The sequence below is a fragment of the Colwellia sp. Bg11-12 genome (genome assembly GCF_014076955.1).
Lineage (GTDB): Bacteria > Pseudomonadota > Gammaproteobacteria > Enterobacterales > Alteromonadaceae > Colwellia_A.
In genome coordinates this window covers 57,672-115,342 of the sequence record NZ_JACGUZ010000071.1, presented here as the reverse complement: position 1 = coordinate 115,342, position 57,671 = coordinate 57,672, and the positions used below count along the sequence as shown (strand labels likewise).

The window sequence follows — 57,671 nt, the reverse complement described above, 5'->3', positions numbered from 1 at the left end:
GATTAAGCACTTTTACCCCTTGTTCACCTGCACTATTTTTTGAACATAAGCCAAAACATGCCGTAACCGGTAAACGCTGTTCACCCGCGGTAAATGAACGATAAAATAATGACATTAACCTATCAGGGTTTACGCTATCAGCAGGGCCAATAACACCAAACACGTCAGCACCCATACGAGCAATTTGACAACTGTTGCCTAACTCTTTCATTCTTTCTGTTACAGCAAGGAGAAGTTTATTGCCTAAATCTTGTCCCAAACCATCATTGATATCACTAAAGTGATTAATATCAATTAAGGCAGCAACAAGGTCTGTCTCTTCTGATTGAATAAAGCGGTCAAGTAAATTAACAAATTCTAAACGATTGGGTAATTCAGTGAGCCAGTCACGATATGCGGCATTTCGCAACTTTTGAAATAAATGAACATTTTCATAGCCGATCGCTACATTGGCTAAAAAAACTTCAATTAATTGTATTTGAATTTCTGTTAATTCTTGCTCAAGCTCAAGATAAATAACAGCACGGTATCCACCACTCGCTAAATACAATGCTGCATGATCATGACTATAACCATGTTGCTTTTGGGTAAAACAACGGCTAATGCGGTCTTGTAATGCGTTGCTATCGAAGCAAGATATTTTTTGATTTATTAATTCGGTACTATGACCCATTTGACCTAAAACATGTAAGCTTAAATCGTCAGAGCCTTCTATTATACCTTGCCCTCGAGCACAAAAAGCACTGCACTGACTTTCACTCAACTTGGTTAATTGTGCCAACACACCTTCAGCATATTCATGAATACTATGGAGTTCAAGCAAGTCTGCAGTCGCACTAATAATTTTTTCTAAACCAAGGCGATTTTGGTTTACCGAGTGAATTTGTTGGTATGAACGAATAGCGGCATACACTGTTGTGACTAATTTACGGCGAGTTAATTCTGTTTTAGTTTTATAGTCGTTGATATCATAATCTTTGATGACACTTTCTTCGGGTGCGTAACCTGGCTGACCTGTTCTGAGAACGATACGTATATCTTGGCGGCAAAGCGTTTCGCGAATATGTTTAACAACATTCAAGCCAGCATCATCAGTTTCCATCACAACGTCGAGTAATACCAAAACGATATCCTCGTGCTCTTCAATAAGCAGACATGCATCGCGTCCAGAATAAGCGTGGATATACTCTATGTTTTTACCTAGGACGACTAAATCGGAGAGTGCTAACTGAGTAACAGAGTGAATTTCGGGATCATCATCAACAATCAATACTTTCCACGTTTCAGCACTACCGTCATTCAGAATCTCATCTTCATCACTATCATCAATAAATAAAAAGTCGTCATTATTATTTTCAGAAGCCTGCATATCGCCCTCAATTAACCAGTAAAACATAACTGATTAAGGTTTTTTTTAACATCAAATTTATTATGAACTATATTCCCAATAAACTACATAATAAGAGTCAGTTAAATAATATTCAACCTAGAATTACAATTATATTCATAATTTCAATTGCTTCCTTATTTTACGTTAAGTTTAGATTAATAAAGAGAAGATTGCTGATTTTAATTTTCCAGCGTATGCTTAGAAAAAATAGTAATAAAAATAATATATTAGTTACGGTAATTTTTTATGAAAGACATAAACGAACCCTCAACTGTACCCCTTGTTATTACTGACGAGCCTATTAACAACGAAGTCATAAAAACAACAACATCTAGCAGTAAAAATGGTGGCAATAAAAAAAACACAGGGGTTTCCTCGCAAATGCAGCTTTTAGCATTAGCTAAGAACTTCGTACTTGATGGCGGGTTAGCTTCACTAGAAAAACAAATGCCCTTGGAAGAAAGAACTCAAAAAAGAGCACGAGTTTCCGCATTACGAAAGCAAGAGAATCTTGAAGCAATCATTAAAAGGTCAATCAATTACTGTTCTGCGACAGAGTTCGCAAATAAAGCAGACGCGGATTGGTTTAGTACCTTCACTGAACTCGCTGAAGATGTTAGTAATACGACAATGCAAAACTTGTGGGCCAAAATCCTCGCTGGTGAAATATCACAACCCGGTTCGTTCTCAACTAAAACGCTTAAAATTTTTCGTGCGATGAGTATTACCGAGGCTAAATTGTTAGCAAAGGCTTGCAGTTTGGCAGTGACAGAGCCAGCGAAAAGAAATATTCGTATTATCTCAGGAGCCTATCAGACACCAAGCTTGTTCAACTTTTTTAGTAAAAATAGAGAGCAAAACATACCCTTTAGTCAGTTTTCATTGAGCTACGCTGACTTACTCATTTTGGCTGATAATCACCTCGTTTTTATACAAGAAACAGAGTCTACCCCCATGGATAAGTCAGAAGTGTTTACTTTTAACTTTAACGGTAGGCCATTAACACTGGTGGCAAAAAAGTCTTCCTGTGTACTGAAATTTTATAAATTCACCCCTGTTGGTAGCGAGCTGGCACGTCTGATCAGCGATAATGTCGATGATGCTTATTTACAGCATTTGAAAAGTGCAATAAATGAGAGTTTTTCGGTTGTTGAAGGTTAATGTTATCGGGTACGAGCACCCAAAAGTACTCATATTGAAAGACAATTTTTTGTTCCATAAAAATCAGTGCCTACATCTATATAGGCCAATTGAATCTGACCTGAAAAGTATTTAACATAAAAAAGGACAAGCATCTAAGATGTTTGTCCTTAAGATTAAATCTTTAGTAAGACTTAATTTAAATACCGTCACCGTCAGTATGTAGGCCACATTCTCTCGCCATGCCAGAAAAACGGGTATCACTTTCAGTCATACCTAACGTTAACGGTCGTGTACTGTGCGTATCGCCAACGGATACATAACCTTTGTCCCATAATGGATGATAAGGCAAATTATGCTTGGTTAGATACTCATGTACATCTTTGTTACTCCAATCAATAATTGGATGAACTTTAAAACGACCACGTAAAATGCTAACAACAGGTAAACCTTGGCGATGCTCTGATTGCTGACGCCTAACACCAGAAAACCATGTTGCGGCATGCAGTTCATCTAAACCACGCTCGAGGGGTTCAACTTTATTACGGCGATTATAGGCTTTTAAAGCTGTCTCATCTTTCGCCCATTCTTCGCCATATTTTGCTTGTTGCCATGCCGCACTTTCAGCTGCGCTATACACTTGTAAGTTCAAGTTCAAACGTTCTGTAAGCTTTTCAATGAACTGATAGGTTTCAGGGAATAAGTGGCCTGTATCAGTAATAAGTACTGGGATATTCGCGTCAACTTGCGTCAACATATGCAACATAACCGCCGATTGAATACCAAAACTTGATGACAAAACAAACTGCGACGGTAAATTTTCCATCGACCACTCAACCCGCTCGGTGGCCGTTTGCTTTTCTAACAACTCATTCCATTGATTCAACCATGGCTTAGGTAGAGAAGCGGGGAAACGGTTATTAATCGGCGCCTTTATCTCTGTAACATTCGTACTGCTGCTTATAATTTTAGTCATGAAAATCTCGCTTGCTGTTTTTCACTTCTGCGATAATACCGGTGCGGATAGTAAAGTCGCCAAACGCTTCGTTATTCGTGCGTTCTGTAGACCAACGCCCCACTAGCGCATCCATTTCATCAAGAATATCTTGTTCGCTTAAGTTTTCTTTATACATTTTCGGTACACGCGTTCCGGCTAAGTTTCCACCTAAATGCATATTGTATTTACCCGGACCTTTACCGACTAAGCCAATTTCGGCCAACATTGCACGGCCACAGCCATTTGGACAACCCGTAACCCGTAAAATAATACTTTCATCACTCATATTGTGTTTGGCTAAAATTCCCTCAACATCAGTGACAAAGCCGGGTAAATATCGCTCGGCTTCTGCCATCGCTAATGGACAGGTTGGAAATGATACACAAGCCATAGAGTCTTTACGTTGCTTTGAAACAGCGTCATTCATCAAACCATATTCACGAGCAATCGCTTCAATTTTTGCTTTATCTTCGCTTGCCACACCTGCCACAATTAAGTTCTGATTGGCTGTCATACGAAAATCACCTTTGTGAATTTTCGCGATTTCAGCAACACCTGACTTAAGTGGTTTGCCTGGTTTATCAAGTAGACGACCATTTTCAATAAATAATGCTAAGTGATGTCTCCCATCAAAACCTTCAACCCAACCGATACGATCGCCACGTTCTGTGAACTCGTAAGGACGTGAGGTTTCAAACGTAATACCCGCGCGTTGTTCAACTTCTGATTTAAAGGTCTCTACACCGACTCGGTCAAGCGTATATTTAGTTTTGGCATTTTTACGGTTTACTCGGTTACCCCAATCGCGTTGTGTTGTAACAACAGCGGTCGCAACAGCTAAGGTATGAGCTAAAGGCACATAACCAAAGTCGTCTGCTTTGCGAGGATACGTTGACTTGTCGCCATGGGTCATTGCTAAACCACCGCCAACAAGTACGTTGAAACCGACTAACTTACCGTTTTTAGCAATCGCGATAAAATTTAAGTCATTGGCATGAACGTCAATATCATTTTGTGGCGGAATAACGACCGTTGTTTTGAATTTACGTGGTAAGTAGTTACTGCCTAAAATAGGTTCTTCAGTTTCTTTACCTTCAGGGCCTTCAAGCTTTTCACCATCTAACCAAATTTCGGCATAAGCACGAGTTTTTGGTAGTAAATGCTCACTAATCTTTATTGCCCATTCATACGCTTCTTGATGAAGTTCTGACTCAATAGGATTAGAAGTACATAAAACATTACGGTTAACATCGCCAGCAGTAGCAATTGAATCGATACCAATACTGTTTAATGTTTGATGCATTAATTTAATATTTGGCTTTAATACGCCATGAAACTGAAACGTTTGACGTGTCGTTAAACGAATACTGCCATAAGAGGTACTTTCTTGAGCAAATTTATCAATAGCTAACCACTGCTCTGGCTTGATAATACCGCCAGGCATACGAGCACGTAACATAACGTTATGTAATGGTTCTAACTTTTGCTTAGTGCGTTCACCACGAATATCACGGTCATCTTGCTGATACATACCATGAGTTCTAATAATATGATAATTGTCGGCAGTAAAGCCACCTGTTGTCTGATCTTTTAAGTCATCAACGATTGTGCCACGTAAAAAATTACTGTCTGCTTTTAAACGTTCATTATCAGCTTGCTTACCTTCAACAATTAATGGGCCTGGACCTGTTAGTACGATATCTTTATTTGTTGTCGTCATTAGTAAACATCCTTCTGGAAACGCTTCGCGTTGCGTAATTCTTTTAAATAGTCTTGTGCTTGTTCAGTGCTTAATTTGCCATGCTCAGCAATAATATCGACTAAAGCAAGTTCAACATCTTTTGCCATACGGCTCATGTCACCACAAATATATAAATGTGCGCCACGCTCTAACCAAGCAAAAACTTCGCTGGCTTTTGCACGTAAACGATCTTGCACATATATTTTTGTTGCTTGGTCACGAGAGAAAGCTAAATCAATATTTGTTAACAAACCTGATTTTAAATAACCTTGCCATTCGGTTTGGTATAAAAAGTCTTGTGTGAATGTTTGGTCACCAAAAAACAACCAATTATCACCACTTGCTGTCGTCGCTTCACGTTCTTGCATAAACGCTCTAAAAGGCGCAATACCTGTCCCTGGGCCAATCATTATTACCGGAGTATCGCCATTTTCAGGTAAACGAAAATTGTCGTTGTGTTCAATGAAAACTTTCACCGTACCGCCTTCTTCAAGACGTTTACCTAAGAAGCTTGAAGCCCCCCCGGTTCTTAAATGATCATTTTCATTGTATTCAACTAAGCCTACGGTTAAATGAACTTCTTCTTCTACTTCCGCTTGACTAGAAGCAATAGAATATAAACGCGGGGTGATTTTTCTCAGTGCATCGGCAAAATCTTGCGCGGTAACTTCAGCCGGAGCCGCTTTGACTACATCAACAATTTGATGGTTACCTGCATACTCACGAGCAGCATTTTTATCTTCGCTTATGGTAAGTAATTTTTTATCTTTTGATTTATCAGCCCAAAAACTAATAAAGTTAACCGCTGTTTGGGTAATTTCTAGTTTTGATGTTAACGCTTCGGCTAACGATAAACTTTCGCCCGCCACTACAATGTTTTCATCCGCTGACAAATTCAATACTGAAATAAGTTCTGCCACTAAGCTTTCGTCATTTTCAAACCAAACACCTAAAGCATCGCCTGCTTGATAAGTTATACCTGAATCAGCTAAATCAATTTCGATATGGCGAACATCTTTCGCTGAATCACGGCCGGTAATTTTCTGACTTAAACTTAATTCAGCAGCATAAGGTGCTTGTTTAGTATATTCACTCATTGCACCTGCTGTTGGCATAGCAACGACATTGTTGGTGTCTACTTCGCTACCAAACAATGCTTTCGCTTTATTAACGACACTGTCTGACCATGCTTTTGCATCTGCGTCATAATCAACATCGCAATCTACGCGTGGCGATATTTGCTTGGCACCCAACTTACTTAAGTATTCGTCAAAATCTTTACCTGTTTGACAGAAGAACTCATAGCTGGTGTCGCCCAAAGCTAAAACACTATAGTATAAGTTGTCGAGCTTAGGGGCTTTCTTTGACGCTAAGAATTCATGTAATGCAATGGCGTCATCAGGTGCTTCACCTTCGCCATTTGTACTCGCAACAATTAATAAGTGTGTAAGATTCTTAATACTCTTAGGCTTAAAGTCGCTCATGCTTTTTAAATCAACGACCATACCTTGCGCATGTGCTTGTGCGGCTAACGCTTTAGCAACACCTTTAGCATTTCCTGTTTGCGAACCAAATAAAATCGTTAGCGTTGCCGCCGGGGCTGCAACAGCTGATGGGCTAACGCCTGCGGATGCACCTTCAGATTTAGCCGCTAAATAACCACTTGCCCACGCAAGTTGTAACGCAGAGTAACTGCCAATAGTGTGTTGTAATGATGAAAGTTGATCTGCATCTAGCATAGTTTTCTGTAAGTTCTGTTGGTTTGGCAACATAAGGTCAATTCGCCCATTTAAATTTAATAAAATAATAATAGACTGGCTTTGCCGATAATAAAAAGAATAGAAAAGGCTTTTTTATTCCAAAATGGAATAAAAAAACTTTAAAACTAACAATAATATCTGATCATACTTTTAAGCTATTCTTTTTCTTGATCTTTATATAAGAGACGACCACACTCTTAATAAGCTAACGTGATAGATGAAGTTATGGAAAAAGTAGAGGCGATAATTATTGGTGCAGGGGTTGTCGGGTTAGCCATTGGCGCTAAATTGAGTAAAGATGTTAATAATGTCCTTATTATTGATAAAAACCCCCATTTTGGTGAAGAAACCAGTAGCCGCAATAGTGAAGTTATTCATGCCGGTATTTATTATCCTCAGCACAGTTTAAAAGCCAAACTCTGCGTAAAAGGCAAAGAAAAACTTTACCAATATTGTAAAGACCGCAATACTCCCCATCAACGCTTAGGAAAACTTCTCGTTGCGCATGGCCGCGCCGAAGAAATATCCTTAAAAAACACGTTAAAGCAAGCCGCACTTAATGGTGTTAATGATCTTACTTGGCTAACGGAAAGTGAGCTTAAAGTGTCTAATCCAGAGTTGCATGCCACTGCAGCTTTACTTTCACCCTCAACAGGTATTATTGATGTTCATTGCTATATGCAAGCATTACTGGCAGACATTGAACACAATAAAGGCCAGTTTGTTGGACAAACCCAGTTTATTAACGCAGAAAAAAGTCGTGATGGATTTATTGTTACCTTAAATAGCCAAGGTGAGATCATGCAGTTACATTGTCATTATTTGATTAATGCTGGGGGATTACACAGCACCAAAGTGGCCGAAAATATCAATGCTTTAGCAAAAACACATATTCCAAAACTTTATTATTGTCGAGGGCACTATTTTTCCTACCAAGGGAAAAGCCCTTTTACGCAACTGATTTATCCGGTACCTCAAGCATATGGTCTAGGTATTCATGCCTCATTAGATATTGGCGGACAATTGAAGTTTGGCCCAGACACCGAGTATATCGATAATATTGACTACCAAGTATCGGCTCATTTAAAAGCAAAATTTGTTAGCGCTATTAAACGCTACTACCCAACTTTAGATGAGTCACGCTTGCAACCGGCTTATTCTGGTATTCGCCCTAAACTGCAAGGTCCCTCTGATGGTTTTAAAGATTTTATTATTCAAAGCGAAGAAGAACATGGTTTAAAGGGATTAGTTAATTTATTTGGTATTGATTCGCCGGGGTTAACGTCGAGCTTAGCTATCGCTGAGTATGTTGGCGAGCAACTGGCAATATAAGATTATATCTTTGAATGTCGGAGAATGACCATCCTGAACATATACGCTCCTTCCCATCCATGGCAACGCGTTATACCGTTCATCCTGAACATATAAAAGCCAATTGTTTACACAATTGGCTTTTTAATAGAAACGTTATTACTGACTATTTAATCGCTTCTTCTGGTTCAGCTGCCTTTTTAATATCTAATAATTCAATTTCGAACTGTAATACTGAATTACCTGGCATCCCATTTTGTGGGTTACCGGCTGGTCCGTAGGCTAAATCAGAGGGAATAGTAAAAAGATACTTTGAGCCAACTGACATTAACTGTACACCTTCCGTCCAACCTTTAATAACACGGTTTAATGGGAGTACTGCCGGCTTGCCGCGATCGTATGAACTGTCAAACTTTTCACCATCGATGAAAGTGCCAGTGTAGTGAACAGTTACCGTATCAGCGGCGCTAGGTTTTTCACCTTCACTTTCAGTAACAACAACATATTGAATGCCTGATTCAGTGATTTTTACGCCGTCTTTTTTAGCATTTTCTTCTAAGAATTTTGTGCCTTGTGCAATTGCTGCAGCAGATTCAGCTGTTGCTATTTCTGCTTGTTTTGCTTTCATTTGTTCATCAAGGCTCATTAATAACGCTTGAATCTCTTCTTTTTCAATAATTGACTTGCCAGCAAGACTATCGGTAAATCCGCGGGTAATTAATGCTTGGTCAAGTGGAACACCTAGTTTTTCATGTTGATCAAGGTTCTTTTGCATGTACATGCCAATTGAAGCACCTAAACTGTAAGATTGCTTTTGTATTTCAGTTTCTAAAACAGGCGCTGGTGCTGTTTGTTCTACACTTTCTTGACAGCCAAACACTGACACAAGTGCAATAGCTAACATAGTTGGCTTAAATAATTTCATTTTTTCTCCGTTAACATAACCTAGTACTCAGGTGGAGGAAGTCCCCTAAGCTATTGATTAAATATTATGTATTGTTAGACAATGCGGCTTATACTAACGATAAATTAACTAAGAAAAAAGTATTAATATTGTGAACAAGTGTAATAACAAGCTAACACTGCTTTTCGTCTGTCTATTTTCCTTACTTAATAGCGCTTGTCAGCCTGCTGGCGACAAACCTATACAACGCTGGCAGCATGCTACAGAAGGCTCCTACGCGGCTAATCTTTCTAATGATGCTAAATACAGTGTTGTTTCTTCTATTCATCATGGTTTAAGTTTATGGGACATAGAAAAAAATGCACTAAAATACCGCTGGTCACAACAGCAAAACAGTAGTGATAACTTAGTGCTGTTAGCCGACATTTCAAACAACAATAGTCATGCGCTCACTGCAAACCGAGAAGCTTTTTCTTTGTGGAATATAACTACAGGAGAATCTGAGGGTTATTGGAAAGTACGCGAATCAACAATTCGTGATATTGCTTTGTCTAATGATGGTGATTTTATTCTCCTTGGTAAAAGCAACGGGACCGTTGTTCACATTACGATGAGTAACGGTCGTCGTTTAGAGTTTTTAGGTCACACAGAAAAAATTAATGCGATTGACATGCTTCCCAATGGCCGTATCGCTATTTCAGGCGGTAATGATTACGTTGCTTATATATGGGACACACAAAGTGGTCAGGTTATTTATCGGTTTAACCACCCAAGTAGGGTCACTATGGTGGCTCTTGATCCCAAAGGTCGCTTCGCTTTTACCGCAGACAGTCAAAAGTCATCGAACATTTGGGATTTAAAAACAGGTAAACGTATCAGCCAATTACAGTACTTTAATCGCCAGGAAGTTTTCAGCTCTGTACGTTTTTCTGACGATGGCACTAAATTATTAACCGGAGCTCCTACTCGAAAGGTTAACCTTTGGAGTATCGCGACGGGTGAAAGACTAGACAGCTGGCGAGTAACGCCAAAAGAAAGTATTCGTGCTGCGGGTGCGGTAGTGTATAGTGTCGCCTTTAAAGAAAAGAACCAAATCATCACTGAAAGTTCATCTGGATACGCTGAACTTTGGCAAAGAAAGTAGCGCTAGGTAACCCAAAATCATGACAATAGAAACCCCCAGAGACATTATCGAATTACGAGAAAGTGTGGAAGCGCTTCAATCTCGTAATGCTTTTCAAGACGATATTATTGAGCAATTAAACAATGAGCTTGCTATCCATCAATTAGAACTTTCAGAGCTGAGATCTCAGCTAAAATTAATCGCTAGACGAGTGCAAGATAATGCTCCAGGCCAAAGCCAATCGCAAGAAGTAGAGCCACCACCACCTCATTATTAATGTAGTCGTTCTACTTCTGCTAGTATAAATGACATCCTGAATAATTTCAGGTTGTCAAAACACCCACATTACTCTTGTTTAAAAATACCAAACACTTGCTCTTTTGGACGAATTTGTTTCACGACATGTTCTTCTGGTTGTGACATCTGGTGTCCACAGCTCACGCAGGTGACTTTTTCAATGTTGTTTTCTTTGGTTAAGCCCATCGTATCCATGGCATTACATTTTGGGCAAATAGCGCCAGCAATAAATCTTTTTTTCATGTTTTTCAATCCAAATATAATCCAGTTACATTATTTTACCTTGAATCTTATCGATAGGAAAAGGACAATAGCGCTCTGAATTAAAATGAGTAATTATAAACCATGATCATAGCCACCGACTTAAGCTTAGATAGAGGCGCTAAAAACCTTATAAAGGCATCAAGCTTTACTATTCATCCTAACCACAAAGTTGGCTTAGTTGGCGCTAATGGCTGTGGAAAATCGTCTTTATTTGCTGCGCTATTAGGTGATTTACAACCAGACAGAGGTGATGTAAGCATGCCTTCGGGCTGGGATGTCGCTACGGTAAAACAAGAAACGCCTGCGCTTGAACAATCAGCTTTAGATTATGTTATGGACGGTGATAAAGAGTTTCGTCAGTTAGAACAAAAACTTGAACAAGCACGGTTAAATGATGACGGTAACCAAGAAGCCCTCATTATTAACCATATTGATGCCATTAATGGCTATAGTTTGCCTGCACGTGCCAGTGAATTGTTACATGGTTTAGGTTTTTTACAAGAACAACTCGGTAATGCCGTAAAAGATTTTTCGGGTGGGTGGCGAATGCGCCTTAACTTAGCTCAGGCTCTTATTAGCCGAGCAGATCTTTTATTACTCGATGAGCCCACCAACCATCTAGATTTAGATGCGGTAATTTGGTTACAACGTTGGCTAAAACGCTTCACAGGTACTTTAGTGCTGATTTCACATGACCGTGATTTTCTTGACGATGTAATCGGACAAATTTTGCATATTGAGCACCAAGAGGCAAAGTTATATTCTGGAAATTATACCGCCTTTGAACGCCAACGCGCTGAACATTTAGCCCAACAAGATGCACAATTTCAGAAGCAGCAAAAAGAAGTTGCCCATTTAACCTCATTTGTTGATCGTTTTAGAGCAAAAGCCAGTAAAGCCAAACAAGCACAAAGTCGTTTAAAACGTCTACAAAAATTACCCGACTTAGCGCCAGCACATATCGACAGTCAATTTACCTTTAGTTTCAAAACACCCGAGACACTGCCGTATCCGTTATTGGCCTTAAAAGAAACGACCTGTGGCTATAGCCAAGAAGCCATTATTTTACGAGATGTCGGTTTAACACTTGTGCCCGGAAGTCGAATAGGTCTTCTAGGGAGAAATGGCGCAGGTAAATCGACACTGATAAAGTCGTTAGCTGGTGATATAGCGTTAATTAATGGCGAACGCTATTGTGCTCAAGATTTAACCATAGGTTACTTTTCTCAGCATCAACTTGAACAATTACATATGCCAAGCAGTGCTATTGAACATATTGTCCGTGCGAGACCTGAAACCACAGAGTTACAAGCTCGGAGTTTTTTAGGCAGTTTTGGTTTTACTGGCGACCAAGCATTATCACCGGTAGAAACCATGTCTGGTGGAGAAAAAGCACGCTTGGTATTGGCATTAATTGTTAATGAGAAACCACAATTATTATTACTCGATGAACCCACTAACCATCTTGATTTAGAAATGCGTCAAGCCTTGGTCTTCGCTTTACAAGATTTCGAAGGGGCTATTATTTTGATCGCCCATGATCGCTTTTTATTAGAATCATGTGTTGACGAATTTTTCTTGGTGGCTAATGGGCAAGTTAATGAGTTTTTAGGAGATATTGACGATTATCAACAATGGTTAAACGACGATAAAAAGCAAACACTCAAAAATACCAAGCCAGCAAAATCTGCTGAAATTGTTGATAAGAAACAATTACGAAAAGAACAGGCTGAATTACGCAAAAAAGCATCACCGTTGCGTAAGCAAGCAGATAAGTACGAGAAAAAAGTACAGCTATTGCATACCGAATTAGCTGAGGTGGAAGCGATATTAGCCGAAAGTGATATATATCAAAGTGAGCATAAATCACGCTTAGCGACACTCATTAAGCAACAAGCGAGTCTCAAAGCAAACATTGAAGAAAATGAAATGTATTGGCTTGAATTAGAAGAACAAATTGAAGAAGTTATGTTACAAGTTTCAATATAAAATTTAATTATAAATTTTATATTACTTGCTACACTTAATATCAATACCCTTAAAATAATGAGAACCTTATGAAAAAAACAGCATTCGCCCTTTTTTATCTAGCATTGCTTAGCAGTTTTTCAAGCTTTGCCTTTCAAGGTGATCTTGATAAAGGTATTTATGAATTAAACCGTGGCGCTTTTAAAGCCGCTATTGAAGAGTTTGAGCCGCTGGTTGCCCAAAAGTACTCTCCTGCACAATACCAAATGGCTATGATTTATTTAAATGGCTATGGGGTGAAAAAAGATCCTAACAGAGCATTCGAGTTGCTGTCTCTTTCTGCTGCACAAGGCTACTCTGAGGCCCTATTTAACTTGTCACTTATGTATTCTGAAGGTGTGGTTGTTAAAAAAGATTTAAAAAAAGCTTTTACACTTATGGAAAGAGCAGCGATAAAAGACTTAGTTGGCGCGCAATTTAATCTAGGTGTGATGTATTTTAACGGTTTAGGTACTTATAAAGACTATAAGCAGGCGGCCCGTTGGTATACAACGGCAGCAAAGCAAAATTACGCTTTAGCACAATTTAACTTGGCGCTTATGCATTTTGAAGGATTAGGCGTAGAAAAAAGCGTAGAAATGTCTTATGTATGGAATATTATTGCGGCAAGCAATGGTTATAAAGATGCAGAAAAAAGTAGAGATATGGACGAATTAAAACTCAGTAGTGTACAAATAAGTGAAGCAAGAGAAAAAGCCAACAGACTCTATCAACAATTTATTGAACAAGAAGAATTGAAAGCTAAGAAATAAAATTGCATATCCTTTTATAAAACTTTAAAGGTACAACCGTCAAATTAAAGAATCTTTGATCTATATCACAACCATAAAGTGAGTACCGATTTAAAATGGCTATGACATTAAGTTATAGCCATTTTTGTTGTAACTCATTTATTTTTATGGAGTCTGTTATGAACTTTTTCGATATGATTATTAATGATCCTGTTGTGCTTTATTCTTTTGGTGGTTTAGCAATTCTTTTAGGTATTGGTGCATTTTACATCTACTATTTTCTTAAAAATATTAATGAAAATAACTGATTAGCATTAGCTATTTTCTAAAGCCACTTATTCATAATATTTTATGTACAAAAATCGTTCAAAAGGGTGATATTGACTATACTAAGTACACTTATCTGAATTAATTGTGATGTATTGCTCACACAATTAATGTGAAATATTGGGTGTGCCTATGAATTTATCCATTAATCAACCATCCTCTTCACTCAGCTATATTGAACGTAAAACTAAAGAGCGTGAAGAAACAGATGAAAAGCTATCTTCAGGAAAAAGCGTAAACAGTGCGGCTGATGACGCCGCTGGCTTACAGATATCAAATCGTTTAACCGCTCAAATCAATGGTTATCAACAAAAAAGTGCTAATGCCCAAGATCAAATCAATACTAATAACGTTCAAGAAAGCGGACTATCGGCTATTAATGAAAGTTTACAAAGAGCCAATGTTTTATCTATTCAATCGGGAAGCCCGCTTAGCGATCCAAGCGCTATCCAAAACGAGCTAGACCAATTAACCGAACAAATAAATGCTGTAGCTGGAGAAGTACTCGGTGATCCTAGTTTTATTTCAGGCTTAGATGTCAGTGATCCAACGACAAACCAAGCAGCACTAGAAGATGCATTTTCCCGTGTTAATGAATCAGCAAGCGCACTCGGTGCACAAAGTAATGCTTTGGGTAGCCAAGTTTCTACTTATGAAACCACACGCGTTAACGTGAACGAATCGCGCTCTCGTGTTGAAGATACTGATTACGCGTCAGTAACTTCTGAGAAAGAACGCATAAATGTTATTTTACAAGCTGCCGTGATTAATAAAAAGGATGAAGAGTCTCGCAAAGGTATACTCATTAATCAAAGAGTCTAGCATGAACATTTTATGATCAGGCTTAACAAGGTGAGCTTTATTTTTGGCTGACAATATCTATTTATTTTCAATTCACTTACAATCATATTATTCAAAAATCACCACAGACCTCTATTACTTTAAAATGTTTACTCAAAGTCAATTCATTCCCGCTTGGTGGCTGCACAATGCTCATTGCCAAACTATTCTTGCCAAATTTTTAAGATCTAAAAAACATCTAGAAACTTGCAATGAAACGTTAGAATTACCTGATGGAGATTTTATTGATTTAGCATGGACTGATAAACCTACACAAGATGAAACTCGTCCTTTGGTTGTCGTTCTACATGGCTTAGAAGGCTCGGTTAATAGCCACTATGCCAAAGGTATGTTGTCGGCTATAAAAGAGAAGAAATGGCTAGGCGTGCTTATGCATTTTAGAGGTTGTAGTGGACGAGTTAATAGAAAAGCCCGTTCATATCACAGTGGTGATACGGATGACATTAGCTATTTGACACAATTTTTAAAGCAAAAATACCCACAGTTGCCGATGACGATTATTGGTTTTTCTCTCGGTGGAAATGTATTAGCGCGTTATTTAGCAAAAGAACCTGATAACCCTTATCAAGCGGCGGCAATAATTTGTGCACCATTGCATTTAGCCAGCTGCAGTAAGCGGATCAACCAAGGCTTTTCGCGAATCTACCAAAAATACTTAGTTGGCATGCTTAAAAACAGTATTAAAGATAAAATGGCGCGTGATCTCCTTTCGGCTCCGTTATCACAAAAACTGTCACAGAAACTAGATGAAATTAAAACCATTTGGCAATTTGATCAACAGGTTACAGCACCTATTAACGGGTTTGAGAGCGCTGAAGATTATTATCATCAAGCCAGTGGGCGTTTTATTTTGGATAAAATCAAACAGCCCTGTTTGATTATTCATTCAAATGATGACCCCTTTTTATGTGATGAAAATACGCGTGATATTAACAGTATTCCAAGCAACATATGTTTTGAGGTTAGTAAAAATGGCGGTCACGTTGGGTTTATCAATGGTAATAACCCTCTAAGACCTAAGTTTTGGCTAGAACATCGTGTTCCAAATTTTTTAGAGAGTTACTTATGATTATCCCTTATAAAGACCTAGAACCAGATACATTAACCGGTATTATTAGAGAATTTGTTTTGCGAGAAGGAACCGAGTACGGTGAGGCCGATGTGCCGTTATCAGCAAAAGTGGCCGACGTAAAAGCACAGTTGGCTAATGGTAGTGCATTCTTAGTTTATTCAGAACTTCATGATACGGTAAATATTTTGCCCATTGACCAGTTTGACCAGTTTGACCAACAAGAGAATGAGCAAGAATCAGCGCAGTAATATGTAAACAGAAACGAACACTCACTTGTGTTCGTTTCTCATGACTATTGGCTAAAAGTTAACACAAAACTCACCGGTACGGCATAAGCAATGCTTGGTAAACTTGCTAATGACTTTAACTTATTTATGCCTGACACTAAGGCAAAGTCTTCTGCTTTAATAATAATAGGCTGTAAAGTTGTTACTATCATATTTTTTTCTGATAGCTTCGCCACCATTACCTTCAACATAAGTTCTTGCTCTTGGCCGTGTAAATTAAGACTCCCTTTAAGTGAAATTTGTTCGCTTGAACCAACAGCGAGAGCGTCAATATCAGAGGTATTAAGCTGAGCACTAAAGCTCGCTTGTGCAAAACTTTCTGTTTCGAATAGAAACTCAGCCATTCGCGCATCTCGTATAGCAATATTGGTATCAACACTGCTTAAGTCAATGCTGATATTTACTAAGCCACTATCGTTGATAAGACCAGAAAATGTTTTAAAGTGGTGATTTTCGGCAATAGTGCCTTTTTTAATGGAAACAAAGGTTAAAGATGAGTTTTTTGAATCAAGTTGCCAAGCACTGTAAGCTGGAGAGGCAATTAATAAAGAAAGACTTAATATAAAAATAGATAAAACACGCATAATGGGTCCTTTAAAAAATATAAAATTTAAGAGCGTTTTGCTCGGTGAGGTTTAACAATTTGTTGCCAAGGGATATTACTCGCGCCTAAGGTCATAAAATCAGGATTCATCAATCCTTCTCGTTGGTTATAAGTTAACGGTAAAAACTCACTATCAATTATTGAACCACCGGCTTGTTCAATAATACAATGACTTGCACCAGCATCCCACTCGCCCGTTGGGCCAATACGTAAATAGCAATCGGCCCCCCCTTCAGCAATTAAACAGTTTTTAAGTGAACAACTTCCCATTGATACATATTCAAAGGTAAAGTCTTTATTATTAAGGTATTGCCCCATAAGACTAAGTTCTTGGCGGCGACTAATCGCGACTTTAATTTTTCGCTTACCATCATATTTCGCGACATGAATTTGCTTACTGCCAAGGTTATTCTCTTTAAAAGCACCCAGTTTATTTTGTCCATAATAGGTTAATTGATGATCAGGCGCATGAATAACACCAATACTCGGCCACCCATTTTCCACCAGAGCAACATTCACCGCGAAGTCTCCGCTGCCCATAATAAACTCACCGGTGCCATCAATGGGGTCAAGTAACCAATAACGTGACCAATCTTTTCGCTCGCAAAGCGGCAACACCCCCACTTCTTCAGAAATAATAGGAATGCCCGGAGCTAAGCGTGAAAGCTCTTGCATCAATACATCATTAGCCGCAAAATCGGCACTGGTTACAGGACTGTTATCGTCTTTCACTTCTGCCGTATAATCGCCAGTTTTATAATGTTTAGCGACTTCAACACCTGCTTTTTTCGCACTTTCTATCGCGATGGCGAGTAACGTTTCATTATTCATTAACATTCACTTAATTTTTATTTTGAGGTTTTATTCACTAAATCTTTTACTAGCATTAAAGCGGCAATGCTTCTTGCTTCATTAAAATCAGGTTGCGCCAGCAAAGCTTGGTAGTCAGCAATTTTCCAAACAACGACCTCTAATTCTTCTGGCTCATCACCCGGTAATTTTTCAACATATAAATTTTCAGCGAGAAATATTTCCATTGATGCTGCAAAAAAAGCGGGAGCTGTTGCGACTCGATGAACATGTGTGAGTTTCTTTGCTCCATAACCGACTTCTTCTTTTAATTCACGATTAGCAGCCTGCTCGGGAATTTCGCCTTCATCGATAAGACCTTTTGGAAAACCAAGTTCATAACTATGGGTGCCCGCACAATATTCACGTACTAATAATAATGTTTCATTATCAAGCATAGGTACAATCAATACGGCGCCACGACCATACCCTTGCATACGTTCATATTCTCGTTTTTCGCCATTACTAAAGGTGAGATCTATTTGTTCAATTGCAAATAAGCGACTTTTGGCAACTTGCTTGCGCTGGGTTATTTCGGGGAGTGTTAGAATATTGCTCATGGGGCCTAAAACCTAAGAGTTAAATATTAATAATATAGTTTTAGAATAGCACGTTAACTTTAGATATAATTAATAAATAATAGCTCAAAGGAAAAATAAAATGCTTAATTGGTCAAAAATTTCCACCGTACTTTTAGATATGGATGGCACCATCCTCGATTTACATTTTGACAATCATTTTTGGCTACATCATTTACCTTTACGCTACAGCGAAAGTGCAAAGATATCACTTGAACAAGCCAAAGAAAACTTGGCAAGCCATTATGAAAAAGTAGCGGGAACAATTGACTGGTACTGTTTAGATTATTGGGCTGAACAAACAAAATTACCCATTCAAGCATTGAAGCGTGAAGTACAACACTTAATTAGTTTACGCAGTGATGCGCATGACTTTATGGTGGCGTTACGCGAAAGTGGTCGAGAGATAATTCTCGTTACAAATGCTCATCCAGATAGTTTGTTACTTAAAATTGAGTTGACTCAACTCGATAAGTATTTTGATGTTTTGTATTCAACGCATGAATTTGGAGTAACTAAAGAATCACAATTATTGTGGGAACGTTTACAGGAAAAACAAGGCTTTGACTTAGATAACACCTTGTTTGTTGATGACAGTATTAATATTTTAGAGTCAGCCCAACAGTATGGGTTTGAACATTTATTAGCGGTTGAAAATCCCGATAGTCAAAAAGCGACACGCACTATAAATAGCTTTCCATCGACATCAGATTTTAGAACATTAATTGATGAAATCAGAAAAAACCCCATTAAATAGTTAATGAACGTGAGTCATCCTAACAAAAGTCGAGATGACTATACCGTGAGTTAACCTTTCGAGTATCAGGCATATTGGTTCATTAAAAGTTCAAGCGGTAACGTCCTTGGTTATCAGCCTTACCAATAAAAGATAAAACGGGTTTAAGTTTTTCCGGAAAATTAGCACCAGGCTTTAAATAGCCATTTCCAGAAGCTCTTTTCATATTATGTACATAAGCGGTAAACGTTAAGCCAAGATCATTTTTAGGCGAAATAGTAAGGGCTAAAGCACCTTTTTCACAGGCTAAGGCAGCCGATAAAGCCCCTAATTTTACTTTTTCTGATAATGCCGTTATCGATGCTTTTTTCCAGTCTATAGCCCCGGTCATTTGCTGACATACTGGTTTGCCAACAATAAATTCATCGACCTTTATATCAATAAGGTTATGGGCTTGTAACGGTATAGGTAAATTGAGTTTTTCAGCAATTTGATTAGCCGCTAGACTGATCTCTGCATCTGTGATCTTGATTTTCTCAAGCAATTGGCTCGCGGTGAGCTTCCCTTCTGGGCCACTAAATAATGCCCCGCCAAACGTTAACTTAACTTTGGGATCAAGCATTAATAATGAAAAGAAACTTAATTCACTACTGACATTATTAATCTCGACATTATCAATACGTACTTGTTTTGCATAGCTTCGCCACACCGTACCTGAAAGCTCTGATACTTGGGCATTATTGGGTAAGTTAATAAAACTAACAAGCCAAGCGGCGGGAATCGTAGAGATTAAAAAGACGATATAGACACTAAAAAAAATTGCTCCATAAGCAAACCACTTTTTCATTAACCTTTTCCTAATTGTAAACGACGCACTCTCACGACACCGTTGCGCTCAGCTTTACTTAAATCAATACTTTTCACAACTAAACCTTCATTGTTAGCTAAAAACTCAAGCCAACTGAGTAATTGTATAAACGGTACTTCATCGATCCAAACTTGCAAGTCATCACCTTGTGGCTGTAAACGTGCGATAGAAATATTATTGCGACCTGCGCTACCATTTACAATACTAGAAAGGCTACCATTACTCACGGCTGAAGCAGCTCTTTTTTGAGATTGTTGATAGCGCTGTGTACTTTCTTGTACCCATGTATACAGTGCTTGCTGACTCACTAACTTTTGTTGAATTTTTTGGGTGTTATTAACCAATGGCTGCCAAATAATACTGTAAAATAAAAACAGCACCACCACCAAACTCATGATCGCAACGAGTCGTTGCTCAGAGCTTTTTAATTGTTGCCACCAGACTTTCATTATCGACCCTTACTTGTGTTCGTTGATTGCTGATTATTAATATCACTGCTAATACTAAATGAACCAGAAATTTCATCACCTTGATTATTTTGTGCGCCCAATGAAACTGTTAGATTGCTTTTTTCAAGGGCTATTTTTAACTGATCAAAGTATTGATAATCACTGGCCGTTGCCTGCATACGAATTTCATTTCGCTTGCCATCAAACTTCAAGGTGTGAGATTTTATTTCTGGCACTAGGGCTAATGCTGGCTGAACTTGGGTTAATATTGCTAAAAAGCCACTTTCACCACTAGAGTCGCCTACCTCCTTGAGCTTTTGTTTAAGCTGAGACCGAATCGTTGTCACTCGAACACGTTTTGTTTTAGGAAAGGTCTCTTTGTAGGTCCTAATAATCTGCTGTTCTAATTGTGCCTGCTGACTATTAAGTTGCATTAATTCAGCGCCTTTAATCCCTACATTAAGCAATAAAGCAAACGTTGCAATACCTGCGACCCATAACCAGCCTGTTAACGCCGGTGAACGTTGTTCTTTGGTTTTAAATTCACCTTGCAATAAGTTAAATTTATCTGCTTTATCATGACTATATGTTGCAGCCAATAACGCCAAAGGTAACTCTTCTGGCATCGCATTAATGGTAAGTTCAGCGGTCGATTCTGGTAATAATGAATAAGCATTTAAAGAGAACGTAGCTGGCTCTTCCTTATGACTCTCATCACCTACTGACTTTGCTTGCGCGCTTTTATCTTCGACAACGACTTCGGTTTTACTCAGCGACTGACTAATAATTGGCCAAGTATTGTTGTCTATCGTGGCCCCTTGCCACTTTCCTTGACGTATCAGTATTTGCTCACCTAAGACAATCGCACTACCAACATTAGCCTTACTAAATGGCATAGCGAGTACGTCAGGTATTATTTTTTTACAGGGAATATCAGCGTTTGCTAACCACGCTTGCCATAGCTTAAGCTGAGCATGCTCAACGACTGCAACAAAACAGTTATACTTGCTACTGGCAATTTTTATCTCACTGTAAGCAAAGAATAAATCTTCCACGTCTTGCGCTAATTCATCTTCAAGCATATACGGTACTGCTAAGCGCATCGCTTTCGCTGACTTACTCGGCACCGTTAAACTTTTCAGACTAATGTCACTTGCAGGAATAAAGGCAATAACTTCACGCTGCTTTGCCTTTTCTGCGAGTTGCTCAAGTGCATTTGCATCGGGGAGTTCACCACTTGCAATGATGCCTTCTTGATCGTCACTAAATATTAGCCAATGCACCGCATCTTTCGCGCTACTGCCTAATCGGATGTATAACTTTTCGGCCATTACTCTCGTCCTATGGTACGACTCACTACAGAGATATTATTATTACTTTCAACTTTCATTAAAGTACTTAACGCAAAGAAACTGTTGTTAAAACTGGCAATACTTTTAAGTTTAAAGTATTGGCTGTCAACAACAAATTGCTTCTTTTGATCATCGGTTATTTTTTTATTTTTGGCTATTACTTGTAGACTAAAAAAGTCATTAACTGTTTTAAAACCATCACCTTTTCGGTCAGCTAACGCTTGCTCAGCATCAGCTAGAGGAATATCTAGTAAGACCTGTAAAAGTTCGGCTTGGTCACTGCGAATAGTATTTAGGTTTATTTCATGTAAATTACTATTGGGTAATACGCAAACATACGCTTTTAATTTATTGATAACAGGCACAGTAAAGTGTTCGATTAAGCGCAGCTCGGTAATACTTGCTAAATAGTGATTAGCCGGTAAATAAGGAAACTCTTTTGCTGAATAGTCATTATCTTCTGCTCCGCCAGCACTCGCTATAGCACTGTCTTGATCAAGCCAATCAACTAAGGCATCGGTCATATACTCGGCTTCAAACTGACTAACACCTTCGACGCCTAGTGCAATAATTAATTCTTTAAAGGCCTCTTGTATTGGCGGTTTTTTAAGTCCTGAAGGGGTGATACTTGAATTGGTTCTTAACGCATTCAAGTTCAAACAAGCTTGCATATCAAAGATTTCACCGGTGATTTGTCCAAAATCTACGGGATAGCTTGTTTCACCTTGCGCCCATATTTGCTCTAAATGCGTGACATCTTTTTCATCTTCAAAAGCATTAATTAATATTGTTTTTGCAAACGCTTCAGCCCCCATCGCATACCAATAAGCTTGCTGATTTAGCGTTATGTTATTCGTTCGTTGCATTTGTAACTGTAAGCGGGCTGTCATTTCTGTTGCAAGGACGGCCGCTAAAGCGACAATCAGCAAAACAGTGATCAGAGCAACACCCCGGTTATTTTGATAGGGTTTTGTTTTTATAACCCGAGATAACTGATAATCAGACATTACGGTTTCCCTGACGGGACTGCTGGATTAGCAAGGGAGTCACCCGCGACTAAAAACTCTCTGCGGATCAGTCCGTAATCTTTCGTTAACAGCTCTATCGCAATAGCTTGCGGCAAGCTTTTACTGATAATTTCTTTTTGCCATTTTTTATTATAGTAAAATTCAAAATTTAGCGCTTCAATTTCTGTGATCAGTTTTCTTACTTTAGGCTCTTGCCCTTGAATAGCATCAACAAAATTAAAATGAAGTCGCTCAAAAGTTTCATCGTTTAACTGGTAGGCAACTGATTGCATAGTACTGCGCGGTAAGAGTAAACCCGGGTTTGTCCATCCGTGTCGAACAAAGGCTAATGTACTCTCACTATTTGAGAAACTGTTGTTGTCGGTATATAAAAAGTCTACCTGCGGCTCTTCGCCATTTAGCCGAATACTGCGCTTGGCAATTTGCAGTAAATCTCGTTCAATTAATAAAAAACCACGCTGTAGTTCATTGACTCGTTCTGTGTGAATTTTAGAAGATTCATTACTTTTTAAGACCGTATTAAAAATCGTAAAACTACTCAAGCTGATCATCGAAAAAATAGCGATGGCTATTAATACTTCTAAGAGGGTAAAGCCTTTATTTTTTGGCTTCTTGATATGAACGTTCATCAAAGCTGACTCTTTGACAAATAGGTTACCATGCTGGTAATCGCTAATTTTTGATCTTCTTTATTGCGCACTTCAATGACAACGGAGCGCATATTTTTATTTTCTGTTTTAATCACTTTTTGTAGCCAAAACCATTCTTGGCCAGCCATTTCCACTTTGCCTTTTTTATTATTTTTAGGTGGCCACTCTTCTGCCAAAGTTACAGCAACTAATTGATTAGAAGCAACCCAATTGGCTAATACTTTACTTTCCAAGTGATTTAAATTTTTGAAGTTATTGTCAGCTGCACTTAATAAGGCAATACCCGCAATTGAAAAAATGGCCATCGCTAACATGACTTCAATTAATGTGAAGCCTAATGAGAATTTATGCATTGATTTTTTCACCTGATTAATCATCAAAGAGTGGTCCTTCGACGTTTAATGGGGTGGTATATAAACCGGTTACTTTAAAATAAAGTTTTGCTTCGGTGTAATCATTTTCAATAAATTGAAAGCGTAAGCTAAACGGTGTAATTTCGCCGCCAGAGAGCATATAAATTTGTGGGATGAGTTTTTTCTTCTTTACCATGTTTTCTGAGTCATCTTCTTCCTTTAATTCATCCTCCGTGTTTTCGGCTTGTAACTCATTAAATGACTCAGTATCAAATAATTGTGGTTCTTCGATCGGTAAATCATCAAGTTGTAAAACCAGCTCAACACCCTTGGGCAATTTATAACGACTGAACAGCTCATTTTCAGAAACATCAGACCAACTTACGCCATCGAAACCTAGAAATTGATAGCCATTTTTATCAATCATTAACCCAAGTTCAATGTTGTTCAACATACCGTATTCAGCAGCAATATTGAAAACACCTGCAAAACGTTTACTTGACTGCTCAAGGGTTTCTTCGGCTTTGTCACCTGAGGCCGTAAACTGCACAACAGAAACCATTAATCCAACAAGCACAATCACCAGCATCACTTCAATTAAAGTAAAGCCGTTTGGTCGATTATTACGGTTAAAATAATGGTTCATGTTAAATTTTTTCACAAGACCTACTGGTAGTCGCCAAGATTCCAATTACCTATATCGTCTTCTGTACCTGGTTCACCGTCGGGTCCCATGGTAAAGATATCAATATCACCATTTTCTCCTGGGTTTAATAATTGATATTCGTTACCCCAAGGATCATCCGGTAAACGTTTAACGTAACCACCATTTGGAAAGCGACGCGGTAAAGGCTCAACATCAGTTTCTTCAACTAAAGCATCTAAACCTTGTTCTGTACTGGGATACTTATAATTATCCATTTTGTACATACTCAACGAGGTTTCTAAGGCATTAATATCTTGTACCGCTTTTTGAATCTTTGCTGTATCCATATTACCCATTAAGTTTTGGACAACGACACTGCCTAATAAACCGATAATCACGATAACAACCATGACTTCTAATAAGGTAAAACCTCGTTGTTTATTTTTCGCTTTCATTGGTTGAGTTTTTTCGTACACATTAACCTCCTACTAAGGTATTTAACTGAAGAATAGGCTGTAATATAGCCATTACTATAAAAAGAACGATACCAGCCATAACAATCATCAAGGCGGGTTCAAAAGCTTTTAGCGATATATTCATCAACGCTTCAAACTCTCTGTCTTGGTTGTCTGCTGAGCGGCCCAGCATATGTTCAAGCTTGCCACTTTTTTCACCACTGGCAATCATATGAAGCATCATCGGGGGAAATAATTTCGTTTGCTCTAAAGAAACCCGAAGACTTGCACCTTCACGCACTTTGTCTGCTGATTCTTTTACACATTGTTTAATGTATAAATTTTCTAAAACTTCACCTGATATTTTCATACTTTCAAGTAAAGGCACAGCACTAGCGGTAAGGATACTTAAGGTACGTGCAAAACGAGCGGTGTTAATACCTCGAATTATTTTTCCTATGCCAGGCAGGCTGATCACTTTTTGATGAAAAGCAAACTTGAACGTTGCCTTTTTCATTAAATGAGTAAATCCAGCAATAAGCAGGGTAATTAGTATAAGAATATACAAACCGTTATCTCTGAGAAAGTCACTGGCACTGATTAAAAACTGTGTTGACGCCGGTAAGCTTGCTCCCATGTGGTCAAACTGACCAACAATTTTGGGGACTACCGCAGTGAGCAGTATAGCAATAACGCCGATGGCTACTACGGTCATAATAACAGGGTAAATGAGCGCTTGAATTATTTGTGAACGTAATAGCTCGCGCTGTTCTGTGTAGTCAGCCAAACGATTTAATACGGTGTCTAGAAAGCCCGACTTTTCACCTGCTGCTACCATTGCACGATATAAACCACTAAATACATAGGGGAATTCTGACATGCTTTCTGCCAAACCATAGCCTTCTGTTACTTTAGTACGCACAGCCATGATCATACTTTTCATACTGTTTTTTTCACATTGCTCGCCAACAGCAAGCAGTGATTCTTCAATAGGTAAACCTGACTCTACTAAGGTAGCTAACTGACGTGTGATTAATGCAAGCTCGGCAACTGACACTTTTGTTCGACCAGCAAAGCGCGATTTATTTGCTGCTTGCTTGGTTTTCTGTAAGCTTGGTGTTACTTCTGTTGGCATTAAACCTTTGTCACGTAATAAGCCACGTACATGTCTGGGTGTATCGCCTTCGATAACACCCTTTACCGCTTTACCACGGCTATTTACTGCTTGATAATCAAAAGCTGCCATAATAAAACTCTAGTTAATCTTCTCTTGTAACACGCAAAACTTCTTCAAGTGTTGTTTGTCCAGTGATGACTTTATCAAAACCATCTCGACGAATGCTTGGCGTACTTTGGCGAATAAACTTTTCGATAGCTTGCTCACCTTTGCCGTTATGAATGAGTTCACGTACTTTATCGTCAACAACAATGAGCTCATGAATACCCATTCGTCCTTTATAGCCTTTTTGACTACATTCACTACAACCAATAGCACGATATATTTTTTGCGTATTGTCTTCAGGTAGTTCAAGTAATTTAAGTTCAGGCTCATCAGGTAAATGGCTTTCTTTACAATGTGGGCACAACGTTCTAACGAGTCGCTGGGCTAGCACACCCAATAAGCTTGATGATAACAAAAATGACTCGACACCCATATCTTCCATACGGGTTATTGCGCCAGCGGCACTGTTGGTATGCAATGTTGACATCACTAAGTGCCCGGTCAAACTTGCTTGTACACCAATTTGGGCTGTTTCTAAATCACGAATTTCACCCACCATAACCACATCGGGATCTTGACGAAGAATGGCGCGCAAGCCACGAGCAAAGGTCATATCCACTTTGGTGTTAACTTGAGTTTGCCCAATACCTTCAATAGCATACTCGATGGGGTCTTCAACGGTTAATACATTGCGCTCTTTTGAGTCAATCTGGCTTAACCCCGCATAAAGCGTGGTACTTTTACCCGACCCCGTAGGACCCGTAACTAAAATAATACCGTGTGGTTTATCAATAAGTTTTGAAAACTTTTTACGATTAGCAAGTGTCATTCCTAAATCTTCAAGATCAAGACGTACTGAGTTTTTATCAAGTAAACGTAACACGACACGCTCGCCATGACCTGTTGGCATTGTTGAAACACGTACATCAACAGCACGACCAGCAATGCGCAAAGAAATTCGGCCATCTTGAGGAATACGTTTTTCAGCGATATCAAGTTTTGCCATGACCTTAATACGAGAAACAAGTAATGAAGCAAGTTTGCGATTAGGCTTCAACACCTCTCTTAAAACACCATCGACTCGAAAACGAATTTGTAGTGCAGATTCAAACGTTTCAATGTGTATATCTGAAGCATTTTCTTTTATTGCTTCACTCAACATCGCGTTAATCAATTTAATGATAGGTGCATCGTCTTCATTCTCAAGAAGATCTTCAGTTTCAGTCATCTCATCCGCAAGGGAATATAAATCTACTTCGTTGCCAATATCTTCCATCATTTGCTGAGCTTCTGATGAATCTCGTTGATACGAAATAGTCAGCAACTGTTCAAATTCATCTAATGAATGAAACTCAATGGCAAAAGTTGTTTTTAATACCCTACGCACTTCTAATACGGCCGCACTGCTAACATTCGCCAAGCAGTGTAATGTGTATTGGTCATTATTTTTGCTGATAAGTACACTATGGCGCTTTGCAAAATTAAAAGGTAGGCGGGTTATCAGCACTGTTTCTTCCACTATATTTTGCACATGACTTGTGACATTTAAGGTAGAAATGCTTTCAATGGCTTCGCTCGTGTCAAGATCAGCCATATTATTGTTCTTTTGCATCTGAAGTTGATGAATTATCATCTTTGGTATCAACAGCAGGTGGTAATAAACTAGGCGCTTTTAATTGACTTCCTTTCATGTATTCATCGAATGAAGGAGGTAACGCCAATTTGTCATTCCACTCTGGTAATAACGGCATTTTTTCATCACTCATTAATGACAAGCCTTCTTCTTGCTTACGTATTTCATCAGCACGAATATAGTTATACTTATCTTTACTGATTTCATTCATCATTTTGCCATCACGAATAATGGTTGGGCGAATAAACACCATGAGATTACGTTTACGTGTAGAGGTTTTTGTTGATTTAAATAAGTGACCAATAAAAGGAATATCTCCAAGTAACGGTACTTTTTGCACACTTTCTTGTACGTCTTCATCAATCAAACCACCAAGAACAACGGTTGCACCCGAGTCTGCCATGACCACTGTTTTTATTTCGCGTTTGTTAATAGAAATATCAACACCCGTAGCACCGCTCACGGAAGAAACCTCTTGCTCAATCGTTAATTGCACGCCACTGCCTTCATTAACTTGTGGCGTAACCGTTAGTTTTATACCTACTTCTTGGCGTTCTACGGTTTGAAAAGGATTACCATTATTACTGCCTGTAGACGAGCCGGTAAGAATTGGAATTTCTTGACCCACTAAGAAATGGGCTTCTTCATTATCAAGTGTCGTAATACTTGGCGTTGCAAGAATATTAGCATTAGTGTCAGAGCTTACCGCTTGTACGATAGCGCCCCAGTCACCTTTCATAATACCAAACATCGTACCGCTAACAGAGCCTAAAACTTGCGCAGCTAAACTGTAGTCTCCATCTGTATCTGGTTGGTCTTGGTTTACAGTAACGGCTCCACTTTCAGAAGTGACAGTAGACCCCTTTGCACCTGCAGTTGATTTTGCTGCATTAGCGGCAGCTGCAACGGCACTAATTGGCGCCGGACCGTTAGTAAACTGAGTAAAACCACCCTCTTCACTAAACCATTGCACCCCTAAACTAACACCGTCACTTTCAAAAACTTCAACAATTATTGCTTCAACTAAGACTTGTGCACGACGTACATCTAATTTACGAATAACATCTTCAAGAGAGCGGAGCATGTCTTGCTGAGCGGTAATAACTAAGGTATTCGTATCTTCATGAGCATCAATACTAACATTACGTTTTTTACTGCCCTGTTTACCGCTTTGTGATGAGCTATTCTCTGCTTCTATTGATTTGCTGACACCTTCTAAAACTTTAACTAAATCTTCAGCTTTTGAATATTTTAAATAATAAACGCGGGTGTTGCCGTTAGTTTCTAATTCGCTGTCTAAACGAGAAATCAATTTAGCGACACGAGCTCGTGCTTGAGATTCTCCACTCACTATCACACTATTAGTACGCTCATCTGCCACTATTTTAGGAATAAGGAAGGTTGATGTTCCCGACTTTCCTTGTGTTGATTTATTCATCGCTTCAATGATACGTACCATTTCTGCAGCAGATGCATATTGCAATTTAATGATTTGTACATCTTGATCGCCCGCTTTATCGACACGTTCAATAATATTGACTAAGCGGTTAACAACGGCAGCCGTTCCCGTAAGCATGATGACATTAGCAGGGCTATAATCAACCACATTACCACCACCTGCTTGGTCAGAAAGCTGACGAAGCAAAGGTGTTAATTCACGCACGGTTACATTCTTAACTTCGACAACACGGGTAACCATTTCATCACCCATGCCAGGGTTTTCGTCACCAACAACGGGAATAGATGAGGTCTTTGCATCTTTATTACGAATAACTTTGACGACATTATTGTCCATTTCAACAGCGGCATAACCAGAAACCTCAAGCACATTTAAGAAGACTTGGTAATATTGTTGTTCGGTTAACTCGTCTTGGGTGCGTAGATTAACTTTGCCGCGAACGTTGGGGTCAACGATCATGGTTTTATTGAGGTTTTTACCGACTATATTAATAAATTCGGCAATTTCAGTATCCTTGAAATTTGGAGAGTACTTAGCTGCACTTGTATATGCACTAAATAATACGGTATTCATCATCACAACAGTTAAGCCTGCTGTTAATACACGTTTATACCAAGGAGCGCTAAAATGTTTGCGCATGGATAAATTTATCATAGCTTAATTCTCAATTTTGATAAGTAAGGGGGTTAACCACCGATACTAAATAATATTTCTGTTATTTCGCCATTACGATCAATTAATAGCGAGACTTCTTTGTCTTGTTTTAATGCGGAAAGTGCTTGTGCTGCATCACTTGGCGCGGTTAAGTCATAACCATTCATTTGAATAGCCACATCGCCAGATTTCAATCCTGCGTTTTGGAAAAACTCGGCATTTTTACCTGGCATCAACGAATACCCCACTATTCTCCCCTCTTTACGTTCAGGCGATATTTTTAAATAGTCTGTGATTTTACTTGGGTCTTCATTAATATCTTCTTTGAATGACTCAACGCTTTTACTGAGCATTTTATTTGTTCTTTGGTCAATGACATTAGGTGATGTTAACCGATCATCTATTGTTTTAATGTTGGCGTTCGTTTTTTTAGAACGGCTTTGAGCTTCCAGCTGAATCGTTTCATTGTAATCAAAACCATCAAGCATCAATGTTTCAAGCTTCCCCGCATGCCTTAAAAGTACTCTGTCACGAAAGACGGTATCAAGTACTGCACGTGTTCCGGTGATCGTTTCGCCTGGGCTATAGGTGTCTTGCTTTCCTGAATTTTCAATAACAGCAGCAGAAGTCACTTTATCGTCACTGGCAACAGCACCTGACAGCGTTAAATTCAATTGTGTTTCAGGCGCACTTTCTACTTCAAAAGTTTCAACTTTTTCTATATTGTCGGTGTACACACCAAATAAGTTCAATGTCTTTAAATCTGTTAAACTAATTGTAGTTTTTTGGGTGTTGTATTTTGCAAATTTTACGGTGACATTTGAAGAAGTTTCGTATTGCCCACTAGGAGCAACAAGCCAAGAGATTTGGGCGAGAACGTAGGCAATATAAACTAATAAAAGCGCACTGATCACCTTAGCTATTTTTTGCTGAGGTAATTGTGAGAGAAAGTCGGCTGCATTAGAAAAGTTTGAAGGTAATTGCATGGTTGTCTTTATAAAAATTCATATGGGTTTTTATTATTATCACCTGATAGTACTTGAGCTAGACACTATCAACAAGGATAGAATAGCGAATAAAATATTTATTAACAATTTAGTTCTATTATATGCAAACTAATATTGCCAGATCACCTATTCACCATTTGAAAAGACTAGACATTATAAACAATTATGATATTTTCGCCGCGGCATTTATTTCGAGGATAATGACAATTATATGAAACATAATCAGCCTAAAATTGAAAACACGTCAATTCGCCTAGACAAATGGTTATGGGCTGCTCGTTTTTATAAAACTCGCGCTATTGCTAAACAAATGATTGATGGTGGTAAGGTGTTCTATAATGGTCAACGAACCAAGTCAGGTAAAGCCGTTACTTTAGGTGACAAAGTTGTGCTTCGCCAAAGTTATGAAGAACGAGAAATTATTGTTCTTGCCTTAGCAGACACACGCCGAGATGCGAATTTTGCTCAAACGCTTTACCAAGAAACAGATAACAGTGTTGCTGTGCGTGAAAAAAATGCCTTTGCCCGTAAACAAGGTATCTTACTTAGTCCAGCAAGCGACACTAAACCTGATAAGAAACAACGTCGAAAACTAAGAGAATTTAAAGAGAGGATGTAACTGTGACGGCTAAAACTGATGTATTAAATCGCTATTTATTTGATGGTAAACATGCTCGTGGTGAGCTTGTACAACTAACCAAGACGTATCAAGAAATAATTGCTTTGCATGAATACCCTTTGGGTGTGCAAACATTGTTAGGAGAGTTAGTTGCGGCAACTTGTTTGCTGACTGCTACTTTGAAGTTTGAAGGGGAAATCACTGTGCAGTTGCAAGGAGATGGACCTATTAGCTACATGTCAGTTAATGGCGATCATAATCAAAATATGCGTGGTATCGCTCGTTTAGCCGAGCCAACTGAAGGTGTTGGCTTGAGAGCTTTAGTCGGTAAAGGCACGATGGTGATTACCATACGTCCTGAAAAAGGCGAACCTTACCAAGGTGTTGTTGCACTTGATAAAGATAACTTAGCCGATTGTTTAGCGCATTACTTTGAAGTTTCAGAGCAAATACCCACAAAAATTTGGTTATTTAACAATAACGATAATACTCAGGTTGCTGGCAGTTTAATTCAGCTACTACCCGATGGTGATAACAAAGAAAAGCAACTGAGTGATTTTGAACACTTGTGCCAACTGACCAATACAATTAGACCCGATGAAATATTTTCATTAGACGCAGAGAATTTGTTGTATCGTTTATATCATCAGGAAGAGGTCCGTTTATTTGAACCTCAAGATGTTAATTACCAATGTAGCTGCTCTGAAGAAAAGTGCTTAACCGCTATTGCTCAAGTTGCGCCAAGCGAATTGGCAAGTATTATAGAAGAGCAAGGTTGTGTATCAATGACGTGTGAATATTGCTTAACCACTTATAAGTTTGATGAAGCAAAACTTGCGCACTTTATTAATGATACCAAGCATTAGATTTCGTTAGTACCTGATACCTCCAACAGAATAATCGTCTATTATCGTTCTTGCGGTGATAGGCGATTTTTTCCACTGTAATCTATTTCCATTTCGACTTGTTGAAGCTGCTTTGCACTCAAGAGCAGTTTATAATACTTTAAAAACTCTACACCTTTTTTGGGCGTCAATCGATAAGTGTTTTTGGCTATTTCATTAATTTCAGCAGTATTATCAATATTGACTGATTTTTCTCCCTCATTGACTATTACAACAAAAGTTCCTTTCACTGTTCCAGGTTCTGACATCAAAATATTAAAAACTTTAGCCCCTTTAGTTAACGACTCTGAACGTAATGTAAATTTTTCTTTATTGATCATTAATACATTATTTTTTTTGTACTGAATATTCTCTAAAAATTGTCCACTTTGATCACTTTTAATCGCTTTGTCTTTTAATACAAGCTTCGGCGTTTCTTTGTTTATTTCAAGAACCGATTTTTGTTTTGTAGCACCTAATGTTGTGTCATTTTTTAGCCCATCTATTTCTTGCTTTTTTTCATCAGGAGTATCAGAACATGCTGTCAAAGAAGCCATAACAAGCAATGCTACGCTAAGATTATACATTTTTATTTCCTTTATTATTTTCCATGATATTTTTAAGTTATAAAAAAAGCTGATTGAATAATCAATCAGCTTTTTGGGTACTACATTAACGGTCTATTTAAAACGACGACGTAACATAGCTAATGGAAGTAATAACAAGGCAATAATACCTGTAGAACCACCTGAACCACCACTTTCAACTTTAAAGTCTGGCTTTTGTGCAACAGCAACAGTTGTATCTGCTGAAACAGAACTAATACCATCGCTAACAACAACATTAAAGGTAAGCTCAGTATCTAAACCTGTTTCAGAATCAAAGCTAGGAGCAACAAATGTTGGCATTGCTGTATCACCACCAGTCATTGTAGCTGTAGGTCCTGAAGTTTGAGTCCACGTGTAAGTTAATTCATCCGCGTTAGGATCACTTGCTTCTACTTCAAGCGTAAAAGTGTCATCTTCTTTTACTGATGCGTCAGAAATATCACTGATAATCGGTAAACGGTTATCACAAGCATAAGTATCGCCAGCAACTAAACCTGAATATACAGATGATGTAATGTTACTAAATTGAACATTATCAATCCACCAACCTGCATCACTTGCGTATGAATCAGTACCAACGCGGAATCTTAGTTTTACTTCATTTCCGTTTAATGTTGTACCAAAGTTAACACGTTCCATGTTGCCCCAAGTAACATCATTATTTCGACCAGTGAATATTGGACGTCCTGATAATACTTGGGAATCTTGTGATACTAGCTCTACTGCTACTTCATTATCATCCTCATCCAGAGCAACTGTATAACCAATATCAAATCTTCCACCCATTGCAGTAACGTCTGCCCAGTCACCACCATTTACACTGATTTCAACAACACCACCATCCCAGCCTTCTTCTAAGCCATAAAAGTGCCAAAAGCTCATTTCAAAGTTACCTGCATAGCCTACTTGAATTGCTTTAGTTTCAACAGCAACGTCAGATTGAAAGCTATTATTACCTATAACCATTGCTTGTGCGCCTAAATCAACACCAGACGATCCAGCAAAGAAAGGAATATTACCGCCATTATCAAATGACTGTGTTCCGACTGCGAATTTTCCGCCTGTCATTACATTTTCAGTCCAGTTCTTGAATAATGAAATATCTTCCATTGTATCTGTTGATGAATTGTTTTCTGGTGCACGATCTGCAAAATCATAATTAACAGTTGCAGTAAATGAATATTCGTTTGAAACTTCGTCTTCAAGTTCAGGGAACGTTATTTTCAACTCGATTGAATCAGACATCATCGCTTCATTTAGTACTATTTCAATAGGTGTACTAGCAGAAAATTCAGTAGGGTTTAAGGTAGTAAAGGTCGTCATACCCTCATTGGCTAAAGTAATATCATGATCACCAACAACTTCAATTTTAGCAACTACATCAGTATAAGTTTTACTACCTCTATTTTGGATAGTAAAACTTACTGTACCTGTTTCGCCTTTATCTAAAACGTTGTCATTAGAACAGTAACCTGAAGTTAGACCTTCATAGTTTGAGTTTAATGTATGAGAAGTAATAGCAAATTCAGAGTAGTCAACCTCGTAAGATTCTACTAAGCCAGTATGGTCAATAGAATCACGAGCAGGAGATACTGCACCTAATCCCATGCCTCGGCGAGCAAATGCCGCTAAAATAAGGTCATAATCCGCAGGATCATTAGCATAAGCTGCAGCAAGAACGGCATCACGTGCTTCCGTATATGTTGGTGCAACTGGCGTCATTTTGTAACCAGCAACCAAGTAGTCTTTCATTAAGCTTTGTGCTTCGGCGAAAGTATGGCGATCATCATTGATCAACGCTACGTAAGAATCCCATAACATTGCTGCCCATGGTTCACCCGCATCATGAACTTCTGCAGAACCATCTGCCATCTTAAAGGATCCGTTCCCTGCAATAACATTTTCAAAGGTAAGTGGATTAATTTCCATATCTGTAGAGTATGGGTAGTTACGAATACCTGTTTGAAAATTAGCGACATATGATGTAGCAGAGTATGCCGTTTCAAACATCTCATTACCCGCAATCATCGCATCGTCTGCGTCAGACAATAACAATAATGCATGGAAGTCGCCCCAGCCTTCGCCCATAGAGCGACCTTGGTTATTACTCAACCCTGAACCATTACCAACTAAACGATTACTGATATAATGACCCCACTCGTGAGCCACAATACCATTATCAAATGAGCTACCTTTATAAGGTTTGTTATTAAACATAGAGATAGTTACATCTTCAGCTGCAGTTAATTTAGCGTAAATAGCTGCACCTGTTGCAAAGTTAATACCCATGTTAGGAATTGTTACTGTATCATCACTTCCACCCATAGATGGAGTCGCACCATCATCAACATTGTTCACTACAATGACGGCAATCGCCCCCACATCTTGTGCATTTTTAACTTTCACAGTGAAGTTACAAGTGCCACGATCAATAATCGCTATTTTCCCCATTAACGCACTAGGGTTTGCAGCCGCTTGACAACCATCAGTAATCACATCCATTGCATCATCAATACGAACTACACTGCCAGCAATACTGAATTGACCTTGACCGAACGATGAACGTTGTGAAACGCCCGCTAGACCGATATCATCATGAGATGTAACTGTTACACCGTAATCAGTGCCATTTACTGCATCTTTGCTGTCAAATAAGTACATTTGCATGCGTGGCGAACCACCATCAGCAGGAGTAGACATATTCGCATTATTGAAGCCAGAGTTATCCTGAACTTCAGCTAGAAGTACATCCCCTTCAACACCACCACGTTCATAATTAAAATTCTGGGCATTACCAGATGCTTCATCAAAACCATGATCGTAAAAATCATCATGTAAATAGTTATTTAAGTAAAATAAGTTAACTGTTGCCGCTTTTCTATTATGAGTTGAATTTTCAACTAAATCCGTATCATATTTATAATCAAATGTATTAGTACTTGTTAATTCCGCAATAATATCACCATTAGTAAATCCATCAGGTGCAAGAGCATCTACATAAGCTTTTACATTATTACCATCTGTTGTTGTTGCATCATCAGCTAACCATGCATCACCGGTACTTATTCCCGCCGAGATTAATGAAAGCATTGGAGCATCTAAATAAGCAGTAGCGTCTGGAGTTTCTGCGCTAACGGCTGGAATTACATTTCCATGAGGGCTATCCCAAGGTTTTTTAGTATCTTCATCAGCGTATACACGATAGTTAAAGTTATCAGCGTGGCTGGAAAGATCGTTTTTAAACAAAATTTTGCCGTTAATACCAGAGATAACATAACTAAAATATTCTGAATCTACACTGCCTACTAATGCGGACTCAACTTCAATATAATATGCGGGTATAAGCTGACCTTTCTGTTCGAAAAAAACTTGCTTAGCACGAGGTTCGCCAAGCATTTTTTCACTACTTGAAGCGTTAAATTTAGTGTATTTACCAGCAGTCCCTTTTACAGATAAATTAATATCACTTGAGTCACCAGATAAATCAGTAAAAGCAGCTTTAATAGCTTTAATAGGGCTTCCAAAAGCGTTTAAATATAAATCACTTTTAAGTCCTTGGCTTGATGTTTTATTTGCTAAATAACCTGATGAAGCAACTAAGTTAAACTCAGCATCCATCATAATATTATATTCACGGTTGAAAACTTCTACGCCGTTAACTTCTTGTTTGTATTTCGCTATTTTCGCGCCAACGCCTTTATCATGCACACTTGCTAATACAGCTTGTACACCTGATTTTTTTACAGTAGAAATACCTGTAAGTTGATTTAAATAAAATTCAGAAGCGAAGGCTACTTGATGTTTCGCTGAAATAGCACCAATGTTAGGTGCTTTATTTTTTACATTTGCCCATTGAAAAGTATTTTTACCTAATTGAGCGTCATATTGATTGCTCATACCACTTAGTGAAGATACTTGATTTGTTACAGCTGGAGCGGCCATATTTAAAAAAGCACCAGTATCTGAAGCTAAAGCTCCCATAGAAGCTGAAGCGATTGCTGCACCTACAAATGAAGCAACGATTGATTTATTAAATTTCATACGATTCCCTAACTATTATATTTTTACTATATTTTTATTATTAACCCATATTATGATCATGAGTACTGAAGCATTTTATTATTCACCCACAGCGTGAGCACTATGGTAACTTATTACATTTATGTAACAAAAAAGCAATCATTTACCAGAAAAAAAACAAACAAAAAGTAAAGCATACGTTACGTTAAAGTCATAAACGTTTACAACCCAACCATTCATTTAAAAGATGTTAATGAAATAATTATAAAATGATACCGCGTAACAAGCCTAAGTTTTATATATATACAGTGTGTATATGGCTTATAGCTAATTTAACATTGGGATATTTTGGCTGAGCGTTTAATATACACTCACCCGCATGCTAAATACTCTAATGGGATTAAATTAATATGTACTTAAAATAAAAAAGACGCTGATTTTTCAATCAACGTCTTTATTTTTATAACATATAATTTATCAAGCAAGCTTATTTTAAACGTTAAAAATGAACAACAACGCCAGCAAAAGCCCCTTTAAAGTCAATATTTGTATATAAATTATCTAAGTCTTCAAGTTCAAGTTTTACCGCTCGGTAACCAACAGTTAAGTTCACATCAACAGCTAAATTATCAATCAATTCATAACTTACACCGACTTGATAGTCATACAATTTATGGTCATCTATTGATAACAAGTTACCATTAGCAAAAAGGTTAAAGCTCGTACCTGGCAAGCCAATAATGGTTGAAACATATAGCATTGGAATTATTTCAGTTACAGCCAGCTTTGCACTTTCACCTGATGATGCAACCGTTATATCTCCGTCAAAATCACGACCGGTTAAACCAAAATCAAAAGATAAGATGCCATTATCAAAGAGTTCATAATATAGCGTGTAATCAACATAGCTAACATCAAACGTGCTTTCAACAGGTGTTGATGAATTAAAGGTTTGCCCTTCAAACTCAAAATCTTGCGTTAAAACAGTAGAACCATCGGTGTCTAATGTTGTTGAGGCAATCATTAAATTTGGTATAAGCGGTAAAGGGTGCTCCAAAGCGATATAGAAAGAACCTTGCTCTTGATCTTTTAAATTAAAATCAACTAAGTTATTGTTTTCACCAAAAGTACCCGTAGCTTCATTACTCCATATTGACCCACCAATATAAAGTCCTGCAATGGTATCAGCCATAACAGATGTTGAAAGTAAACCGGTAACGAGTACGGCCAATGCTGTTTTTTTCATGTTTAATCCTTTATTATCCTTGACTTAATAAGTCATTTAAATCAATTAGTGCTGCATTAGCACGTGAAATATAATTTGCCATTACTAAAGAATGATTAGCTAATAAACCAAAGCCATCGCCATTAAGAATCATCGGACTCCATATAGATTCTTGACTTGCTTCTAGTTCTCTAATAATTTGCTGTACGCTTACTTTAGCATTTTTCTTCTCTAAAACGTCATTAAAATCGATTTCTACGGCACGTAAAAAGTGTAATAACGCCCAACATGCTCCACGTGCTTCGTAAAATTCATCATCAATTTTCCACCAACTCGTTTTTAACACAACGCTAGCTTGAGTATATGTTGATTGCTGAGCCTCACTGTCGCCCGCTAAATCAGTATTTAACTGCTCACGTCCAACACTTGCACTTAATCGCTGAGAGTAGCTGCCTAAACGCTTATTCACTTCTTGGATCCAATCACGTAAATTATCTGAGCGTGCATAAAACTGTGCAGTTTGACTATTAACATCGCTTAATGCTTTACGGTAGGCGTACAATTCGTTAATTGCTTTGTTGTATTCACTTTCGGCACTTGGCATTGCCCAACTTTTGTGGTCAATATTATACTGAGGTTGTGCTACTTTTAAGTGCTTATTTTCTACTGACTGTGACTGCGAGCGACTAAATTCTTGACGCATAACAAGTGCCATATCTCGCGACATTTCAAGAGCGCCTAATTCCCACGCAGGAATATTATCTAGAAAGACTGAAGGAGGCAGGGCATCATTTGAAAGATAACCACCTTGCTTATTTAGTAATGTTTCTGTTACTCGGATCAGTGCGGTTGTGGTGGTATAACCAACAACAGGGCTTACACCCTCGGCGGCAGCATCGCGAGTGACTTCAGCTCTAATATCAAGCTGATCTGGCTCAAAGCTCCAATAAACCCCTAAAAAATAAAATGAGACAATAAGGGCTAAAAAAAGCGTGATAAAAGTTTTACTTGAAAATTTAGTCGTCATGTTGAGCTCCTAGTGGTGGTGGTGCTGTTTTTTAGCTGGTTTTTCCTGCTTGATACTTTGCACAGGAATGGTTATTACAAGATCCTTTTGCTGCTTAAAATGCAATGTTAATGAAACTTCCTCTTCAGGTAACAAAGCTTTTTTTACATTGAATATCATTAAGTGATAACCCATAGGCTGTAATATCACTTTGCTTTGTTCATTAACAACCAACTGTTCTACTTGTCGCATTTTCATCATACCATTACTCATGGTGTGTTGATGAATTTCAATTCTATCTGCGAACAAGCCACTTACACCCGTTAAAATTATCGCTTCATTGTTTTTATTTTCAATCGACATATAGGCTGAGGTTATATCGGTGCCAGGTATGCTTGCTCTCACATAAGGGGCTTCAATAATAATATTGCTGTTGCGCTCAACAGCGAGGGCATTACTGCTTATATCAAATAAAGTAAAAGATAAGACAATTGCTATTAAACATATTTTATTCATTTCTCGCTATACTTCCTTTTAGACCGATGATTTTAATTGCATGAACATTGTAACTAAGCTTGAGCAAAATGGATAATATAATTATTACCAAAAAAAACAATCACGTGTTCACCTGAAAATTTATGAAAAACGGTCCGTGATATTGCTAGTGCCATCGCTAAATTACTGCATGATTAGTAATAACCAGCAGAAGATTGAGGAAACAACATGCCGAGTCTGCTATGCCTAAAGTCATTGCTAACCAAGCCTGAGCATTTACCCCCTTGGTAAGCACTAACGAGTGTAGAAGTATTTCAGCCCAATTTTTATAAAGACAACATCACTAACAATTAACATGTTAAAGAGTCAAACCATACTTACTAATTCCTTTATTTCTATGCGATTTGTTTTTTATCACGTGCTAATAACCAAATAACAAACGCAATAAAAATAACAGGCCAAAAAACACCAATCATCACCATAGCAAGGGCACCAAAAATCATCAATCCTATAAAAATTAAGGAACCAAAAACACTCATCACAATCGTGAATGCTAGAATAACTAAAATAACCATAATAATTGCTGAAATACTAATGGCCTTTATTGGCTCTATTAGCTCTTCACCAACATAAAGATCAACATTAAACATTTCGATAAAGCTTATTCCTAACACATAAGTTAAAAATAAGGTGGCAAAAATAGCTAACATAAACGATTTAAAAAATGACATGGTCCCTCCTACTTTTCTTTATTGTCTTGTTAGTCAGTTAAGTGTAAATATTACGCTTAACATACCGCTAAGGCGTATTGCTTCACATTAATCATTTGTGGGTAATAATATTGCGGCCACAACGTAAGCAACGCCGGTTGCTAGTGGGAAAATAATCAATGCTCCGATGGCGGCAATGCGTATTGCTATTCTTGGTAACTCATAATATTTTGCAATACCGGCACAAACACCCGATAATTTTTTGTGTGAAACATCTTTCTTTAAGGTTTTTTTCACTGAATACTCACGTTGATAGCTCATCATTTATTCCTCAATTCCAACCGTTATTTTTCAAAATAGTTAATAATACTGCACCAACAAAAAAAGTGAGTACCGGAGCCAAACACATGATAATTATAAAATAGTCACTTTCGTGTATCATGTGATGCTCCTTAAAATTTTATGAATTTACCCTTAGCCATTAACGACTTGTTTTTTTAAGTCTGCTAATTCTTGATCAATAGTTTCATCTGTCTCTAAGTCACGAAATTGGCTTTCGAGATCTTTATTGGCAGTAAAGTCATACGACTCTATTTCAGCTTCTACTTGATCAATTTTTTGTTGGTATCGTTCAAATTTGCTGATCGCATCATCAATGTTATAAACAATTGCTCTTTCACGAACTTTTAAACGGACTTCAGCCGATGCTTGACGTAATACGAAAGCATCTTGCTTACGTTTAGCTTCTTGCAGTTTTTCTTGTAACCGTTGACCGTCTTCTTGAACCGCACTAAGAAATACATCGAGCTGCGCTAATTCATGCTGCAATTCACCGACTTGTGTTACACATTTTTGTTTTTCATGCAGCGCTGACTTCGCAAGATCGTCACGGTCTTTACTAATGGCTAATGCTGCTTTTTCTTGCCAATTTTTTATACTTGTTTCTAATGATGCGATTTGGCGCATCAACGTTTTCTTTTCGGCAATATTTTTTGCCGCAGTAGAGCGTACTTCAACCAAAGTTTCTTCCATTTCCTGAATGATCAATTTAACCATTTTTTCAGGGTCTTCGGCTTTATCCAACATATTGTTTAGGTTAGCGTTAATAATATCTGTAAAACGTGAAAACATGCCCATAATCCATTCTCCTACGCAAATGCGCTTCTATTTGGTTTTTAATGTAATGGCTCGTTAAGTATTATCTCAATGAGTTAACGTTTAACTTGCTACTATGTCTTCTATTACAAGTGACATGCCAACTAAGCAAAACAAATTAAACATTTGATTAAAAAGGAGTTTATTGAATTTAAAAATCACGATAAAATAAAGACATAATATGTCAGACGAAGATGTGGTCAAATTAACAAATAAAATAGTTAATTTAACCATATGAGGAAGGTGTCTATTTTTTAACTAAGAATGGCATTATTTAGAAGTTACCACGGGAAGTTGATGATCCCCTCCCCAGTCACTCCATGAACCGTCGTAAACTTGCAACTGTTTATAAGCACACATTTCCGCGACTAATGCTAAAACACAAGCGGTTACACCAGAGCCACAACTCATGATCATCGGTTTATCTTGAGGATTAATTTTTTTAAACTTTTCCTCTAAAATATTCTTTGGGAGCAGCACACCATTCTTCAATAGATCACTAAAAGGTAAATTTACCGAGTGAGGAATGTGTCCTCTTCGAATCCCTTCACGCGGCTCTGCAACTTTTCCTTCAAAACGATCCTTTGCTCTGGCATCAATAACAAGAAGCTCAGTAGTACCAAGCTGCTGGAATATATCTTGGCTGCTACAGAAATATTCTTTATAAAACTTCGCGGTGAAGTTACCACTTTCAGTAGAGTCGTATAAGCCTAATGAAACGGGGTAGTCTAATTCAAGCCATGCAGGTAAACCGCCGTCAAGTACAGCAACATTTTTATGCCCCATGGCTCTAAACATATACCAGGCACGTGCAGCTGAAAATAAGCCTTGATCATCGTAAACAATAATTTGGCTATCATTCATAACACCTAACGCCTGCGCTTGTTGCTGAAAATATTCAACACTTGGCATTGTATGGGGTAATGAATTTGATAAATCAGAAAAGTTTTTATTTAAATCGAATCGTTTGGCATTTGGCAACGCAAAATTTGGCCAGTGCTTTACTGGAGAGCGCATTTTACCAACTGGAGGAATACTCGCATCGAGAAGAATAATGTTCGAAGGTTGTTTTTTAGGATCTACTGTTAAATTGTCAGTAGAAAAAAGTAAATCATGCAACTGTTGGCACGATACTATTTGCTGATAAGCCGAAAGCATAGTTAGTGTCATTCATTTTTGAATAAGGCTTAAAAAATAACGAATTAATTGATCTATGTACAGTTGATTAGGCAATATAAATTAGCAGGGTACAACAAATCCCCTGCGATTAACTTACGGCTTGTTCATCAATAAGTTGTTGCTCATGACTACTTTCTAATAGGCTTACGACCACTGATGCTGACAATAAGAACAAAGCAGGTAACATCAATAGTGTAAAAATAAGCGCTAAGCTTGGCATAATCAATCCTTACTCATCCATAACTTGAGCTGTATGCTTTATTTGAGCATTATTTTTATCTGAAATGTTTGCAACTAAAATGGGATCATTATTAGTTGTTAAAGCCAAGGTCATAATAGCTTGCTGGGTTTTAGCTTTTGTATTGATCTTCAATTGCGTATTAAGTTGATGCAAACCTGTTTTAGCCATCAGACTAGCCATGTTTTTAATATCAGCGGTATCGTCTGCAAAGCTATTAAAAGATAATAAAGCCGTTGTTAAGGTGGTAATAAGTAAAGTTTTCATTTTGTTCTCCAAGTTTTATAATAGTTAAGTCGCAATATCTATTACAAAGGTTGTGCCAGAGATCAAAAAAAACATTAAGTTTTTGATTTTTAATGAATTGATGTTTTTTTGAGTTTTGTCGAAAAACAAGAGTTTATGATTAAATAAGAGGTGACTGGTCAAAAAAACCAACATTTAACAATTGTTACGATTAAATCGTTAATTATGGCTATACTAACAAATAACTAATATCCCGATTTAGGGAAGCTAATTCCCAAAATCGGAACACAAGAGATATCTTTACTCGCTGGCAGGTAGAGTAACCAGAGCAAAAGCTTCGAAAAGAACTTGGCTAGTTACCTCATTGCCACTGCACTGTTCGCTTAAGTAGCGACGAAACTGCCTAGCGCCAGCTAAACCATTACACAACCCGAGCATATGGCGAACAACATGCCAAGCACGTCCGCCATTGGCAATATGCATATCAATATAGCGCGCCATCTCTTCAATTATTTGTGCGCGAGAAAGCATATTAGTATTCTTTTGATAAATAGCATTATCGGCTTCAACTAACATATATGGATTTTGATATATTTCACGACCAATCATTACACCATCAATATGCGCTAAATGTTCATTCGCCTCAGCAAAGGTTTTAATACCGCCATTAATTGAAATTTGCAATTGTGGAAAGTCTTTCTTGATTTGATATACACGACCATAATCAAGCGGTGGTACTTCCCTATTTTGCTTAGGGCTTAAGCCACTTAACCAAGCTTTACGTGCATGAATAATAAAATGCTTACAATCAGCTTGCGCCACAACATCAATAAAGTTGTGCAAAAACTCATAACTGTCGTTATCGTCAATTCCAATACGCGATTTTACGGTAACAGGAACATTTGCGGCTGCCTGCATTTCATTTACACAATCAGCAACTAACGAGGGTTCAGCCATTAAACACGCACCAAACCGACCATTTTGAACACGGTCAGATGGACAACCAACATTAATATTAATTTCATCATAACCATATTGTTCAGCCATTTTTGCGCACTCAGTCATGGCTTTAACGTCACTACCACCGAGTTGTAAGGCTAAAGGATGTTCTTCCTTGTTAAAAGATAGATAGTCTCCTTTGCCGAAAATAATTGCGCCTGTCGTTATCATTTCTGTATATAACACAGTGTGTTTTGACATAACTCTGTAGAAGTAACGGCAATGGCGATCAGTCCAATCGAGCATGGGCGCAACAGAAAGTCGGTGATCTATGGGGTTAGCTGAGTTTAGCGGTTTTACTGGGATTGACACAAAAACACCTTATAAATATACTGTATAGAATTACAGTGAATTACCGAGAATTACCCCGAGTTTCGATATGCAGTACCCCATATGTACCCCACAAAAAAGTAGGATTAATGATGGCATCTTTTACAATTGAAAAACGTACAAAGGCAAACGGTGACTTTTCTTATCGCTGTAAAGTCGTTGTTAAACAAAAAAACGCAATTATACACCGAGAATCTAAAACATTCCGTAAAAAAGAACTCGCTCGTACATATGGAAGGAAGCGTGTACAAGAAATAGAAAATGACGAAATTGGTATTAAGAAAACGATACCACTCAGCGCATTGTTAGATTTATATTTTGAAGATGTCCATTTATGGGAGAAAACAGGAAGAACTAAGCAATACGTGATCAAAATGCTTAGGGACTGTGACATAGCTAAAATACAAAGTAATAAACTTAAAACTAGCGATTTAATTGCACACTGTAAAATAAGACAACTTGCAGGAGCAAAGCCTGCAACTGTTTATCATGACATTTGTTATTTACGTGCGGTAATGAAAAAAGCTCACCCAGTTTTTGATATTGAAGCCAACTTTTCCGTTTTTGATGAAGCAATACCAACACTCATTGATATGGGTTTAATTGGTAAGAGTGATAGAAGAACTAGAAGGCCAACAGAGCTTGAACTAGAAAAATTGAAAGTGGGATTAGAAATAAGAGAAAAACAAAAGCCAAATGGTCATGTCAGAATTCCTTATTTAGATATTTTAGATTTCAGTATTCTAACCTGTATGCGTATAGGTGAAGTTTGTAAACTTCGATGGGACGATCTAAACCTAGACCATAAAACGATTGTTGTTAGAGACAGAAAAGATCCCCGTAAAAAGGAAGGTAATCACATGATTGCCCCACTATTAGGTGAATCTTTCAGTATTGCCACTAAACAACCTAAAACTAGTGAGGTAATTTTTCCCTATAATTCAAGAAGTGTAACGGCTGGATTTCAACGAGTAAGAAATGATTTAGGTATTGAAGATTTACGCTACCATGATTTAAGGCGTGAAGGGGCAAGCCGTTTATTTGAACAAGGCTACTCCATTGAAGAAGTAGCTCAAGTTACAGGTCATAGGAACCTTAATATTTTATGGCAAGTTTATACGCAGTTATTTCCACACAAACTTCATGATAAGTTTAACTAAATATCTTTAATTAATTTTTTTGGTTTGATATCAATAACAATTTATAGATTAGTCTATTTTAAATATAACATTTTAATTCAAACACCCTAAAATCTTGTTCAATATAATTTAACTTTCGCTTTAAAAATAATTGGTTCCATTTCTACTTTTTTATTTGCAACTGAAGCTGACATCATTACAAGTTTTTTGGGTTTAAACTCACTCCCCATTATAACGAAGTAATAATGATAATTTTTATCAGGCTCTTTAGAAACAGAAAACTCATTACTAGATATAAAATATCTATAAACACCTTTTTCCTTACATTCTTTCTTACTGACAGTTTTTACTTCAATTTGTCTTTCACTACCATCTGCCTCAAACGAAAGAAGATCATAACCGAAGCTTGGTTTATTAGACCTATCCTCAATTTTATCTACAAGATACTTTAAACCTAAACCAGTTAGTCTTTGCTTTTCAAATTTCAAAGCATATTGCTCACTGATCTTACCTATTTTATTTCGCATCTCTTGTAATACATCAAAATCGACAATTTTGTTAGGTTTTTGTCGCGGCTTACTAACATCTTTACAAGCAGTAGAATTTAAGTTTTCTTTAATGTAGCGACGATCTAGGAAAGACATGAATTTAGGGTTTGTCCAATACTTCGTTTCAGGGTGCTTTAATTTCTCCTTAAATAATAAGTGTTGTTGCTTACTTATTGAAATACTGCAATCCCAACCTAATCCTCGAGTTATATCTTTTATATAATTTTTACCACAAACATTAAGGTATTTTTCAGGGTAGTAAAGACTTAGGACTTTCGCTTTGAAGGTTTGTGCCAGTGGATTCTTATCAACTTTATCAAAATGGAGATTTTCACCATCAGTTAACAATTGTTGAAGATGAAATTTTACTTTATTAAAAACATCCTTCCAGTTAGAACCGTATTTTTCAGCAAATTGATAAGTTTCTTTACCGTAATAAACACCGTATTTAGTAGGTTGTCCGGCTCGGATTCTCGCCCATTTCTCTGTCTTATCTTGAACGTGTCTACAAAATGTTTCAGAATCTTTACCTAAACCGTATACATAATCTTTTATTCTTAGCTTAGAAATGCCGCTAGATGGAAACTTTTCTAAAAATACAGCTCGACTTATGGCTGCTATAGCCTCATTGTTTTCATCATAATCGTTAATAAAAAACTTCAAATCCTTTTTGAACGCCTCATTTTTTAGACTCAATTTTATATCCCTATATAAGTTAGAAGAAGAAACAGTCTGCTTTAAGAAAGAAGAATTATCAATCACTAATAACGCTTTGCTAAGCGGGTAAAAATGACTTGCCATAATAGCGAGGAACGAGTACAGCCAGCTGTTTATCTCCGTTTAAGCAACTTTATATAAATTAAACTACTGCGCTGGTATATATTCGTCTAATTTCCTGTCTAAGATAATTTCAGTACTGTATTGTTTCGGGTATATCCAGCCAGAACTTTCTGAATTACATGACCATTCAACACTGAAAGGGCCAGCTTTTATAATTGTATTCCCTTTATTTATAGAATTACCATCTGCATCTTTCACGTAATCTTCAAATAATTTATTTGAACTAAAGGTTCCTTTATCAGTAACACTTTTATAATACGACTTATATTCAGCAAAGCATCCCTTAGAGTGTGTTATTTCAATTATAGCTCTTCCGTCAAAAGCACTATCTAATACGAACAAATCGCCATTAGAAACTTTTAAAGATGCTTTTCCTAAAAGCCCATCTCCAGACTTTAATAATTCTTGAGATTTAGCTGGTAGAGAAATTGGTGCGTGCATATTTAGTATTTCAACTGCCCAGCCTCTTAAATCCTCATCAATCTTTTTATTTGGGCTTGTTAATATAGAGACAGAGATAGCTACATAATCTTTCTCTAGGTTTTTTTCAGCTATGGCAGATTGAATTATCGAGCCGCTGTATGCTATAGCAACAGGCACTAAGGCCACTGAGAAAATTTTATACCAATTTGGTAAGGACCAAAAATTCGGCTCAGGGGTTTTATTTATTAGATTTATGTCTCTTGGATTCATACTACCACTCTAAGTTAATGTTGATTTATAACAGCTTATTGCACGGGATAAAAAACTTATTAAAGAAATTCATATTCCGTCTTAATTTTATATAATAGAAGTGAAGGTAACCAAATAATACAATTATATCAAGTATTTATTGGCATAATTCAACAGACCTTCGGTAAAACAGTGATTAAACACGTTTTCTCCAATGAAGGAGTGCAAACACATCAAATTGAAAAATTGTTTAAGCAAGTAATAGGAAACTAGACCAAGTAGACCAAGTAGACCAAGTAGACCAAGTAGATATTAGCCAACAATCATTAAATTATGAAGTTGAATAATTTATAAAGCTAATTAATCACACATTATTAAACACGTTAATAGATTATATTAACGAGGCAACCCAAGAACGATATTATGCGTGTCAGACTTTTTCATAATATTAAGAAGCTCATAAAATTCAGCGAGTTCTTCTGGAGTAGCCGTTAAGGAAAGTGTTTTTTCAGAGAGGATATTCATCCGTTCAATTTCTTTAGTCGTCATAGTTAACAATCCCTGTTATTTATTGTGTTAATTGTATGTTAAAAACTGAAAATAACAAGTTATGGCTGGAAGCGAGTAAAATAGTAGGAGTTATACCCCGTAATACAGTACGGGGTATTTTTTACTATTTGTTGAGTCCCTCCCGCAAGCGGGTCCCTCCCTTCCAAATAATAAAAAAAGGCGAGTAAAAAAAACAAAAAAACCTCTTATAGAGGCTAAAAGCTATTTTTTAAGAAAGGTTTTGTAGGACGGCAACGGTTGATTTTAAAAAGGACTTTGCACCGCATTAAATATGACAGGAAATCAATTTAACACTGTGCGCCCTAGAATGTATTGTATGCTAAAAGTAAAAAGACTCCCCGATAATCGCAAGCTAATTTGCTCACGATAAAACAAAGCAGTTTATATCTGCGATGCTAAGACAACCTTAATTACTCGCGAGCTCTCCAACAACAGGAACACCAGCTCCCTGTCTTGGCGCATCACAGGTGATAAAATCTTCATAGTCTAAATATTTAATTTGCACCGCACATTCAGTTAGCACCCTGACATCATAACCAGCAAGTAACAAATCAACACTTTTCAATGTAAAAACATGCTGCCCGTTTTGATTCGCTGAAAAGTAAACGACCTTTGTATTCCTTCCGTTCTCTTTATATTCTGCATAGCCTGAAATAGACAAATTGATTTTATAAAAAGGATGATACTTTTTAGACTCTTTTAACATGCTTGAATATTCTTGCTCTCGCGCTGTTAATCGTTTGGCTGTTTTTTTATCAGTAACTTTTATGTCTGTTGGTAAATCACTTTTTAACGTTGGATTTTCAACTACAGATTCAATGGAAGGTAGTTCTTCACTTTTTGTTTTTTCTTCAATATCGGTAAAGGCTTTTGTGAAAATAAAAATAGCAAAGATAAAAAAGCACACAGAAGCTTTGATTGACCAATGAGAATACCACGTTTTTATGTCTGCTGATTTTGACTCATCAACGCTAACGTCTGATTTGGTGTGAGACTGATAGAAAGCAAAATACTTTTTTTCATAGGTTCTTTCATGTGTTGCAACTTCTGATGCTTTAGAGCTGGACGCACCATCGTGCACTTTTAAAATATATTTATCATCTTGACCCATCATCGACTTTTTAATCGCCCGATAATGATTTTGGATCATGTCTCTAATATCCCTATTCACTTTTCTAAAGTTTTGAGTAATTAACATAATGTCAAAACCGTAATGTCTGTGCATTGAGTAAAATTCACATAGCGCTTTGTCCGTTCCTTGCATTGGCATGGCTAAATGACATTCATCTATAAAAAAATAAACCTTCTGGCCTTTATCATTCTGCCAATCTTCATATTGTAAATAGTGCTCTTTTTGTGAAAAAGGACGTTCGCCGCCATAGTTATGGAACTGGCCATCAACGACAACAATCAACTCTCGACAATATTCGCCATACACTGAGCAAAAATGTTCAATGTTTAAAGGTAAATTAGTCACCACCTTTCTTTTTTCAACGGTAATGACTTTTATAATATGAGTAACAACAGCCTCGTAAGATTTGCCGCCCCCAGGCTTTCCCGAAATTCCATTTAACATATTATGAGCCCCATCTTACAAACGGTATTAATTGAAGTAAAAAGCGAATACCTAAACACGTTATTACCATCCCCATTGCTTCACTAATGCCAATAATAGACATGGTATGGGCTGTCTGACTTGGTAAGGCGCTGATGTACTGAGCAACACTTAAGCCCGACATTAACGAGCCGACACCCTCTAAAATAAGAATACCAACCGTAAAAAGCTGTTCCATTAACCAGTAAAAAAGGTCTTTCAACATATCAAAAACAGATAAAACCAACTGCCAACTAAAATCGACAAAGCTGTTCCACATTTCAACGAAAAAATTAAGCATTTTCTTCCCCTATGTATTGGTAAAACTGAAACCATCTATAAGCCTCAACATGTGCATCTAATAAAATCATATTAACCACCAAACAAAATACGACGGCAAAGGAACACCGCAGATATTAAGATAAATATTTTTATCGCTGGAAAGGTTCTGGGGTCAATATCGAAATTATGACAACCAAAGTTACCCATACCCCCTAAATCAAAACACATATCATAAGTGGCACTTGAGCCGCCGACACTGATTTGAAACTGCTCTAAAAAGGTAAAGAACTGGGTGCTTTGAACTTCTGCCATTTTTGCATCAACAACACCTTGTAAACCTTCTGGGTAGTCAGTTTCCCAAAAGCCTTTTAACCCCCCTTTCGGCTTATCTTGTTTGTAGGTTCCTACTTCTGTTATTGACTCTTTTATGTCTGATACGTCTTTTGCTAAAAACTTTAAATCATTGTTAAGCATATCAACGCCCTGACCTATTTCAGATAATTCTGCATTACCCTTTTTTAACTCGTTAACAATGGGCGAAAGGTCAATGTCTACCTCCCCTTCTTTGGGTTTTGATAAGTCGATGGAATCATCAATACCATCACCATTGTTATCTAGGTCAACTTCATTTCTAACACCATCACCATCGACATCAGGGTCGAGATAATCAGGTACACCGTCACCGTCCCTATCCGCATCAATACAAACAAAAGTACCGTTAACAGTGCCGCAGCCTTCATTGCAATTGCCGTACATATCGCAAACATCTTCCCTTTTTTCTGGACATATCATTCCAGTACCGCCCCAAGGTTTACAGGTATCTTCTGAATTTGTTGGCGTTGTGGTGGTTTCTGGGTCCCCTTCTATGTCAGGGAATAAATCGGTGTAACAATCCCCCTCTAAATCCAATTCATAAGCATTAACGCCGTTACCCACATCGACAGACTTATACTTACATTGAGAGCCATTTGATGTAGTGAAACAACCGATTGGCGACGTAACAGGAACAGCTAGATATTGGTCAGTTGAATTTAAGTTACAATCATCAACAAGGTTTGCCTGTGCAGGGTCGTAACACCCTTCAAGCTCACCCGTTTCATTCATAACGGGTGAAACATAACGTGGGAATGATTCAGGCGGGCAAAGGGTTAAAGGTACAGATAAAAAACCAAACCAACGACTGATGTAAGCTGATTGAGGCTCTGCATATTTATCATCATCATATTTGCAAAAATTCTTAATCTCGTTATTACCTGCGACTTCCCAACAATCATATAAATCAACGTCAGGTAAATTCGCTTGCCCTATGTCTACACATTCACTGGCTGACATTCTTTCGTCTGAATTGCCCGTAAGAGAGGTATTACAGTACCCCGTATCAATATCAGTGGTTTTCGGCGCTTGAACATCTACAGTGCCATCGTGAAAAATATCAGCATGTAAAAAAAAAGGCGCTACCAATAAAGACAGCGCCATAATTAAAATTTTCATTTTTTAACCCTTTAACCAAGTGCAGAGCAAACTTCTTTGGCACACATCGCACCAAGCATTACTATGCAGACATGAAAAAGGGCGAGCATAATACCCGCCATTTCAATTAAGCCGCCGCGATTGCGCGTTTAGCCAAACCAATGCCTTTAAAAGCAAGGTAAACGCCAACGATTAAAACGCCTGTTGCACCAACGAATGTTGCAACTGTACTTATATCTACTGCTGTGAAAATATCAGCCATTTTTTCTCTCCAAAATTTACAGTTATATGGACAAAATTGTCCGTTTTATTCTGTTTCAGAAGCCCCCGAAACGAGAATCTTTTTATATCAATTTGATGGTTTTTTTAGCTGTCCTGATAACATAAGAAAACCACCAAAAAGATAAATAGGTTCCAAAGCCCCAAGTAAAACTAATGGCAATATCTGCTGATGTAATTTCACCAAGGTCAACATTCATATTGTTATAATCGGTCTTTGAAAGTAAAACCAAGCCACTAGGGCAAGTCTCTACTGATGTACTGTCAATGCTCAAATTTCCGTTACCATCTTCAATAAGGCAATAAGCCGCATCAACATTTGAAACGAAGACAAACAACGTCAAAAAAATAAAAATCTTCAATTTATTGTTTGACGTGTTCATCATCATTAAGCGCCTTTAAAGTTCTTTAACGAAAGCGTGAAATGTTCTTTTAACTGAGCATCAACAGGCGTTATTTCAATGACTTCATTTTCAAACGTGTCGTCATTAAAAGAGAATTTGAGGTCGTATTGCTTGTCCCCCACGAACGCTTGAGAATCAATTAACAGATGCGCGTATTTCGCGTTAATCGAGATGGCTTCCTTGCCAAAAGGGGTTGACGTAGTACGACCCGCCGCTTTACGTTGAAACTTAGGCGAATCAACCGCCTCTAAGGGATACAACACTTCTAATTTTGCATTTTCAATATGTGGGTTTTTAGATTCAGGAAAACGCGTAATACCAATACCAGCAATTACAATAGCCATTTTTTAACACTCCAGTGCATGATTAATTAATTTCTTATACGTGGGAGGAATTCCCAATTTGTCACCCAATACTTCATCAGGTAGGAGTAAGCCGAAGGCTTTAGAAATATCACCGCCAACTAACTCAAGAACATCACCCAAAGCACGACCCGCCGCATGACGAAACCAACGAACGCGACTCGCTAATTCTAAACAAGCCTCTTTTGTTGGAGACATGGACTTGGTACGAATACCTTGTGTATTTTCCATACTTTGAGAAAAAACATTAATACCGGCGAAAGTGGCGTCAACATCAAGCAAACAATCAACCGACCATTTTTTTAATTCAACCTCAGAGCGATACCAATTAAGGTCTTCATTCACAATTTTTTGTTCTAATTTCTTATTGTAAATACGCCAATAAATAGGGCTTGTGCGTTTACCCACAGTGACCATTTCAACATCAAAGTTTTTTTGAAAGTCTTTGGTATAGGTATATTCACTGGCGTTTTTAAAAACAGACATAATGCCGCCCTTACCTGTTCTAAATGCACCATCTCTATAAGCTTTATCCGCATAATCACAATCAAAAATGCCGTCGTAATCATCACTCGCCAAATCAACACGCGACAAAAAAGAAATGGATAAAACGCTATTCAGCCAATGATGAAGTTTAAATTTATCGGTATAGCCAAATAAGTTTTTGCACCCTAAACCAGAAATTTGAATGTAGGCCGTATCTCGTTGACCACCTAAACCAATAAAGCCAACATCAACACCCGTTTGTGATTTCATCGTTAGCGAATTGCTATAGCCATGAAACCCTTTGTCTCTCGGTGCGGAAAGGGTAAAACCGAGAACATGATCAACAAAAATCTTAAGGGTTCTAAAATAGAAATCAGACAGTTGCTTTTTAACAAAGAGTGCATGTCTTTCAATTTCTTCTAATGACTTACCCTCAGAGTTTTCAACCTTGGGAGGTAATGGAAAATAAGGTTGGTTTTTGGGACTGTAACCTGCAAAACCCGCTTTATGACAATGACGAAGCTGTGACAATGGAAAACTAAAAGCTAAGTGGTCAACAATGATGTTGTCTTTTTTGGCAATTAGGCGCTTACTAATTAGTTCATCAGCCAGAGGTGATAAAGCATTGTTTATAACATTTTTCATATGACCCCCTTTTGAACTAATTGTCGGTAATTTGAATCCGTGATTTCTATTACGTCTGAATTACCCATTTCATACGAAACCCACTGTTTGAATTTAGACAGTGACGAAAAGTAGTTATATTGGCGTACACCTGAATCATCATCATGTGTTGAGTTAACGCCTAAAACCCTTTCGTATTCGTAATAGATAATCATTTAAGTCACTTAATAAATTTCTTTATTCGTTTTTTTCTTACCGATACGCGATACTTAGTAGTAATAACGTTAAAGGTTGTGAACTTGCTTCCATTCGTTTTCTGCTTCTGCATAGCGTTTGTCGATATAAGTCGCTAAGTCTTCAATTTTTATTAATGTCGGGCTACGTTCTGAGTCTCGTAATTTAAATGTTGGAATTGGAAAATCGCACCCTTTAGCTTTTTGCTCTGCTGTTTTTGGTTTGATACCGAAGAATTCTTCACAGACATTTTTCAGTTCGATCACTGGTGTTTGGAACCTAGCGAGCAATGCAAAATTTGTATTCATACAACACCTATGTAATTATTTGCGGTTATAACAAGTCAAAGCGTTACAAACGACAATGACCGCTCCGTACCGCTCCATAAAGATATTAAATCAAGATGGAGCGATTTGCAACGTTATTTTATAGGAAATTAATGTGGAAGATTTTGAACAGCAATTAGAAAGTTTATTCAAAATAACAAAGACTAGTAAAATCAGTGAATTATCTAAAAAATTAGAAGTATCTCCAACGACTATTAGAACTTGGCGAGGACGAAAAAAAATTCCTACAAGTGCATTTAGAAAAGCGGAACTTTCAATTCAAAACATTCCAAAAAATAAAAATGGTTCACACATTAATTTACCTTTTTATGAAGTTTCAGCGTCAGCTGGTGACGGATCTTTAGTTGAAGCAGAAGAACAAACTCAATTAATTAGTTTCGAACCTGAATGGTTAGATAAAGAAATAGGTGTAAACCCAAAAGAAGTTTTTTTGATGTTGGTTGAAGGTGACAGTATGTACCCAACATTAAAGAACGGTGCAATGATTATGGTTAACCGAGATTTTAATGGGCTAAGTGATGGTATTTATGTGATGCGTCATGAACATAATTTATTAGTGAAAAGATTACAGTTATTACCGGGTGGTATTATCAAAGTAAAATCTGATAATGATATGTATGAACCTTGGGAAATAAACAAAGAGCATTTAAATGGAACGGATATCGAGCTAATAGGCCGCGTAGTTTGGTCTGGTCAAAGAATGTAAGTATAACGGCGAATTAAAGGGCAAAAAATTGTTGGCTAAAATAGCGTCGCAGGAGCAAAAGGCAACTGTTTATTGTCCTTGTTGAATTGCTTGTTATACCTATTTTTGATCCCAGCCTACAACCTCACCATTTTCAATAATAATCCTCAAAGCATAACGATTTTTACCCGTTGAGTTATATTTCCATGTCTCTTTTACTTTTGTTTTGAGAACTTTTTGATCAATATCCAACGGCTTACCAAGCGAATCAATTAATTGCTCTTCACTTTGCCCTTGCCAGAACATTTTCTTCATTAACTTATCAACTAAATTAGCATTATTATACTTTTTCATTAAACGATTTCTACGCATTTTAGTTTGATAATATTCATTAAAAAAGACTAATAAAATAAGAATAGCTAACCACCAATACCATTCCATGATAATTCTCCAAATAGGTAAAACGCCATACTAAGCGACGCGAATTGTTGGCTAAAATTGCAAGGAACGAGCGCTAGCCAACTGTTTAGGGTACGTTTGAGTAACTTGTTATATTTTTTCTCTTAAATCCAGATAATCTAAATTGGAAATATTGATATTTATATAACTATTACCTTTCACAAGTTTAACTTTTGGTATGCCGTAAACAAAGACCCAAGAGCCTAAATGATTTTTTTGAGAAAGAATTTTAAACTTCTCTTCAGATAACTTTTTAGTGAATGCTCCATTTATTAAAGATTCTGCGATATAAATTGAAGGACTGATTAGTTCTTCATTATGGGACAACGAAGCTTCAAAGCTAACAGCGTAATCATTCTCTTTTCGCTTAACTATGACTGCCTTTCCAAAATATACTCGAGGGTATTTTGATATGTTATTTAAATTTTGGCCTGAAATATCAACAAACATTTCTTTATATGAAACATTATATCCCTTAATATTTACGTACCTCTGACCTAATAAACTTAAAGATTTATACCTCAAATACTTTGATACAAATGCTCGCACTGCATAATACGTAGATGATTGAAAATTTGAGATATTAGTTTCAGATTTTGATTTCCGTTTGTTTTCTTTACAAGTAACAGGAGTAATACCTGTTGAAAACTTTTGTTTTTTCTCTAAGTGTGATTTAGGCCTAGACAACCCAAACACATCTGGAAGCTCGTCCTGTTTTTTAGCTCTACTTTTCCGTCCTCCTATGCCTGAGTTAGACGACAAATCATTTTTTAATATTTCTTTTATCAAATTACAATCAGGTTCATGTTCCCCTACAGCTTTAAAGTAAGGGTCAACTTTCATATCTTGTCGAGTCTTATCCAAATTAGCACAAGTAATTTGAACGGCACAATTTTCAGCGGGGCATTCGAAATTCTTTTTATTTTTAATAATACCTGACCAGTAATAATCGTAGGCAAGTTCGGCGTCAACTATTTCTTCACTATCCAAATTATACGCTTGCTCAACTTTCATGAGAGTACCTTAAAAATATAACGCCTTGTAAAAAGGCAAAAAATTGTTAGCTAAAATTAGCGACGATGGAGCAAAAACCAACTGTTTTTTGTCCTTTTAAACGACTTAGCCGTATATTTCTTCCACCTGAACCAATACACCGCTGTGGTCATTAACATTATAAGAAATACCTGCACCTATATTAAAGTCTTTAACATATGACTCTAAATCTTCAGATTGAGACTCAAATAAAATAAACCTAAATGATTTTTTAATATCCGCTTCTTGGTCGAGTGTTTTAATATTTATTTGAAACTGATAGTCTCCAGGCTTCCAAATGAACTTATTTTTAAACATTTGGATAAATGGTTCTATGAATTGGTCAGTTACTTTTACGTTAGTTTTGTCACCTTCGTTTAGTGGCTCTCTTAATCTAATGATTTCTTCTCTTAAAGCCTTTTCAGAAGATTTAAATGATCTCTCTTCTTCCCTGTTAAAGTAATTCAGTAAGTTAACTCTATTTGACCACTCATCATTCGGAGAAAGTGAGAAGTTAGTGAGCAAAACGCTTTGATTATTCAAAGGGTCAGGTAGGTAATCTTGTGCGGTTAATGTATCTAAAAATTTGCCATCCCTTTCTATATCAATACTAATTTCTTTAATTCTAATATTTCGACCGCCCACATTTCTTAAAATCAGATGGATTTGAACATTGGGATTTCCGACTTTGTGTGTGAGGTGAACTCTTGAATACAGCTCAAGATCCAACTTGGCTTTTTTAAACCAAAGCCTAATTGGTGGTAGTTGGGATAAAATCAAAGCAAAAAAAGCAACTAAGAACGACCAAAACTTCCAATCCATTAAAAACTCCATGCTCACTTTGAAAATACTCCTAAACTGAGATACGGCTAACGCCTTACTAAGCGGCGCAAAATTGTTGGCTAAAATGTTGAACGAAGTGAAAACAGCCAACTATTTTTAGTCCGTTTGAATGCCTTGTTAGTTGCTCTTATGCACAAAATATTTCTGATAATTGTTTTTTAACTTTTTCTTTTGAGTCACCTGTAACCAAAAATATTCTCTGATTATCTGAAATTTGATTGTGCTCTAGTATTAGTTCCTTTGATCTTTGTGTAAGACCAGAAGAAACTACTAAAACACCTCCTTTATCAGAAGCTAAAATCATGTTTAAA

General features: G+C 37.4%; 63 protein-coding genes (2 of these 63 cut by a window edge). 15 read left to right on the top strand and 48 right to left on the bottom strand.

Annotated features, from left to right (window positions below):
• Positions 1-1,369: the 5' portion of an EAL domain-containing protein gene (locus H4J39_RS09420; protein WP_182227683.1), read on the bottom strand. It extends 854 nt beyond the left edge of the window; the window shows 1,369 of its 2,223 coding nt (coding positions 1-1,369); the start codon lies at positions 1,367-1,369; its stop codon lies off the left edge, out of view.
• A gap of 267 nt (positions 1,370-1,636) precedes the next feature.
• On the opposite strand from H4J39_RS09420, the gene H4J39_RS09415 reads away from it, so the two are divergent.
• Positions 1,637-2,551, top strand: coding sequence for a TIGR03899 family protein (locus H4J39_RS09415; protein WP_182227681.1), 915 nt, complete (start codon positions 1,637-1,639; stop codon positions 2,549-2,551).
• A gap of 178 nt (positions 2,552-2,729) precedes the next feature.
• On the opposite strand, the gene H4J39_RS09410 is transcribed toward H4J39_RS09415, so the two are convergent.
• Genes H4J39_RS09410 through H4J39_RS09400 form a run of 3 tightly spaced genes read right to left on the bottom strand, consistent with a single transcriptional unit; the run spans position 2,730 to position 7,040 of the window.
• Positions 2,730-3,506, bottom strand: a complete 777-nt coding sequence (locus tag H4J39_RS09410; RefSeq protein WP_182227679.1) for a phosphoadenylyl-sulfate reductase — start codon at positions 3,504-3,506, stop codon at positions 2,730-2,732.
• Positions 3,499-5,247 carry an assimilatory sulfite reductase (NADPH) hemoprotein subunit gene (cysI, locus tag H4J39_RS09405; protein WP_220462171.1) on the bottom strand — a complete coding sequence of 583 codons (1,749 nt, stop codon included), beginning with the start codon at positions 5,245-5,247 and terminating at the stop codon, positions 3,499-3,501. Before cysI ends, H4J39_RS09410 begins: the two co-directional genes overlap by 8 nt.
• Positions 5,247-7,040, bottom strand: a complete 1,794-nt coding sequence (locus H4J39_RS09400; protein WP_182227677.1) for an assimilatory sulfite reductase (NADPH) flavoprotein subunit — start codon at positions 7,038-7,040, stop codon at positions 5,247-5,249. The genes cysI and H4J39_RS09400 overlap by 1 nt, the downstream gene beginning before the upstream one ends.
• Before the next feature lie 213 nt (positions 7,041-7,253).
• Between H4J39_RS09400 and H4J39_RS09395 the strand changes: the two genes are divergently transcribed.
• Positions 7,254-8,360: an NAD(P)/FAD-dependent oxidoreductase gene (locus tag H4J39_RS09395; RefSeq protein ID WP_182227675.1), complete on the top strand. Its 1,107-nt coding sequence runs from the start codon at positions 7,254-7,256 to the stop codon at positions 8,358-8,360.
• A gap of 145 nt (positions 8,361-8,505) precedes the next feature.
• Here the strand turns inward: H4J39_RS09395 and H4J39_RS09390 are convergent, their stop codons facing one another.
• Complete coding sequence (locus H4J39_RS09390) at positions 8,506-9,264, bottom strand: FKBP-type peptidyl-prolyl cis-trans isomerase (protein ID WP_182227673.1); 759 nt, start codon at positions 9,262-9,264, stop codon at positions 8,506-8,508.
• Positions 9,265-9,394: 130 nt separating this feature from the next.
• On the opposite strand from H4J39_RS09390, the gene H4J39_RS09385 reads away from it, so the two are divergent.
• Both H4J39_RS09385 and H4J39_RS09380 read left to right on the top strand, forming a co-directional pair.
• The gene (locus tag H4J39_RS09385; RefSeq protein ID WP_310649736.1) at positions 9,395-10,387 is read left to right on the top strand and encodes a hypothetical protein; all 993 of its coding nucleotides are present in this window, start codon (positions 9,395-9,397) and stop codon (positions 10,385-10,387) included.
• Between the two features lie 19 nt (positions 10,388-10,406).
• Entirely contained in the window at positions 10,407-10,643 is a 237-nt protein-coding gene (locus tag H4J39_RS09380) for a SlyX family protein (RefSeq protein ID WP_182177468.1), read from the top strand.
• Positions 10,644-10,711: 68 nt separating this feature from the next.
• Here the strand turns inward: H4J39_RS09380 and H4J39_RS09375 are convergent, their stop codons facing one another.
• Positions 10,712-10,906 carry a YheV family putative zinc ribbon protein gene (locus H4J39_RS09375; RefSeq protein ID WP_182177470.1) on the bottom strand — a complete coding sequence of 65 codons (195 nt, stop codon included), beginning with the start codon at positions 10,904-10,906 and terminating at the stop codon, positions 10,712-10,714.
• Positions 10,907-11,008: 102 nt separating this feature from the next.
• Between H4J39_RS09375 and H4J39_RS09370 the strand changes: the two genes are divergently transcribed.
• From H4J39_RS09370 to H4J39_RS09345, 6 genes are all read left to right on the top strand, one after another.
• Complete coding sequence (locus H4J39_RS09370) at positions 11,009-12,916, top strand: ATP-binding cassette domain-containing protein (protein WP_182227671.1); 1,908 nt, start codon at positions 11,009-11,011, stop codon at positions 12,914-12,916.
• A gap of 68 nt (positions 12,917-12,984) precedes the next feature.
• The gene (locus H4J39_RS09365; protein ID WP_182227669.1) at positions 12,985-13,707 is read left to right on the top strand and encodes a tetratricopeptide repeat protein; all 723 of its coding nucleotides are present in this window, start codon (positions 12,985-12,987) and stop codon (positions 13,705-13,707) included.
• Between the two features lie 158 nt (positions 13,708-13,865).
• A complete protein-coding gene (locus H4J39_RS09360; RefSeq protein WP_146798777.1) occupies positions 13,866-13,994 on the top strand; it encodes a DUF3149 domain-containing protein in 129 nt (42 codons plus the stop codon).
• Between the two features lie 151 nt (positions 13,995-14,145).
• On the top strand, positions 14,146-14,835 hold the full coding sequence (locus tag H4J39_RS09355; RefSeq protein ID WP_182227667.1) for a flagellin: 690 nt from the start codon (positions 14,146-14,148) through the stop codon (positions 14,833-14,835).
• Positions 14,836-14,878: 43 nt separating this feature from the next.
• Positions 14,879-15,943: a hydrolase gene (locus H4J39_RS09350; RefSeq protein ID WP_182227665.1), complete on the top strand. Its 1,065-nt coding sequence runs from the start codon at positions 14,879-14,881 to the stop codon at positions 15,941-15,943.
• On the top strand, positions 15,940-16,194 hold the full coding sequence (locus tag H4J39_RS09345) for a YheU family protein (protein ID WP_182227663.1): 255 nt from the start codon (positions 15,940-15,942) through the stop codon (positions 16,192-16,194). Before H4J39_RS09350 ends, H4J39_RS09345 begins: the two co-directional genes overlap by 4 nt.
• A 44-nt stretch (positions 16,195-16,238) precedes the next feature.
• On the opposite strand, the gene H4J39_RS09340 is transcribed toward H4J39_RS09345, so the two are convergent.
• The 3 genes from H4J39_RS09340 to nudE are packed head-to-tail and all read right to left on the bottom strand — an operon-like array spanning position 16,239 to position 18,246.
• Positions 16,239-16,817 carry a YceI family protein gene (locus H4J39_RS09340; protein WP_182227661.1) on the bottom strand — a complete coding sequence of 193 codons (579 nt, stop codon included), beginning with the start codon at positions 16,815-16,817 and terminating at the stop codon, positions 16,239-16,241.
• A 26-nt stretch (positions 16,818-16,843) separates the two neighbouring features.
• The gene (gene cysQ / locus H4J39_RS09335; RefSeq protein ID WP_182227659.1) at positions 16,844-17,668 is read right to left on the bottom strand and encodes a 3'(2'),5'-bisphosphate nucleotidase CysQ; all 825 of its coding nucleotides are present in this window, start codon (positions 17,666-17,668) and stop codon (positions 16,844-16,846) included.
• A 17-nt stretch (positions 17,669-17,685) separates the two neighbouring features.
• The gene (gene nudE / locus H4J39_RS09330; RefSeq protein WP_182227657.1) at positions 17,686-18,246 is read right to left on the bottom strand and encodes an ADP compounds hydrolase NudE; all 561 of its coding nucleotides are present in this window, start codon (positions 18,244-18,246) and stop codon (positions 17,686-17,688) included.
• 100 nt (positions 18,247-18,346) lie between these two features.
• On the opposite strand from nudE, the gene yrfG reads away from it, so the two are divergent.
• On the top strand, positions 18,347-19,021 hold the full coding sequence (gene yrfG / locus H4J39_RS09325; protein ID WP_182227655.1) for a GMP/IMP nucleotidase: 675 nt from the start codon (positions 18,347-18,349) through the stop codon (positions 19,019-19,021).
• Positions 19,022-19,103: 82 nt separating this feature from the next.
• Here yrfG and H4J39_RS09320 read toward each other — a convergent pair whose 3' ends face one another.
• The 12 genes from H4J39_RS09320 to gspC form a co-directional block, all read right to left on the bottom strand.
• On the bottom strand, positions 19,104-19,847 hold the full coding sequence (locus tag H4J39_RS09320; RefSeq protein ID WP_182227653.1) for a type II secretion system protein N: 744 nt from the start codon (positions 19,845-19,847) through the stop codon (positions 19,104-19,106).
• Positions 19,847-20,317, bottom strand: a complete 471-nt coding sequence (gene gspM, locus H4J39_RS09315) for a type II secretion system protein GspM (protein WP_182227651.1) — start codon at positions 20,315-20,317, stop codon at positions 19,847-19,849. The genes H4J39_RS09320 and gspM overlap by 1 nt, the downstream gene beginning before the upstream one ends.
• Positions 20,317-21,648 carry a type II secretion system protein GspL gene (gene gspL / locus H4J39_RS09310; RefSeq protein ID WP_182227649.1) on the bottom strand — a complete coding sequence of 444 codons (1,332 nt, stop codon included), beginning with the start codon at positions 21,646-21,648 and terminating at the stop codon, positions 20,317-20,319. Before gspL ends, gspM begins: the two co-directional genes overlap by 1 nt.
• Positions 21,648-22,676 (bottom strand): type II secretion system minor pseudopilin GspK, encoded by a 1,029-nt coding sequence (gene gspK / locus H4J39_RS09305; protein ID WP_182227647.1) that lies wholly within the window; start codon positions 22,674-22,676, stop codon positions 21,648-21,650. The genes gspL and gspK overlap by 1 nt, the downstream gene beginning before the upstream one ends.
• Positions 22,676-23,326, bottom strand: coding sequence for a type II secretion system minor pseudopilin GspJ (gene gspJ, locus H4J39_RS09300; RefSeq protein ID WP_182227645.1), 651 nt, complete (start codon positions 23,324-23,326; stop codon positions 22,676-22,678). The genes gspK and gspJ overlap by 1 nt, the downstream gene beginning before the upstream one ends.
• Complete coding sequence (gene gspI, locus H4J39_RS09295; protein ID WP_259368817.1) at positions 23,326-23,724, bottom strand: type II secretion system minor pseudopilin GspI; 399 nt, start codon at positions 23,722-23,724, stop codon at positions 23,326-23,328. Before gspI ends, gspJ begins: the two co-directional genes overlap by 1 nt.
• Positions 23,717-24,361, bottom strand: coding sequence for a type II secretion system minor pseudopilin GspH (gspH, locus tag H4J39_RS09290; RefSeq protein WP_310649735.1), 645 nt, complete (start codon positions 24,359-24,361; stop codon positions 23,717-23,719). Before gspH ends, gspI begins: the two co-directional genes overlap by 8 nt.
• Before the next feature lie 5 nt (positions 24,362-24,366).
• Complete coding sequence (gene gspG / locus H4J39_RS09285; protein WP_182228415.1) at positions 24,367-24,801, bottom strand: type II secretion system major pseudopilin GspG; 435 nt, start codon at positions 24,799-24,801, stop codon at positions 24,367-24,369.
• A 22-nt stretch (positions 24,802-24,823) separates the two neighbouring features.
• Complete coding sequence (gspF, locus tag H4J39_RS09280) at positions 24,824-26,047, bottom strand: type II secretion system inner membrane protein GspF (RefSeq protein WP_182227643.1); 1,224 nt, start codon at positions 26,045-26,047, stop codon at positions 24,824-24,826.
• 13 nt (positions 26,048-26,060) lie between these two features.
• Positions 26,061-27,617, bottom strand: a complete 1,557-nt coding sequence (gene gspE / locus H4J39_RS09275) for a type II secretion system ATPase GspE (RefSeq protein ID WP_182227641.1) — start codon at positions 27,615-27,617, stop codon at positions 26,061-26,063.
• A gap of 1 nt (position 27,618) precedes the next feature.
• Entirely contained in the window at positions 27,619-29,691 is a 2,073-nt protein-coding gene (gene gspD, locus H4J39_RS09270; RefSeq protein WP_182228413.1) for a type II secretion system secretin GspD, read from the bottom strand.
• 110 nt (positions 29,692-29,801) lie between these two features.
• Positions 29,802-30,755, bottom strand: a complete 954-nt coding sequence (gene gspC, locus H4J39_RS09265; RefSeq protein ID WP_182227639.1) for a type II secretion system protein GspC — start codon at positions 30,753-30,755, stop codon at positions 29,802-29,804.
• Positions 30,756-30,987: 232 nt separating this feature from the next.
• Between gspC and hslR the strand changes: the two genes are divergently transcribed.
• Positions 30,988-31,395: a ribosome-associated heat shock protein Hsp15 gene (gene hslR, locus H4J39_RS09260; protein ID WP_182227637.1), complete on the top strand. Its 408-nt coding sequence runs from the start codon at positions 30,988-30,990 to the stop codon at positions 31,393-31,395.
• A gap of 2 nt (positions 31,396-31,397) precedes the next feature.
• Positions 31,398-32,261, top strand: coding sequence for an Hsp33 family molecular chaperone HslO (hslO, locus tag H4J39_RS09255; protein WP_182227635.1), 864 nt, complete (start codon positions 31,398-31,400; stop codon positions 32,259-32,261).
• 41 nt (positions 32,262-32,302) lie between these two features.
• Here hslO and H4J39_RS09250 read toward each other — a convergent pair whose 3' ends face one another.
• The 12 genes from H4J39_RS09250 to dusA form a co-directional block, all read right to left on the bottom strand.
• The gene (locus H4J39_RS09250; RefSeq protein ID WP_182227633.1) at positions 32,303-32,866 is read right to left on the bottom strand and encodes a hypothetical protein; all 564 of its coding nucleotides are present in this window, start codon (positions 32,864-32,866) and stop codon (positions 32,303-32,305) included.
• A 93-nt stretch (positions 32,867-32,959) separates the two neighbouring features.
• Positions 32,960-36,928 (bottom strand): rhombosortase-dependent M36 family metallopeptidase, encoded by a 3,969-nt coding sequence (locus tag H4J39_RS09245; protein WP_182227631.1) that lies wholly within the window; start codon positions 36,926-36,928, stop codon positions 32,960-32,962.
• A 478-nt stretch (positions 36,929-37,406) separates the two neighbouring features.
• On the bottom strand, positions 37,407-38,153 hold the full coding sequence (locus H4J39_RS09240) for a TIGR04219 family outer membrane beta-barrel protein (RefSeq protein ID WP_182227629.1): 747 nt from the start codon (positions 38,151-38,153) through the stop codon (positions 37,407-37,409).
• Positions 38,154-38,166: 13 nt separating this feature from the next.
• Entirely contained in the window at positions 38,167-39,159 is a 993-nt protein-coding gene (locus H4J39_RS09235) for a DUF2333 family protein (protein ID WP_182227627.1), read from the bottom strand.
• A 9-nt stretch (positions 39,160-39,168) separates the two neighbouring features.
• Complete coding sequence (locus H4J39_RS09230; protein ID WP_182227625.1) at positions 39,169-39,654, bottom strand: copper chaperone PCu(A)C; 486 nt, start codon at positions 39,652-39,654, stop codon at positions 39,169-39,171.
• 374 nt (positions 39,655-40,028) lie between these two features.
• A complete protein-coding gene (locus H4J39_RS09225) occupies positions 40,029-40,364 on the bottom strand; it encodes a hypothetical protein (RefSeq protein ID WP_182227623.1) in 336 nt (111 codons plus the stop codon).
• 87 nt (positions 40,365-40,451) lie between these two features.
• Entirely contained in the window at positions 40,452-40,664 is a 213-nt protein-coding gene (locus H4J39_RS09220; RefSeq protein ID WP_182227621.1) for a PspC domain-containing protein, read from the bottom strand.
• Positions 40,665-40,817: 153 nt separating this feature from the next.
• The gene (gene pspA, locus H4J39_RS09215; RefSeq protein WP_182227619.1) at positions 40,818-41,480 is read right to left on the bottom strand and encodes a phage shock protein PspA; all 663 of its coding nucleotides are present in this window, start codon (positions 41,478-41,480) and stop codon (positions 40,818-40,820) included.
• A 288-nt stretch (positions 41,481-41,768) separates the two neighbouring features.
• The gene (locus H4J39_RS09210) at positions 41,769-42,668 is read right to left on the bottom strand and encodes a sulfurtransferase (protein WP_182227617.1); all 900 of its coding nucleotides are present in this window, start codon (positions 42,666-42,668) and stop codon (positions 41,769-41,771) included.
• A 97-nt stretch (positions 42,669-42,765) separates the two neighbouring features.
• Positions 42,766-42,897, bottom strand: a complete 132-nt coding sequence (locus H4J39_RS19160; RefSeq protein WP_259368802.1) for a hypothetical protein — start codon at positions 42,895-42,897, stop codon at positions 42,766-42,768.
• A gap of 9 nt (positions 42,898-42,906) precedes the next feature.
• Positions 42,907-43,182 carry a hypothetical protein gene (locus tag H4J39_RS09205; RefSeq protein ID WP_182227615.1) on the bottom strand — a complete coding sequence of 92 codons (276 nt, stop codon included), beginning with the start codon at positions 43,180-43,182 and terminating at the stop codon, positions 42,907-42,909.
• 279 nt (positions 43,183-43,461) lie between these two features.
• Positions 43,462-44,472: a tRNA dihydrouridine(20/20a) synthase DusA gene (dusA, locus tag H4J39_RS09200; protein ID WP_310649734.1), complete on the bottom strand. Its 1,011-nt coding sequence runs from the start codon at positions 44,470-44,472 to the stop codon at positions 43,462-43,464.
• A gap of 110 nt (positions 44,473-44,582) precedes the next feature.
• Between dusA and H4J39_RS09195 the strand changes: the two genes are divergently transcribed.
• Complete coding sequence (locus H4J39_RS09195) at positions 44,583-45,650, top strand: site-specific integrase (protein ID WP_182227613.1); 1,068 nt, start codon at positions 44,583-44,585, stop codon at positions 45,648-45,650.
• A 98-nt stretch (positions 45,651-45,748) separates the two neighbouring features.
• Here H4J39_RS09195 and H4J39_RS19305 read toward each other — a convergent pair whose 3' ends face one another.
• The 11 genes from H4J39_RS19305 to H4J39_RS09145 all read right to left on the bottom strand — a co-directional run bounded on the left by H4J39_RS19305 (position 45,749) and on the right by H4J39_RS09145 (position 54,302).
• On the bottom strand, positions 45,749-46,939 hold the full coding sequence (locus H4J39_RS19305; RefSeq protein WP_182227611.1) for a DUF3883 domain-containing protein: 1,191 nt from the start codon (positions 46,937-46,939) through the stop codon (positions 45,749-45,751).
• Between the two features lie 102 nt (positions 46,940-47,041).
• On the bottom strand, positions 47,042-47,710 hold the full coding sequence (locus H4J39_RS09185) for a hypothetical protein (protein ID WP_182227609.1): 669 nt from the start codon (positions 47,708-47,710) through the stop codon (positions 47,042-47,044).
• 375 nt (positions 47,711-48,085) lie between these two features.
• Positions 48,086-48,238 (bottom strand): hypothetical protein, encoded by a 153-nt coding sequence (locus H4J39_RS09180; RefSeq protein WP_182227607.1) that lies wholly within the window; start codon positions 48,236-48,238, stop codon positions 48,086-48,088.
• Positions 48,239-48,665: 427 nt separating this feature from the next.
• On the bottom strand, positions 48,666-49,835 hold the full coding sequence (locus H4J39_RS09175; RefSeq protein ID WP_182227605.1) for a zonular occludens toxin domain-containing protein: 1,170 nt from the start codon (positions 49,833-49,835) through the stop codon (positions 48,666-48,668).
• 1 nt (position 49,836) lies between these two features.
• Entirely contained in the window at positions 49,837-50,154 is a 318-nt protein-coding gene (locus H4J39_RS09170) for a DUF2523 family protein (RefSeq protein WP_182225450.1), read from the bottom strand.
• Positions 50,155-50,225: 71 nt separating this feature from the next.
• Positions 50,226-51,626 carry a hypothetical protein gene (locus H4J39_RS09165; protein ID WP_182227603.1) on the bottom strand — a complete coding sequence of 467 codons (1,401 nt, stop codon included), beginning with the start codon at positions 51,624-51,626 and terminating at the stop codon, positions 50,226-50,228.
• A gap of 106 nt (positions 51,627-51,732) precedes the next feature.
• Entirely contained in the window at positions 51,733-51,867 is a 135-nt protein-coding gene (locus H4J39_RS19150) for a hypothetical protein (protein WP_259367927.1), read from the bottom strand.
• A gap of 82 nt (positions 51,868-51,949) precedes the next feature.
• Positions 51,950-52,273 (bottom strand): hypothetical protein, encoded by a 324-nt coding sequence (locus H4J39_RS09160; protein WP_182225448.1) that lies wholly within the window; start codon positions 52,271-52,273, stop codon positions 51,950-51,952.
• Positions 52,273-52,632 (bottom strand): DUF1293 family protein, encoded by a 360-nt coding sequence (locus tag H4J39_RS09155; protein WP_182225447.1) that lies wholly within the window; start codon positions 52,630-52,632, stop codon positions 52,273-52,275. Before H4J39_RS09155 ends, H4J39_RS09160 begins: the two co-directional genes overlap by 1 nt.
• Positions 52,633-52,635: 3 nt before the next feature.
• A complete protein-coding gene (locus H4J39_RS09150; RefSeq protein WP_182227601.1) occupies positions 52,636-53,781 on the bottom strand; it encodes a replication initiation factor domain-containing protein in 1,146 nt (381 codons plus the stop codon).
• A gap of 263 nt (positions 53,782-54,044) precedes the next feature.
• A complete protein-coding gene (locus tag H4J39_RS09145; RefSeq protein ID WP_182227599.1) occupies positions 54,045-54,302 on the bottom strand; it encodes a pyocin activator PrtN family protein in 258 nt (85 codons plus the stop codon).
• Positions 54,303-54,435: 133 nt separating this feature from the next.
• Here H4J39_RS09145 and H4J39_RS19300 point away from each other — a divergent pair, with 133 nt between their 5' ends.
• Positions 54,436-55,047 carry a helix-turn-helix transcriptional regulator gene (locus H4J39_RS19300; RefSeq protein ID WP_182227597.1) on the top strand — a complete coding sequence of 204 codons (612 nt, stop codon included), beginning with the start codon at positions 54,436-54,438 and terminating at the stop codon, positions 55,045-55,047.
• Positions 55,048-55,146: 99 nt separating this feature from the next.
• Here the strand turns inward: H4J39_RS19300 and H4J39_RS09135 are convergent, their stop codons facing one another.
• From H4J39_RS09135 to H4J39_RS09120, 4 genes are all read right to left on the bottom strand, one after another.
• Positions 55,147-55,467 (bottom strand): DUF2845 domain-containing protein, encoded by a 321-nt coding sequence (locus H4J39_RS09135; RefSeq protein WP_182227595.1) that lies wholly within the window; start codon positions 55,465-55,467, stop codon positions 55,147-55,149.
• Between the two features lie 108 nt (positions 55,468-55,575).
• Entirely contained in the window at positions 55,576-56,499 is a 924-nt protein-coding gene (locus H4J39_RS09130; RefSeq protein ID WP_182227593.1) for a hypothetical protein, read from the bottom strand.
• A gap of 105 nt (positions 56,500-56,604) precedes the next feature.
• On the bottom strand, positions 56,605-57,339 hold the full coding sequence (locus H4J39_RS09125) for a hypothetical protein (RefSeq protein ID WP_182227591.1): 735 nt from the start codon (positions 57,337-57,339) through the stop codon (positions 56,605-56,607).
• A gap of 148 nt (positions 57,340-57,487) precedes the next feature.
• Positions 57,488-57,671, bottom strand: partial view of a restriction endonuclease gene (locus H4J39_RS09120; protein ID WP_182227589.1) — the end only. Its footprint extends 743 nt past the window's final position; only the last 184 of its 927 coding nucleotides appear in the window; its start codon lies beyond the right edge, outside the window — the gene reads right to left on this strand; it ends in the stop codon at positions 57,488-57,490.

What these genes read in the sequence shown, in the direction of transcription:
- H4J39_RS09150 (WP_182227601.1), bottom strand. Translation starts at nt 53,781, where the DNA reads ATGAAAAATGTTATAAACAATGCTTTATCACCTCTGGCTGATGAACTA.
- gspL (WP_182227649.1), bottom strand. Translation starts at nt 21,648, where the DNA reads ATGGCCGAAAAGTTATACATCCGATTAGGCAGTAGCGCGAAAGATGCG.
- gspK (WP_182227647.1), bottom strand. Translation starts at nt 22,676, where the DNA reads ATGTCTGATTATCAGTTATCTCGGGTTATAAAAACAAAACCCTATCAA.
- H4J39_RS09380 (WP_182177468.1), top strand. Translation starts at nt 10,407, where the DNA reads ATGACAATAGAAACCCCCAGAGACATTATCGAATTACGAGAAAGTGTG.
- gspM (WP_182227651.1), bottom strand. Translation starts at nt 20,317, where the DNA reads ATGAAAGTCTGGTGGCAACAATTAAAAAGCTCTGAGCAACGACTCGTT.
- H4J39_RS09125 (WP_182227591.1), bottom strand. Translation starts at nt 57,339, where the DNA reads ATGGATTGGAAGTTTTGGTCGTTCTTAGTTGCTTTTTTTGCTTTGATT.
- H4J39_RS09130 (WP_182227593.1), bottom strand. Translation starts at nt 56,499, where the DNA reads ATGAAAGTTGAGCAAGCGTATAATTTGGATAGTGAAGAAATAGTTGAC.
- gspJ (WP_182227645.1), bottom strand. Translation starts at nt 23,326, where the DNA reads ATGAACGTTCATATCAAGAAGCCAAAAAATAAAGGCTTTACCCTCTTA.
- H4J39_RS09320 (WP_182227653.1), bottom strand. Translation starts at nt 19,847, where the DNA reads ATGAAAAAGTGGTTTGCTTATGGAGCAATTTTTTTTAGTGTCTATATC.
- cysI (WP_220462171.1), bottom strand. Translation starts at nt 5,247, where the DNA reads ATGACGACAACAAATAAAGATATCGTACTAACAGGTCCAGGCCCATTA.
- H4J39_RS09195 (WP_182227613.1), top strand. Translation starts at nt 44,583, where the DNA reads ATGGCATCTTTTACAATTGAAAAACGTACAAAGGCAAACGGTGACTTT.
- H4J39_RS09410 (WP_182227679.1), bottom strand. Translation starts at nt 3,506, where the DNA reads ATGACTAAAATTATAAGCAGCAGTACGAATGTTACAGAGATAAAGGCG.
- H4J39_RS09165 (WP_182227603.1), bottom strand. Translation starts at nt 51,626, where the DNA reads ATGAAAATTTTAATTATGGCGCTGTCTTTATTGGTAGCGCCTTTTTTT.
- H4J39_RS09360 (WP_146798777.1), top strand. Translation starts at nt 13,866, where the DNA reads ATGAACTTTTTCGATATGATTATTAATGATCCTGTTGTGCTTTATTCT.
- H4J39_RS09250 (WP_182227633.1), bottom strand. Translation starts at nt 32,866, where the DNA reads ATGTATAATCTTAGCGTAGCATTGCTTGTTATGGCTTCTTTGACAGCA.
- H4J39_RS09135 (WP_182227595.1), bottom strand. Translation starts at nt 55,467, where the DNA reads ATGGAATGGTATTGGTGGTTAGCTATTCTTATTTTATTAGTCTTTTTT.
- H4J39_RS09160 (WP_182225448.1), bottom strand. Translation starts at nt 52,273, where the DNA reads ATGATGATGAACACGTCAAACAATAAATTGAAGATTTTTATTTTTTTG.
- cysQ (WP_182227659.1), bottom strand. Translation starts at nt 17,668, where the DNA reads ATGAATAATGAAACGTTACTCGCCATCGCGATAGAAAGTGCGAAAAAA.
- H4J39_RS09220 (WP_182227621.1), bottom strand. Translation starts at nt 40,664, where the DNA reads ATGAGCTATCAACGTGAGTATTCAGTGAAAAAAACCTTAAAGAAAGAT.
- H4J39_RS09235 (WP_182227627.1), bottom strand. Translation starts at nt 39,159, where the DNA reads ATGACGACTAAATTTTCAAGTAAAACTTTTATCACGCTTTTTTTAGCC.
- yrfG (WP_182227655.1), top strand. Translation starts at nt 18,347, where the DNA reads ATGCTTAATTGGTCAAAAATTTCCACCGTACTTTTAGATATGGATGGC.
- H4J39_RS19150 (WP_259367927.1), bottom strand. Translation starts at nt 51,867, where the DNA reads ATGGCTGATATTTTCACAGCAGTAGATATAAGTACAGTTGCAACATTC.
- nudE (WP_182227657.1), bottom strand. Translation starts at nt 18,246, where the DNA reads ATGAGCAATATTCTAACACTCCCCGAAATAACCCAGCGCAAGCAAGTT.
- H4J39_RS09205 (WP_182227615.1), bottom strand. Translation starts at nt 43,182, where the DNA reads ATGAAAACTTTACTTATTACCACCTTAACAACGGCTTTATTATCTTTT.
- H4J39_RS09210 (WP_182227617.1), bottom strand. Translation starts at nt 42,668, where the DNA reads ATGACACTAACTATGCTTTCGGCTTATCAGCAAATAGTATCGTGCCAA.
- H4J39_RS09155 (WP_182225447.1), bottom strand. Translation starts at nt 52,632, where the DNA reads ATGGCTATTGTAATTGCTGGTATTGGTATTACGCGTTTTCCTGAATCT.
- H4J39_RS09185 (WP_182227609.1), bottom strand. Translation starts at nt 47,710, where the DNA reads ATGAATCCAAGAGACATAAATCTAATAAATAAAACCCCTGAGCCGAAT.
- gspI (WP_259368817.1), bottom strand. Translation starts at nt 23,724, where the DNA reads ATGATTAATCAGGTGAAAAAATCAATGCATAAATTCTCATTAGGCTTC.
- gspF (WP_182227643.1), bottom strand. Translation starts at nt 26,047, where the DNA reads ATGGCAGCTTTTGATTATCAAGCAGTAAATAGCCGTGGTAAAGCGGTA.
- H4J39_RS19160 (WP_259368802.1), bottom strand. Translation starts at nt 42,897, where the DNA reads ATGCCAAGCTTAGCGCTTATTTTTACACTATTGATGTTACCTGCTTTG.
- H4J39_RS09340 (WP_182227661.1), bottom strand. Translation starts at nt 16,817, where the DNA reads ATGCGTGTTTTATCTATTTTTATATTAAGTCTTTCTTTATTAATTGCC.
- H4J39_RS09175 (WP_182227605.1), bottom strand. Translation starts at nt 49,835, where the DNA reads ATGTTAAATGGAATTTCGGGAAAGCCTGGGGGCGGCAAATCTTACGAG.
- H4J39_RS09230 (WP_182227625.1), bottom strand. Translation starts at nt 39,654, where the DNA reads ATGAATAAAATATGTTTAATAGCAATTGTCTTATCTTTTACTTTATTT.
- H4J39_RS09180 (WP_182227607.1), bottom strand. Translation starts at nt 48,238, where the DNA reads ATGACGACTAAAGAAATTGAACGGATGAATATCCTCTCTGAAAAAACA.
- H4J39_RS09145 (WP_182227599.1), bottom strand. Translation starts at nt 54,302, where the DNA reads ATGAATACAAATTTTGCATTGCTCGCTAGGTTCCAAACACCAGTGATC.
- gspD (WP_182228413.1), bottom strand. Translation starts at nt 29,691, where the DNA reads ATGATGAATACCGTATTATTTAGTGCATATACAAGTGCAGCTAAGTAC.
- H4J39_RS09225 (WP_182227623.1), bottom strand. Translation starts at nt 40,364, where the DNA reads ATGTCATTTTTTAAATCGTTTATGTTAGCTATTTTTGCCACCTTATTT.
- H4J39_RS09415 (WP_182227681.1), top strand. Translation starts at nt 1,637, where the DNA reads ATGAAAGACATAAACGAACCCTCAACTGTACCCCTTGTTATTACTGAC.
- pspA (WP_182227619.1), bottom strand. Translation starts at nt 41,480, where the DNA reads ATGGGCATGTTTTCACGTTTTACAGATATTATTAACGCTAACCTAAAC.
- H4J39_RS09345 (WP_182227663.1), top strand. Translation starts at nt 15,940, where the DNA reads ATGATTATCCCTTATAAAGACCTAGAACCAGATACATTAACCGGTATT.
- H4J39_RS09355 (WP_182227667.1), top strand. Translation starts at nt 14,146, where the DNA reads ATGAATTTATCCATTAATCAACCATCCTCTTCACTCAGCTATATTGAA.
- H4J39_RS09170 (WP_182225450.1), bottom strand. Translation starts at nt 50,154, where the DNA reads ATGCTTAATTTTTTCGTTGAAATGTGGAACAGCTTTGTCGATTTTAGT.
- gspG (WP_182228415.1), bottom strand. Translation starts at nt 24,801, where the DNA reads ATGAAAGCGAAAAATAAACAACGAGGTTTTACCTTATTAGAAGTCATG.
- H4J39_RS09370 (WP_182227671.1), top strand. Translation starts at nt 11,009, where the DNA reads ATGATCATAGCCACCGACTTAAGCTTAGATAGAGGCGCTAAAAACCTT.
- H4J39_RS09245 (WP_182227631.1), bottom strand. Translation starts at nt 36,928, where the DNA reads ATGAAATTTAATAAATCAATCGTTGCTTCATTTGTAGGTGCAGCAATC.
- gspC (WP_182227639.1), bottom strand. Translation starts at nt 30,755, where the DNA reads ATGCAATTACCTTCAAACTTTTCTAATGCAGCCGACTTTCTCTCACAA.
- H4J39_RS09400 (WP_182227677.1), bottom strand. Translation starts at nt 7,040, where the DNA reads ATGTTGCCAAACCAACAGAACTTACAGAAAACTATGCTAGATGCAGAT.
- H4J39_RS09375 (WP_182177470.1), bottom strand. Translation starts at nt 10,906, where the DNA reads ATGAAAAAAAGATTTATTGCTGGCGCTATTTGCCCAAAATGTAATGCC.
- gspE (WP_182227641.1), bottom strand. Translation starts at nt 27,617, where the DNA reads ATGGCTGATCTTGACACGAGCGAAGCCATTGAAAGCATTTCTACCTTA.
- hslR (WP_182227637.1), top strand. Translation starts at nt 30,988, where the DNA reads ATGAAACATAATCAGCCTAAAATTGAAAACACGTCAATTCGCCTAGAC.
- H4J39_RS09395 (WP_182227675.1), top strand. Translation starts at nt 7,254, where the DNA reads ATGGAAAAAGTAGAGGCGATAATTATTGGTGCAGGGGTTGTCGGGTTA.
- H4J39_RS09365 (WP_182227669.1), top strand. Translation starts at nt 12,985, where the DNA reads ATGAAAAAAACAGCATTCGCCCTTTTTTATCTAGCATTGCTTAGCAGT.
- H4J39_RS09240 (WP_182227629.1), bottom strand. Translation starts at nt 38,153, where the DNA reads ATGAAAAAAACAGCATTGGCCGTACTCGTTACCGGTTTACTTTCAACA.
- H4J39_RS09390 (WP_182227673.1), bottom strand. Translation starts at nt 9,264, where the DNA reads ATGAAATTATTTAAGCCAACTATGTTAGCTATTGCACTTGTGTCAGTG.